Origin of the sequence: Alkalibacillus filiformis, from assembly GCF_030814115.1 — a bacterium.
GTDB lineage: Bacteria > Bacillota > Bacilli > Bacillales > Alkalibacillaceae > Alkalibacillus > Alkalibacillus filiformis.
Genome location: NZ_JAUSUP010000002.1, coordinates 172,512 through 230,182 on the forward strand (window position 1 = coordinate 172,512; position 57,671 = coordinate 230,182).

The 57,671-nt window shown below is 35.8% G+C and carries 50 protein-coding genes, 2 tRNA genes and 1 pseudogene (2 of these 53 cut by a window edge); 10 read left to right on the forward strand and 43 right to left on the reverse strand.

Translation table 11 applies throughout. From position 1 onward, the window contains the following. The 4 genes and pseudogenes from J2R98_RS06445 to J2R98_RS06460 form a co-directional block, all read left to right on the forward strand. Nucleotides 1–160, forward strand: partial view of a S8 family serine peptidase gene (locus J2R98_RS06445; protein ID WP_307067269.1) — the final stretch only. 1,241 nt of this gene lie to the left of the window's left edge; only the last 160 of its 1,401 coding nucleotides appear in the window; the start codon falls outside the window, past its left edge; its stop codon occupies nucleotides 158–160. A 32-nt stretch (nucleotides 161–192) separates the two neighbouring features. Then, nucleotides 193–2,664, forward strand: coding sequence for a S8 family peptidase (locus J2R98_RS06450; protein ID WP_307067271.1), 2,472 nt, complete (start codon nucleotides 193–195; stop codon nucleotides 2,662–2,664). Between the two features lie 10 nt (nucleotides 2,665–2,674). Continuing rightward, a pseudogene (locus J2R98_RS06455) lies at nucleotides 2,675–2,800 on the forward strand (fructose bisphosphate aldolase); the annotation flags it as partial. Between the two features lie 111 nt (nucleotides 2,801–2,911). After that, nucleotides 2,912–3,730 (forward strand): AraC family transcriptional regulator, encoded by an 819-nt coding sequence (locus J2R98_RS06460; protein WP_307067273.1) that lies wholly within the window; start codon nucleotides 2,912–2,914, stop codon nucleotides 3,728–3,730. Here J2R98_RS06460 and J2R98_RS06465 read toward each other — a convergent pair. The 3 genes from J2R98_RS06465 to J2R98_RS06475 form a co-directional block, all read right to left on the reverse strand. Next, nucleotides 3,706–4,905: an MFS transporter gene (locus J2R98_RS06465; RefSeq protein WP_307067275.1), complete on the reverse strand. Its 1,200-nt coding sequence runs from the start codon at nucleotides 4,903–4,905 to the stop codon at nucleotides 3,706–3,708. The two genes, J2R98_RS06460 and J2R98_RS06465, sit on opposite strands and share 25 nt — an antisense overlap. A gap of 400 nt (nucleotides 4,906–5,305) precedes the next feature. Then, nucleotides 5,306–5,494 (reverse strand): hypothetical protein, encoded by a 189-nt coding sequence (locus tag J2R98_RS06470; protein ID WP_307067276.1) that lies wholly within the window; start codon nucleotides 5,492–5,494, stop codon nucleotides 5,306–5,308. 82 nt (nucleotides 5,495–5,576) lie between these two features. After that, nucleotides 5,577–6,251, reverse strand: a complete 675-nt coding sequence (locus tag J2R98_RS06475; protein ID WP_307067279.1) for a GOLPH3/VPS74 family protein — start codon at nucleotides 6,249–6,251, stop codon at nucleotides 5,577–5,579. Between the two features lie 376 nt (nucleotides 6,252–6,627). On the opposite strand from J2R98_RS06475, the gene J2R98_RS06480 reads away from it, so the two are divergent. Continuing rightward, nucleotides 6,628–7,932 (forward strand): chloride channel protein, encoded by a 1,305-nt coding sequence (locus J2R98_RS06480; protein WP_307067281.1) that lies wholly within the window; start codon nucleotides 6,628–6,630, stop codon nucleotides 7,930–7,932. Between the two features lie 289 nt (nucleotides 7,933–8,221). Here the strand turns inward: J2R98_RS06480 and katG are convergent, their stop codons facing one another. Together katG and J2R98_RS06490 are read right to left on the reverse strand one after the other, a co-directional pair. After that, nucleotides 8,222–10,405 carry a catalase/peroxidase HPI gene (gene katG / locus J2R98_RS06485; RefSeq protein WP_307067401.1) on the reverse strand — a complete coding sequence of 728 codons (2,184 nt, stop codon included), beginning with the start codon at nucleotides 10,403–10,405 and terminating at the stop codon, nucleotides 8,222–8,224. A gap of 228 nt (nucleotides 10,406–10,633) precedes the next feature. Then, a complete protein-coding gene (locus J2R98_RS06490) occupies nucleotides 10,634–11,503 on the reverse strand; it encodes a DMT family transporter (RefSeq protein WP_307067283.1) in 870 nt (289 codons plus the stop codon). A 361-nt stretch (nucleotides 11,504–11,864) separates the two neighbouring features. Between J2R98_RS06490 and J2R98_RS06495 the strand changes: the two genes are divergently transcribed. Then, complete coding sequence (locus tag J2R98_RS06495; protein WP_307067285.1) at nucleotides 11,865–12,017, forward strand: small acid-soluble spore protein P; 153 nt, start codon at nucleotides 11,865–11,867, stop codon at nucleotides 12,015–12,017. A gap of 137 nt (nucleotides 12,018–12,154) precedes the next feature. Here J2R98_RS06495 and J2R98_RS06500 read toward each other — a convergent pair whose 3' ends face one another. Both J2R98_RS06500 and J2R98_RS06505 read right to left on the reverse strand, forming a co-directional pair. Continuing rightward, nucleotides 12,155–13,675, reverse strand: coding sequence for a hypothetical protein (locus J2R98_RS06500; protein ID WP_307067287.1), 1,521 nt, complete (start codon nucleotides 13,673–13,675; stop codon nucleotides 12,155–12,157). Between the two features lie 440 nt (nucleotides 13,676–14,115). Continuing rightward, nucleotides 14,116–15,318, reverse strand: a complete 1,203-nt coding sequence (locus J2R98_RS06505) for an MFS transporter (RefSeq protein WP_307067289.1) — start codon at nucleotides 15,316–15,318, stop codon at nucleotides 14,116–14,118. Nucleotides 15,319–15,486: 168 nt separating this feature from the next. Here J2R98_RS06505 and J2R98_RS06510 point away from each other — a divergent pair, with 168 nt between their 5' ends. Then, entirely contained in the window at nucleotides 15,487–17,199 is a 1,713-nt protein-coding gene (locus J2R98_RS06510; RefSeq protein WP_307067291.1) for an ABC transporter substrate-binding protein, read from the forward strand. Between the two features lie 121 nt (nucleotides 17,200–17,320). Here J2R98_RS06510 and J2R98_RS06515 read toward each other — a convergent pair whose 3' ends face one another. From J2R98_RS06515 to J2R98_RS06640, 25 genes are all read right to left on the reverse strand, one after another. Then, on the reverse strand, nucleotides 17,321–18,154 hold the full coding sequence (locus tag J2R98_RS06515) for an NAD(P)-dependent oxidoreductase (RefSeq protein WP_307067293.1): 834 nt from the start codon (nucleotides 18,152–18,154) through the stop codon (nucleotides 17,321–17,323). 159 nt (nucleotides 18,155–18,313) lie between these two features. Then, the gene (locus J2R98_RS06520) at nucleotides 18,314–19,309 is read right to left on the reverse strand and encodes a virulence RhuM family protein (protein ID WP_307067294.1); all 996 of its coding nucleotides are present in this window, start codon (nucleotides 19,307–19,309) and stop codon (nucleotides 18,314–18,316) included. Nucleotides 19,310–19,609: 300 nt separating this feature from the next. Further along, a complete protein-coding gene (locus J2R98_RS06525; RefSeq protein WP_307067296.1) occupies nucleotides 19,610–20,809 on the reverse strand; it encodes a GmrSD restriction endonuclease domain-containing protein in 1,200 nt (399 codons plus the stop codon). Nucleotides 20,810–21,774: 965 nt separating this feature from the next. After that, nucleotides 21,775–22,254 carry a 23S rRNA (pseudouridine(1915)-N(3))-methyltransferase RlmH gene (rlmH, locus tag J2R98_RS06535; protein WP_307067298.1) on the reverse strand — a complete coding sequence of 160 codons (480 nt, stop codon included), beginning with the start codon at nucleotides 22,252–22,254 and terminating at the stop codon, nucleotides 21,775–21,777. 83 nt (nucleotides 22,255–22,337) lie between these two features. Continuing rightward, entirely contained in the window at nucleotides 22,338–23,843 is a 1,506-nt protein-coding gene (gene asnB / locus J2R98_RS06540) for an asparagine synthase B (protein WP_307067300.1), read from the reverse strand. A 402-nt stretch (nucleotides 23,844–24,245) separates the two neighbouring features. Further along, a complete protein-coding gene (locus J2R98_RS06545; RefSeq protein ID WP_307067302.1) occupies nucleotides 24,246–25,463 on the reverse strand; it encodes a S1C family serine protease in 1,218 nt (405 codons plus the stop codon). Nucleotides 25,464–25,491: 28 nt separating this feature from the next. Next, entirely contained in the window at nucleotides 25,492–26,286 is a 795-nt protein-coding gene (locus tag J2R98_RS06550) for an MBL fold metallo-hydrolase (RefSeq protein WP_307067303.1), read from the reverse strand. Beyond that, a complete protein-coding gene (locus J2R98_RS06555; RefSeq protein WP_307067305.1) occupies nucleotides 26,283–27,113 on the reverse strand; it encodes a two-component system regulatory protein YycI in 831 nt (276 codons plus the stop codon). Before J2R98_RS06555 ends, J2R98_RS06550 begins: the two co-directional genes overlap by 4 nt. Before the next feature lie 2 nt (nucleotides 27,114–27,115). Further along, complete coding sequence (locus J2R98_RS06560) at nucleotides 27,116–28,474, reverse strand: YycH family regulatory protein (RefSeq protein WP_307067307.1); 1,359 nt, start codon at nucleotides 28,472–28,474, stop codon at nucleotides 27,116–27,118. After that, nucleotides 28,471–30,300, reverse strand: a complete 1,830-nt coding sequence (gene walK, locus J2R98_RS06565; RefSeq protein ID WP_307067310.1) for a cell wall metabolism sensor histidine kinase WalK — start codon at nucleotides 30,298–30,300, stop codon at nucleotides 28,471–28,473. The genes J2R98_RS06560 and walK overlap by 4 nt, the downstream gene beginning before the upstream one ends. Before the next feature lie 5 nt (nucleotides 30,301–30,305). Then, nucleotides 30,306–31,010 (reverse strand): response regulator YycF, encoded by a 705-nt coding sequence (yycF, locus tag J2R98_RS06570; protein ID WP_307067312.1) that lies wholly within the window; start codon nucleotides 31,008–31,010, stop codon nucleotides 30,306–30,308. A gap of 196 nt (nucleotides 31,011–31,206) precedes the next feature. Beyond that, nucleotides 31,207–32,784, reverse strand: coding sequence for a M23 family metallopeptidase (locus J2R98_RS06575; protein ID WP_307067313.1), 1,578 nt, complete (start codon nucleotides 32,782–32,784; stop codon nucleotides 31,207–31,209). Nucleotides 32,785–33,536: 752 nt separating this feature from the next. Beyond that, a tRNA-Phe gene (locus tag J2R98_RS06580) sits at nucleotides 33,537–33,612 on the reverse strand. A 164-nt stretch (nucleotides 33,613–33,776) separates the two neighbouring features. Then, nucleotides 33,777–33,853: transfer RNA gene (locus tag J2R98_RS06585), tRNA-Asp, on the reverse strand. 141 nt (nucleotides 33,854–33,994) lie between these two features. Then, nucleotides 33,995–35,281, reverse strand: coding sequence for an adenylosuccinate synthase (locus tag J2R98_RS06590; protein ID WP_307067315.1), 1,287 nt, complete (start codon nucleotides 35,279–35,281; stop codon nucleotides 33,995–33,997). Nucleotides 35,282–35,451: 170 nt separating this feature from the next. Then, the gene (gene dnaB / locus J2R98_RS06595; RefSeq protein ID WP_307067403.1) at nucleotides 35,452–36,801 is read right to left on the reverse strand and encodes a replicative DNA helicase; all 1,350 of its coding nucleotides are present in this window, start codon (nucleotides 36,799–36,801) and stop codon (nucleotides 35,452–35,454) included. A gap of 47 nt (nucleotides 36,802–36,848) precedes the next feature. Continuing rightward, nucleotides 36,849–37,295: a 50S ribosomal protein L9 gene (rplI, locus tag J2R98_RS06600; protein WP_307067317.1), complete on the reverse strand. Its 447-nt coding sequence runs from the start codon at nucleotides 37,293–37,295 to the stop codon at nucleotides 36,849–36,851. Beyond that, a complete protein-coding gene (locus tag J2R98_RS06605) occupies nucleotides 37,292–39,265 on the reverse strand; it encodes a DHH family phosphoesterase (protein ID WP_307067319.1) in 1,974 nt (657 codons plus the stop codon). The genes rplI and J2R98_RS06605 overlap by 4 nt, the downstream gene beginning before the upstream one ends. Nucleotides 39,266–39,303: 38 nt before the next feature. Beyond that, nucleotides 39,304–40,245 carry a YybS family protein gene (locus J2R98_RS06610; protein WP_307067321.1) on the reverse strand — a complete coding sequence of 314 codons (942 nt, stop codon included), beginning with the start codon at nucleotides 40,243–40,245 and terminating at the stop codon, nucleotides 39,304–39,306. Between the two features lie 185 nt (nucleotides 40,246–40,430). After that, nucleotides 40,431–40,658 carry a 30S ribosomal protein S18 gene (gene rpsR, locus J2R98_RS06615; RefSeq protein WP_307067324.1) on the reverse strand — a complete coding sequence of 76 codons (228 nt, stop codon included), beginning with the start codon at nucleotides 40,656–40,658 and terminating at the stop codon, nucleotides 40,431–40,433. A gap of 26 nt (nucleotides 40,659–40,684) precedes the next feature. After that, complete coding sequence (gene ssb / locus J2R98_RS06620) at nucleotides 40,685–41,167, reverse strand: single-stranded DNA-binding protein (RefSeq protein WP_307067326.1); 483 nt, start codon at nucleotides 41,165–41,167, stop codon at nucleotides 40,685–40,687. Between the two features lie 12 nt (nucleotides 41,168–41,179). Then, nucleotides 41,180–41,467, reverse strand: a complete 288-nt coding sequence (rpsF, locus tag J2R98_RS06625; protein ID WP_307067328.1) for a 30S ribosomal protein S6 — start codon at nucleotides 41,465–41,467, stop codon at nucleotides 41,180–41,182. Between the two features lie 132 nt (nucleotides 41,468–41,599). Then, a complete protein-coding gene (gene ychF / locus J2R98_RS06630; RefSeq protein WP_307067330.1) occupies nucleotides 41,600–42,700 on the reverse strand; it encodes a redox-regulated ATPase YchF in 1,101 nt (366 codons plus the stop codon). 195 nt (nucleotides 42,701–42,895) lie between these two features. Continuing rightward, entirely contained in the window at nucleotides 42,896–43,093 is a 198-nt protein-coding gene (locus tag J2R98_RS06635) for a DUF951 domain-containing protein (RefSeq protein ID WP_307067333.1), read from the reverse strand. Nucleotides 43,094–43,136: 43 nt separating this feature from the next. After that, the gene (locus J2R98_RS06640; protein ID WP_307067335.1) at nucleotides 43,137–44,159 is read right to left on the reverse strand and encodes a YkvI family membrane protein; all 1,023 of its coding nucleotides are present in this window, start codon (nucleotides 44,157–44,159) and stop codon (nucleotides 43,137–43,139) included. An 83-nt stretch (nucleotides 44,160–44,242) separates the two neighbouring features. Between J2R98_RS06640 and yyaC the strand changes: the two genes are divergently transcribed. Then, nucleotides 44,243–44,821, forward strand: coding sequence for a spore protease YyaC (gene yyaC / locus J2R98_RS06645; protein WP_307067337.1), 579 nt, complete (start codon nucleotides 44,243–44,245; stop codon nucleotides 44,819–44,821). 20 nt (nucleotides 44,822–44,841) lie between these two features. Here yyaC and J2R98_RS06650 read toward each other — a convergent pair whose 3' ends face one another. From J2R98_RS06650 to rpmH, 11 genes are all read right to left on the reverse strand, one after another. Beyond that, nucleotides 44,842–45,558: a DUF554 domain-containing protein gene (locus J2R98_RS06650; protein ID WP_307067405.1), complete on the reverse strand. Its 717-nt coding sequence runs from the start codon at nucleotides 45,556–45,558 to the stop codon at nucleotides 44,842–44,844. A 90-nt stretch (nucleotides 45,559–45,648) separates the two neighbouring features. Further along, entirely contained in the window at nucleotides 45,649–46,491 is an 843-nt protein-coding gene (locus J2R98_RS06655; protein WP_307067338.1) for a ParB/RepB/Spo0J family partition protein, read from the reverse strand. After that, the gene (locus J2R98_RS06660) at nucleotides 46,472–47,245 is read right to left on the reverse strand and encodes a ParA family protein (protein WP_017185411.1); all 774 of its coding nucleotides are present in this window, start codon (nucleotides 47,243–47,245) and stop codon (nucleotides 46,472–46,474) included. The genes J2R98_RS06655 and J2R98_RS06660 overlap by 20 nt, the downstream gene beginning before the upstream one ends. Nucleotides 47,246–47,374: 129 nt before the next feature. Continuing rightward, complete coding sequence (gene noc, locus J2R98_RS06665; RefSeq protein WP_307067342.1) at nucleotides 47,375–48,232, reverse strand: nucleoid occlusion protein; 858 nt, start codon at nucleotides 48,230–48,232, stop codon at nucleotides 47,375–47,377. 215 nt (nucleotides 48,233–48,447) lie between these two features. Next, complete coding sequence (rsmG, locus tag J2R98_RS06670; protein ID WP_307067344.1) at nucleotides 48,448–49,167, reverse strand: 16S rRNA (guanine(527)-N(7))-methyltransferase RsmG; 720 nt, start codon at nucleotides 49,165–49,167, stop codon at nucleotides 48,448–48,450. Nucleotides 49,168–49,176: 9 nt separating this feature from the next. Next, nucleotides 49,177–51,066 (reverse strand): tRNA uridine-5-carboxymethylaminomethyl(34) synthesis enzyme MnmG, encoded by a 1,890-nt coding sequence (gene mnmG, locus J2R98_RS06675; RefSeq protein WP_307067345.1) that lies wholly within the window; start codon nucleotides 51,064–51,066, stop codon nucleotides 49,177–49,179. 28 nt (nucleotides 51,067–51,094) lie between these two features. Next, nucleotides 51,095–52,471 (reverse strand): tRNA uridine-5-carboxymethylaminomethyl(34) synthesis GTPase MnmE, encoded by a 1,377-nt coding sequence (gene mnmE, locus J2R98_RS06680; RefSeq protein ID WP_307067347.1) that lies wholly within the window; start codon nucleotides 52,469–52,471, stop codon nucleotides 51,095–51,097. 212 nt (nucleotides 52,472–52,683) lie between these two features. Continuing rightward, nucleotides 52,684–53,313: an RNA-binding cell elongation regulator Jag/EloR gene (jag, locus tag J2R98_RS06685; protein ID WP_307067349.1), complete on the reverse strand. Its 630-nt coding sequence runs from the start codon at nucleotides 53,311–53,313 to the stop codon at nucleotides 52,684–52,686. Beyond that, on the reverse strand, nucleotides 53,310–54,083 hold the full coding sequence (gene spoIIIJ, locus J2R98_RS06690) for a YidC family membrane integrase SpoIIIJ (protein ID WP_307067351.1): 774 nt from the start codon (nucleotides 54,081–54,083) through the stop codon (nucleotides 53,310–53,312). Before spoIIIJ ends, jag begins: the two co-directional genes overlap by 4 nt. A 98-nt stretch (nucleotides 54,084–54,181) precedes the next feature. After that, nucleotides 54,182–54,523, reverse strand: coding sequence for a ribonuclease P protein component (rnpA, locus tag J2R98_RS06695; protein ID WP_307067353.1), 342 nt, complete (start codon nucleotides 54,521–54,523; stop codon nucleotides 54,182–54,184). Between the two features lie 78 nt (nucleotides 54,524–54,601). After that, nucleotides 54,602–54,736: a 50S ribosomal protein L34 gene (gene rpmH / locus J2R98_RS06700; protein ID WP_307067355.1), complete on the reverse strand. Its 135-nt coding sequence runs from the start codon at nucleotides 54,734–54,736 to the stop codon at nucleotides 54,602–54,604. A gap of 540 nt (nucleotides 54,737–55,276) precedes the next feature. On the opposite strand from rpmH, the gene dnaA reads away from it, so the two are divergent. Together dnaA and dnaN are read left to right on the forward strand one after the other, a co-directional pair. Beyond that, nucleotides 55,277–56,620 carry a chromosomal replication initiator protein DnaA gene (gene dnaA / locus J2R98_RS06705; protein ID WP_307067357.1) on the forward strand — a complete coding sequence of 448 codons (1,344 nt, stop codon included), beginning with the start codon at nucleotides 55,277–55,279 and terminating at the stop codon, nucleotides 56,618–56,620. A 184-nt stretch (nucleotides 56,621–56,804) separates the two neighbouring features. Continuing rightward, nucleotides 56,805–57,671: the 5' portion of a DNA polymerase III subunit beta gene (gene dnaN / locus J2R98_RS06710; protein WP_307067358.1), read on the forward strand. It continues 279 nt past the right edge of the window; only the first 867 of its 1,146 coding nucleotides appear in the window; the start codon lies at nucleotides 56,805–56,807; the stop codon falls past the right edge of the window.

Here is a 57,671-nt window from a genome sequence, read left to right on the forward strand (position 1 = left end):
AATTGCAGCTTTACTATTTGAAACTGACCCTACCCTCTCTCCATTAGATGTTAAAAATATTTTAATGGAAACGGCTACACCTATGGAGGGTTATGAACCATATGAAGTGGGAGCGGGGTATGTTAATGCATATCTAGCTGTCAAAAAAGCATCTAAATAACCTTTAATAACTGAAAGGAGTTAACAATTATTATGAAAAAATCGATTAGCCTGCTATTGATTATGACTTTAGTGTTAGCTTTATTAGTCCCTTTCAACTCGCAAACCACTAAAGCTGATTCCTTAGCTCATTTAGGTGAAAACCTAAAAGATACATTAGATAACATTGATAACACAGAACTTGTAGAAATTGTTGTGACATATGATCAAGATGAACCAATCACAGAAAGTCAAAGAGGTGCTCTAGAAGATCTCGGCATTGAGGCTGGAGTATTTATGCAGTCACTTCCTATTGCAGGTCTAGTAGCAACTAAATCACAAATAGAACTGCTACAAGAACAACAGCAAATAACATCAATTTTCTTAAATGAAGAACTAGAATACTATAATGCAGAATCTAACGACCTAACAGGTGTAGAACGCTTGCAAACAGATTCTAACTTCCATAAAGAAAATAACGGAATGCCTTTCTCGGGCGATGGAATTGGTGTTGTAGTACATGATAGTGGTGTAGATGGTTTACACAAAGATGTCGAATACGGGTCCAATTTAGTAGAGAATGTTATGGCATCTGCTAATTTAAATGCTTTAGAGCCAGAACTTCTCCCTATTACGTATCAAGAAGGCATAGCTAATACGGATACAAACTCTGGTCACGGTACTCATGTTGCTGGTACAGTGGGCGGTACTGGCGCACACTCAGGTGGTAAACACGCAGGAGTTGCACCAGGTGCCGATTTAATTGGATATGGTTCTGGTGCTGCGTTATTTGTTCTTGATGCTATTGGTGGTTTCGATTATGCCATTACTAACCAAACAAAATTCGATATTCGAGTAATTACGAATTCATGGGGATCTTCAGGTGACTTTAACCCACTTCACCCTGTTAATGTAGCAAGTAAAAAAACCTATGACAGAGGTATTTCGGTACTTTTCGCAGCTGGTAACAGTGGGCCAGGTGAAAACACTCACAACCCTTATGCAAAAGCACCATGGGTTATCTCAGTCGGAGCAGGTGTTAAGGATGGAACTTTAGCAGACTTCTCCTCTCGCGGAACGGAAGATGCTGGAGGAACATTTGATTTAGATGGTGAAACATGGAGTTGGAAAGATGAACCTACAGTCGTTGCACCAGGTGTCGATGTCATTTCAGCTAAGACAATATCACCGCTAAATGTAATTAGCGCTGAACAAGATGCTGAAATGATTGAAACAGCATACATGCCTTACTATACAGTGAAAAGTGGTACATCTATGGCAACACCTCACGTAGCTGGTATAGTAGCTTTAATGCTAGAAGCAGACCCTACACTTTCACCTGATGAAATTAAACATATTTTACAACAAACTGCTACTAACATGTCAGGATATGACTCTTGGGAAGTAGGGGCAGGTTATGTAAACGCATATGCTGCATTAGATCAAATAGTTTTTAATAAAGAATATGGTACAACATTAAACATTAACGAAGACTTTAACAGTTCAGTCGATACTCAATCAAAAACTGAGCCATTTACTGTAGATTACAACCCTGTGACATACGCTTCAGGTAATGTACACCACTTCAATGTTGAAGAAGGAATTAATTCCATTAGCGTAAGAGTTGATGCAGAAGGTGTTATTGGAGCTACAGGTAACCCAATCAATCTAGTGTTGGTGGACCCTGAAGGAAATGAGTATAGCTCAGGTATTTCTGTTTTATTTACATTATTTTTTGACAGAACTGTAATGGTAAGTAACCCCATGCCAGGTGAATGGCAAGCTAAATTAGTAGGACTGCGCGGTGTTGAAGAAAACCCGCTTGGTATTGCACTACCTGAGGAAATTGACGGCACAATAAAACAAACAACAATTAGTGGATACACTGGAATGGATGACATTGATGGGCACCCTGCTGAAGAAGCTATAAAATTAGGAGTTAGTGAACGCTTAGTTGATGGCTACTCGAATGGAAAGTTTAAACCTCATCATAAATTAACACGTGGTGAATTGGCTCAATATTTAGTTATGGGTGCAAATATAAGACAAAACTTAAACCAACTAAAAAATGTCACTGAAGTGCCTTCCGACTTACAGCCATACGCATCCGCTGTAACCGCAAGAGGATCTGCACTACGTAACACTACACAAGATCTAGATGGCGTTATGTTACTTGATAATGGTTCATTCAATGAAGGAGGTACGGTCAGTCGAGCTGATCTAGCATATTCACTCGTTCAAGCCTTAGGATTAGAAAATGAAGCAAATAATTTTGATGGAGATGTAACAGTTCAATACAAGGATGAACGTTTAGTAATTGACGACCAAGATGATATACCAGAGCACTTAAAAGGTTATGTTCAAGTTGCACTTGATTTAAACATTTTGAATGCGCACTTTGAACTAAAACAAGGACCATTTGACTTAGAACCTGAAGTACATGCAACATTCTCGCCTACAGATGATGTTACTCGCGGTGAGTATGCAGTTGCAAGCACTCGTTACCAAGCAGCTTTCTTTAAATAATGACGAGCAGTTAATCGTAAGCTTCTCTCGTGCACTAGCAAGTGAATTAAACGTTAACCAATCAGAAGAAGAGTTTAACAACACACTGCAAGAAGCTGTCGATTCAATCTATGACGCGTCAGTTAACAAAAACTAAATGAGTATATAAAGGAAGCCTGTTTCACGAGAAAAGTGAAACAGGCTTTTTTGTTAGCTAATCTAATCGTGCTATAATAGTAATTAAATTCGACTTCTACGAGGTTATTCAATGAACACATTACTAAATAGCGACGTTGGGCTTTTTCTACTAAAACAAAATTTTAAACAAGAAAGCGAATGGCGTTCAGACGATTGTTACAAATTTGTATTTTCTATTGATGGTGCAACTAATTACCAAACAAACAATCAAGAAATGACAATAGCTCAGCATCAATTCCTTATGTTCAACCCTAGTGAAGACCATAAACAAATCGCTGTCGATCAAAGTAAATTTTTAGTTGAATTAGATAAGGACATGTTAAACGAATTATCTTCATCTCTATATAACCAACCCTTTGATGTCCAATTTGCTTCATTAGTTCAATTTACGAACCCCGTCTCTCAATGGGCCCAATTTATCATTTGGCATATGAAAATCTTAGAAGATGAGCCTTTGATGGTTAAACAATCTTTTTTAGATCACAATTTAACTTACTTAAGTATTATACTTTTAAACAACGCTGTTAGTAGCCATTTAACAGACATTAACTTAAGGTATTATAGTGTTTTAAATGAGCCTATTTTCAACACATTAACTGCTCTAAAACAAGACTACAAGAGCAATTGGACGTTAGAAGACATGGCAAAAGTCGCTAACTTAAGTAAGTATCAATTCGCACATGTTTTTAAAGAACTAATTGGTATTTCACCTTATTCATGGCTTCAGATTTATAGATTAGTACGTAGCCAGCAATTATTAAAATACACTAACCTAACAATATTAGAGATTGCTTTAGAATGTGGTTTTTCATCAGTCAATGTATATAACCGCTTGTTTAAGATGCTTTACGGAAAGTCACCAAGTCATTTTCGTAAAATGGTAAGATAGTAACCTATTCCCGATAACACCATGACTAACCCACATATGATAAAGATAATATTAATACTCACATAACTCGATAGTAATCCAAACACACCAAGAGAAATAGCATTTGATAAATAAAGAAGGAATGCATTAAAGCTAAACCCTTTTCCTAACATATCATTTGGTAACAACAACTGGAGTAAATAAACCCTAGATAAACTTGAAATAGGGAGCCCAACAGCAACAATAATTGCTCCAATAAAATAAATAGGTAATGCATAGGCTATTCCTATTGTAAAAATGCCTACACCCCAAACAATTGAAGCAATTATATAATGTTTAAGATCCAACCTTTCCCATACATAAGGGACAACAATATTAACCAAAATGACGCATACACCAAACGAACCTAAAAGTATGCTATACCATTCCTCTGCATTGTTAATCGTAGCTGTTAACTGTAATAAAAGACCAACTTGCCAAACCCACGTATTAAAAAACACCATGATAAATGTAACTATAAATAGTGTTCTTAACTGGGTCTGTCTATTAACCCATATAACAAAACTTTTTAGAGCGAGAAAAACATCCTTAATTCCTTTCCCAGCTAATCCTTTTTGGTCTTCCTTCAGACTTATTTTAGAGATCAGTAATGCACTTACTAGAAAAGTAATTGCATCAATAGTGAAAAAGTGAATTACCCCCACCGTGTTGATTAACACAATACTTATAATTGGACCTAATACTGTGGCACCGCGAGTAACAGAATCTAGCAAACTATTGATTGACGTTCGATTCTCTAGTGGAACTATAATTGGAAGTAAAGCCCTGTGAGCAGGGTTATAGAAACACCCTAACAATTGAATTGAAAAGCTTGCTACAAGCAAATGCCAATATTGCAATATGTCTAAATAGAAGAAAAAGACTAATGAAAGAATAAGAGGAGCTCTTATTAGATCAAAGATAATTAAAAGTCTCTTCTTTCGAATCCAATCACTAACAACTCCCCCTATTAATCCAAAGAACAAATAGGGAAGCACCTGAGCAATAGCAATTCCTGTTGTATGAAGGTTGGACTCTGTTAACTCATAAGCTAAAAATAAGAATGCCATTCCTGCAATTACATTCCCAACATTCGTAATACCAGCACCCAAGATGTAATACAATGCGTTTCTGTTCTTCAATGCTTTAACATACATTTAATCACCTCTCGCCTTTTATCTTAAGAGGTGATTAGTTAACATTCTTCATCAATCTTGCTGAATCATATAAATTTATTTGCTATATCTTTGTATACATAGACCAGGTTTTATAAAAAGTTAAAATGAAGCCTGTTTCACGTAAAAGTGAGACAGGCTTTTTGTCTGTACTAATTATTCATATTGAGAGAATATTTGTATTTGATATAAGTATAAACTAGCTGGATGACATAAAGGTCACAGCACTTGAAAATGACTCTGTGTAAATCATTATAAAGATCAATACCACTGAGAATAATGTGATCAAAACAATTCGTTGAAACTTTTTCAAACTCATTTAAGTTCCAATAAAAAAACTTACTTTTTCTCAATGTAAGGCTTCCTAAAAGAGAAATATGACTCATTTAGTTCTTTTGTATAAGACATAGAACCTAAACAAGGACTCTCCTACACAAAAACTACCTAGAAGGATATACAACAAGCTCTCTGAAGCTCCAGAAAAGCCTAGGTATAGCCATGCAGAACCAACCACTAAAATAATAAAATGAATAATAACATCTAAAGGCATTAACCTTTTTACTTCAACCATAATAACCCTCCACTCTTTACGTGCAGTTTCATTTTACGTCATATTTAACCCAACCAACTGGAGTCACTAATGTATAAGTATTTTACGATGACGAACTTGAAGTCGCTGCACTTGTTGCTGCTACAGCTGTCACTACTGCAGAATCGACAGCTTGTACAGCTTCTGAAACTGAATTTGCTAAAACATTACTTTCCATAATTGCCTTAATGCGTTTTTTAGCTTCTTTTTTATCTTCTGATGTAAATAAAATTGAAGTGAGCTGACAAGTATTCAATAAGCCGAGTAGTAAAACCGTTCGATTTTCTTCTACTTGAGCAATTTCTTCTGTAAATACCGCTTTTTGAACATCACGAACGAGTTGGTCAACCGCTTCAACATTTTCAATTGGGTAACGACGAATTGGGAAGATGCCGAGAAAATGAAAACTGTCATCCTTAACCATGTCTTCGTCCACCAAATCTCTATAAACCTGCTTTCGCAATTTATTGTTACCGAGCTTTTGTACCCAGTACTTTGCTTTTTTATTACTTTTTGCTTGAGTAATTCGCTTTAAAGCATAATCAAGATAAGCTGTCCCAGTCGGCTTTGAGTCGACAACGATCAACTTCTTTTTCCTTATATCAACTTTATCTTTTGAAGCCAATTCCATTAATACAGCACCTGCAAGGCCATAATTGATTCGAGATGAGGCTCTTAAATAAATCGTCCCCTTTTCTCTTTTTGTCGCTAAAAGTAATAGCCGTTTCGGTAATAACATTCTACCCCTCCAAGTGTATTTAATATTGCAACTATTAAACTAATGATTGTTAAAAGTTGTGGCATATAGAATATAGTCTTGTAAATAGCATACAACAGTTTAGTTTTTTTGGCATTTAATATGTCCTAAAAGTGAAACAGGTTATTGAGCTAAAACTAACAGCACGTGGGAGTTGCCAGTGTGTAAATCATTATAAGATCATAAGATCAATTCAATTGAAAATAATCATTAACATTCCACTCAGTAAGTTTTTTAGCAAAATTACACTCACGAATATTTTTAAGTACTTTAGCAAAAATATATTACGTTACGGCAGTTAAAAATAGCAGGCATATAGAAAAGCCTCCAGAAGTTCTGAAATGAGGTAAATTGATGAATGGATGCAAAACTAAAGTATAAAACCTTTATTTTATTACTAGGTCAATGGTTAATTTTAGGAAGCATAATTGGTATAGTTGTCGGTTCAGCTACAGCTTTCCTACTAAATACAAATGATTTTTTAGGAGAGGTACGAGAAGATAGCGGATGGCTGATTTTACTGCTTCCTTTAGGGGGGATTGGCCTAGGTTACATATATATGAACTTTGGAAAGCAACGTATCAATAACACTTTGCATGACGCAGCTGAATTAAATAATTTAGTGATAGATGGCGTTCACGGGAAAAAAAGAGTTCTACGAAGAATGGGACCTATTGTTTATTTAGGTACCTTTATAACAGTATTATTCGGTGGTTCAACAGGGAGAGAAGGTGCAGCTATACAAATGGGAGGTAGTGTAGCTGAAACAGTCAACACGTTTTTTAAATTTAACGAGCTAAATAGAAGAATTATTATCAAAAGCGGCATAGGTGCTGGGTTTGGTTCAGCTTTTGGTGCACCCATAACAGGAGCGATTTTTGGAATGGAAATGGCTAATTCAGGTAAGATCAAACTCGACGCTTTAGTCCCTTGCCTTGTAGCTAGCTTTGTCGGTCACTACATGACAACTGCAGCTTGGGGTGTTGAACACGAAGAATTCATCATACAGACTGTTCCAGAACTATCTGTTATAACTATTGCAACAGTGGTCCTTCTATCTGTTATCTTCAGTCTTCTCAGCATTACATACTGCAAATTAAGACATGGCATACAAAATGTAACTGAAAAAATATTTAACAAAAATCATATGAAAAGAGCTTTTACCGGCGGGATCATTATTGTGGTATTAACTTTAATGGTAGGTTCTCAAGATTACAATGGCCGAGGACTTGATATGTTAGAACAATCATTTCAAGAAGATGTCCCTACCTTTGCCTTCCTAGCTAAGCTATTATTTACAGCGGTTACACTTGGGACTGGCTTTGTTGGTGGTGAGGCCATTCCTTTATTTTTTATGGGGGCAACATTAGGTAATACCCTACACATGTTTTTTGACTTGCCGCTGTCTTTTCTCGCTGCAATAGGAATGATTGCTGCTTTTTGTGGAGGTGCTAACACCCCCATAGCAGCCTTCCTATTAGCAATGGAGTTATTTAACGGAGAAGGTGTCGAATATTTTTTCATTGTTTGCCTAGTTAGTTATATATTCTCAGGCCACAATGGATTATGGCCTTCTCAAAAAATATATAAACCAAAAAGCACGTTATATAACATCACTAACGGGGAAACGATCGAAAATGCTCAGAAAACGAAGAATATCTAAATTGCTGAACTTTTTGTCTTCTTAACTGTAACACTTTTTATTATTACTAATACGACCTTCTTTCCAGTGGCATTCAATAAATTCTGTTCCTGATCAATACTTATTTTTTATTATATCTAGGAAAGCCTTTACTTGAGGCAGCTCCTTTGCATTGTCTGAATAACAAATCCATGTTGGACGGGTTAAGTATTCATTTCCTAATGTTAGCGGGATCATGTATTCTATTGTTTGTAATAGAAAAAAGACGATCATTTAGTATGATCGTCTTTTTAAAGGCTATTTTAATTTTTTATTTTAGATCAAAACGGTCTGCATTCATTACTTTAACCCATGCATCTACGAAGTCACGCACGAACTTCTCTTTGTTATCATCTTGTGCATAAACTTCTGCAATTGAGCGTAGTACTGAGTTTGAACCAAACACAAGGTCAACACGAGTTGCTGTATGAGCTACTTCACCTGTTTTACGGTCACGTCCTTCATAAATGCTACCATCTACAGGCTTCCACTCAACTCCCATATCTAGTAGGTTCACGAAGAAGTCGTTAGTTAGTGTACCAACTTGATCAGTGAATACGCCGTGTTGTGTTCCACTGTGGTTTGTACCTAATACACGCATACCTCCAACTAGTACAGTCATTTCAGGTGCCGTTAAGCCTAGTAGTTGAGCTTTGTCTAACATTAGCTCTTCTGGACTTACACTATACTCTTTCTTTTGATAGTTGCGGAATCCATCAGCAGCTGGCTCTAGTTCTTCAAAGCTGTCAGCGTCAGTTTGCTCTTCTGTAGCATCGCCACGTCCTGGAGCGAATGGAACAGTAACATCAACGCCTGCATCACGTGCTGCTTTTTCTACTGCTGCACTACCACCTAGTACAATTAAGTCAGCAATGCTAACTTTCTTATCTAGGTGACCTTGAACTTCTTCTAGTACATTTAGTACTCTTTCAAGTTGCTCAGGCTGGTTAACTTCCCAATCCTTTTGTGGAGCAAGGCGAATACGTGCACCATTTGCGCCACCGCGATGGTCTGAACCACGGTAAGTGCTTGCTGAAGCCCATGCAGTTGTTACAAGTTCGCTGATTGTAAGGTCAGTGTCTAAGATTAAAGTTTTAATCTTTTCTACCTCTTCATCTGATAGCTCGTAATCAACTTCTGGTACTGGGTCTTGCCAGATTAGTTCTTCTTCTGGAACTTCTGGACCTAAATATCTTGAACGAGGTCCCATGTCACGGTGTAATAGCTTAAACCATGCACGAGCAAACGCATCTGCAAATTCTTCTGGATTCTCATGGAAACGACGAGAAATCTTTTCATAAGTTGGATCCATACGCATTGCCATATCCGCAGTTGTCATCATCGTCTCAACTTTAACAGATGAATCTTCTGCATCAGGAGCTAAGTGATCTTCTGTTGAATTAACAGGTCTCCACTGATTTGCACCTGCAGGGCTCTTTGTAAGCTCCCATTCATACCCAAACAATAGGTCAAAGTAAGTGTTGTCCCATTGTGTTGGCGTAGGAGTCCAAGCGCCTTCAATACCACTTGTAATGGTATCACTGCCTTTTCCACTACCGTGTGTACTTAGCCAACCTAGGCCTTGTGCTTCAATTGGAGCCGCTTCTGGTTCTGGTCCTACGTGAGCTGCATCTCCTGCACCGTGTGCCTTACCGAAAGTATGTCCACCAGCTGTTAAAGCTACTGTTTCTTCATCATTCATTCCCATACGTGCGAAAGTTTCACGAATGTCTTTAGCACTTTCTAACGGGTCAGGATTACCGTCTGGACCTTCTGGGTTAACGTAGATTAGACCCATCTGAACAGCTGCAAGCGGGTTCTCAAGCTCACGATCTTCATCGTAACGGTTATTACCTAACATTTCAGTTTCAGTACCCCAGTAGACGTCTTCTTCTGGGTGCCAAATATCTGCGCGTCCACCACCGAAACCGAATGTCTTACCACCCATCGATTCGATTGCAACGTTACCAGTTAATAGCAGTAAGTCAGCCCAAGAAATTTGGTTACCATACTTCTGCTTAATTGGCCATAACAGGCGACGTGCTTTATCTAAGTTACCGTTGTCTTCCCAGCTGTTAAGTGGAGCAAAACGTTGGTTACCCGTTCCACCGCCACCTCGGCCGTCACCAGAACGGTAAGTACCTGCAGCGTGCCAAGCCATACGAATAAAGAATGGACCATAATGACCATAGTCTGCTGGCCACCATTCTTGACTATTTGTCATTAGATCGTGAAGGTCTTGTTTAAGAGCCTTGTAATCTAGTTTTTGAAATTCTTCTACATAATCAAAGTCTTCACCCATTGGATTAGGTTTTGTGTCATGCTGATGAAGGATACTTAAGTTTAGTTGATTTGGCCACCAGTCTTTATTAGTAGTAGCATTTGATTCATTAGTCGTAACACTACCATGACTAAAAGGGCAGCCTCCAGTGTTAGTGTTATTCTTTGCGTCCATCATTATTTACCCTCCTCATACAATTTAAATAGCCAACATTCGGACTATTCTATTAATTATTATTACATATTTGGAAATAGCTTGCCTTTAATTTGCTCACCGAAAGTTAATTGTGAGCCTAAATTAATAATACCATATATCATTTTATAGTCAATGTTTAATTATAATGATTATAAATAACTTACAAGATTACTAGATTTGACCTAGTTCCTATTAAACCATTTTTGCTTAATCCGCTTGCTTCAGACTTAGTAGCGTGATCGTAATGAGAATGAGTACCATTCCAAGAAGCTGAATGATCGTCAAATAATCTCCGAGAAGCAAAACCCCGAATAATGAAGCTGTCACCGGCTCTACCATTGCGACCATTGATGCAGTTGTTGGAGTAGTCATTCGAAGACCAATAAGATATATAATAAAGGATATTCCGGCCCCTAATATTCCTATTAGTAAGAACCAACCTATGTCACTTGATGTCACGACAGTCGCTGCTTCCTCAGTGTCCATGAATAGGAAAAGGACAAGACAAAATGATAAAAAGGCGATCGTTAAAGTGGCTTGTGGCTTACCGATCGAAGAGGCATTTTTAAATCCAAATATAAACAAAGCATAAGAAATTCCAGAAGCCAGCCCCGCTGCTGTCCCGAGAAAACTTACTGAAATCGATTCGGTATTGTAAGCACCTGTAAGGAAGAAGATCCCCATAAGGACAGATAAAATGCATCCCCATTTAAACCAAGTCGATTGCTCTATACCTATTAAAAAGGAAATTAAAAGGACAAATATAGGAGCGGTATACATTAAAGTAACAGCCACAGCAACGCTTGATTCTTGGATACTTAAAAAATAAAAAGTAAAATTCCCTGCAACACCAACGCCAGCTAAAAAGGACCATATGTAGAAACGAGTGGAATAGATCCAATTTAATCTAAAGCGATAAAGGAACCACAAGAAGAAACATATAAACCCTACAGCCCCTCGAAAAAACGAAATAACAATAGGACTCCAGCCTTTAGCCATGAGTATATCAGCAATTCCACCCGTAATCCCCCAACATATAGCCGCCAGCATAACTAAGCCAACACCAGCAAATTTCATCGCACTCCCCCTACAAATCAGTCTTAGTACCAATTCATTTATGCTAATTAAAACCAATCAGGGTTTAATAACTTAAACTCAATGGCAAAATAATTCCCTTTACCAAACATATGTGTATTTAAAAAAGGTATTAAAAATATTTCCTCTTATATCACCAATTTAAACTCAAATTCACACGAAAAATAACTTTTTATTGCTTTAGAATTTAATATCTCCTAAATATGGAAATTTGTAAATAATAAAATTTATTGAACCAGAATTAAATTGATTAGGCAATCACGGTGAGAATTTAGCTTTCAAGTATAGATTTCTTCGCCTTGTCAAAAGCTATTCATAAATCATCAAAGGAGGAGATCGAAAAATGGGCGGAACACCTAAAGGACCAAAACAGCAGAAAGAACCAAATTTACCAAAGGGCCCGAAACAGCCATATGGCGAACCAATGCAAGGCTCGCACAAAGTAAAACAGGGAAATCATTCACGGCAAAAACAAAAATCGGATCATGATATGTAGATTGCAAAAGATATTGGCTACTCAATAACATAGATAAAAAACTCCTCTTCAGGGTGAGTGTGTCCTGGAGAGGAGAATAACATTGATTGCGTTATTATAAATTGGAAAGAAGTCGTTAATATAGAAGGTCTTGAGCATTACTTTAAAGCCCACTCCATTCGACTAGTAAGTAAACTTCTATTAAGCCCTCCTGTTAAGTTCAGTACTTGATGGCTAAATTCTGGTTCCTTTTTACCCGAATACTCTTCCCACACTTCACTTACATATTTTAAGTTTTCGGCTGTAATTATAGCAACATCCGTATCATCTTCTGAAAATGCTTTAAGTTTTTGCGCCTGATAAACCGCTTCTTGAGTAAAGTCACTGGTAACTATTAAGAATATCGAAACTCGTGTAGGTTCTGACCTAATATACCCTAAAAATTGTTCAAGGTGTTCTTCTGGGAAGGTGTAAGGCTCTTCTACACTTTTGTTGTCCCATAATAAACTATCCTTAGAACTAATCTTAATTTTACCGTCAGCGTGCTTACTTCCTTTCATGTTCTCTAATTGCAGCTTAAGTTTCTTCTCAAAAAGGTATCGTGTGGCTTCCTCAAAGTATTTCTCAACTTGGTTATCCTTCTCGATTACTTTATTAGCCCGTAAAGCTTTATAGTTACGCGAAGCTAGATCATCAAAATAATCATAATAAATTGAACGTTCATCTGTAGGGTCTGAGTCAACCGTTGTCGTCACGTTCTCATAATAATCTATGATATTTTGTATCTTAGTTTCCTTTGTTCCGCTCACATTGGATCCATCTAGTGAACGTAACAATTGTGTTAAATCTGAAGTGTTTAAATGAGAGAGCGCTTTTGAAGGTAATATATTATACTTCACGATCTTATCTACTAACTGATCTTTGTTACCACTCATATTTATATTAATTGTAGATAATATAGTCTTTATCTGTTTTAGGTTTAATGAGTTCAATAACTCAACATAAGTTGCCGTACGAAGCTCTTCTCCCATCTCATACCTTACTTCTCTAACGATATCATGAGGTATGACGTAATAAACATCATCCGTTTTGAACCGCAATAATATCCCTCTAAGTTGAAGATCCTTAAGAGATTGATCCACATGTTTTGAATTATGTAGTTTATTACCCTTTTGAGGAAATCTACCGATTCTACTTTCCATAATGTAATGCTCTCGTGTCGTCAGCCCGAGGACCTCACGAAGCGTATATAAAATATTTATTTCATCGGATGTTAAGGCTTCCCCTTTACTCCAAGCCGTATTTAAGACGGCACTATACACTTGGAAAGCCGTCTCATCAATTTTATTTTCTACAAAATAATCATCCTGACTATCCTCTAGAATCTGCCTTTCAAGTTCCAAAACATTCTCATGCATCTCTTTTTCTGAAAGAATGTAACCTTCGCTTCCAAGCAAACATTTCAAAATAAATCGATTCATTAATGTAATATCACGATTTGCTTCCCTAAAGTCCAAGTTAAGTTTGACTCTTTCAGCATTCTTAAACTCATCAATATTCTTAATTATAATGTCCCGCATTTCCTCTTCATTATTTAACTTCACATCTTTTAAAAAGCTATCCACTGTCCTTGACAAATACATCTTCGACATTAACGGTAATACATCTTGTAAATGCATGAGTATACCCTCTCCTTATCATAGAATGTAATCAAAACGGGGCTTTTCTTTCATATCTTTTCCATAATAATAACATATTTAGGTAATTTTCAGTCACTATTGTTTAAAAATTATGAACAATCAGAAATAATAATGTATAAAGATAAACAAATTATTAACCAAAATTTATAATTAAGGATCTTACTTATTTAGACATTCACATGATCTTGCCTACAAAATGGGTATTAATTCAAAAGGAGTAGTTATAAAAGGTGAGAAAAGTTATAAGACTGGGGCTCTACAAAATTAAATATATTTAATTTTACCTTGGAGGTTCACTCTTTCTAGAAAGTAGCACCTACAATATTTAGTAAGGTACTACTTTCTATTCTTTCATCTTTGTAAAAATAAAAGGAAGGAAACGGCTGAATTAACTATTGAAGCTATAGTCAAACAACATCTCAAGCAACTTTCTTCGTTATGGTAATTAATTTTTCCTGTTTAGACTGGTGAAAAGCAAAAATAATACAAAGACTAATAGGAACCATTAAAGTTAAAAATACATAGTTTGCTCCATGACTGGATGCAATCCACCCTAGAATTGGAGCGCTTATCACTACAGCCCCCTGATTTCCAATCATTCGATAGCTAGCCATTCTCCCATGATAGTCAGAGTCAGTAGCCATTTGTTGAATTGATTGGAGTAGTACACGAATCCAAGTTGTTCCAAGTCCAATTAAAAAAACACCCAAAAATGACATTGCTAATATAGGAGCAACTCCAACAAGAAACAAACCAATTAAGACTACTAATAGAGAATATATTGCAGTTTTATTTTTATTTCTGTTTAACCACCATGTTCCTAACAGCCCGGCAAGAGCTCCTCCTATTGAGATTGTTGCATCTAATAAACCATAAACCGTTGCAGATTGAAGCAAGTAATCCACTGTATAAACAGATAAGAATCCCAAACTTGTATGAAAGACAAGTTGACCATTAAACATAATGATTAATAATCCAAGTAAAAATTTATTATTTTTTATATAAATAAATCCGTCAGCAATGTCCTTAATAATAGAATTCCTTTTTGTTACTATTGGCTCTCTATTTATCTGTTTTCTAACGAATACTAGTGATATTGAACCTAATGCAAAGCTCCCAGCAACGATAAGCATGGAACCTATGATTGAGATGAAACTAATAATAAGACCCCCAACCGAAGCTCCAAGTAACCCCCCAACAATTGCGACAGAAGATGACTGTGAAAATACTTTGGGTAAATTATCTCTTTCAAAACACTCAGCTATATAAGCTTGAATTGCAGGACGAAATAACGAGCCCGAGGCTTGCAAAATCATATGCACACCAATAATCACCAAAGGCATGACACTATTGATTGCGACAAAGAATAACAAGATTAACATTGTGATGGTACATATTAAATTTGCAGACACTGCTAGCTTCTTACGATCAAATCTATCAACTATAACACCAAAGAAAACATTTAATAAAAGACCAGGTAAAAAGCCAAGACCTACAAGCAAACCTGTATAAAGTCCATCATATGTTAGTTGATATAAAAGCCAAGTTACTGTGATAAAGTACATTGCTCTTGCAAATTCAGATAAGAAGAAAGTAACCAGTAAATTTTTATATCCTTTCAATGAACAACCCCCCAAGAGGTCAAAGAGTATGAATTAATATCTAGACCTTAAAATTCCTTCTGCTTGTTTCTAATTCACTTTAATTACATTTAGTGTAACTTTGCTTAAAGGGGTTAAAAAGGTTACAATCAGCATAATTATGTCCCCCTTTTAAGAAGAGGTGATCTAGTGATAATAGAACGATATTTTACATTGCGATCTAACTTAGAACATTTATCTCCAGATGAAAATTATTGTTTTAAGCTTAGAGAGTTGGAAGAAATATGGTCTTGTTCGTTAAAAAATGTTAAGAGAATTTTAAAAAGACTTGAAGAAGAAGGATTTCTAATATATACGCCTGGAAATGGTAGAGGTAATGTTTCTAAAGTTAGATACTTTAATTATTTCCAAGAGGATGTCAAAGGATATATTAAAAAATGTTCTGAAGAAGAAGAGTTAGATAAGATTGCTGCAATACTCAGACTTCCAATTCCTGAAGATTGGATATCAGATTCATCAGAAGAAATTCGAAGATTACTGGGGGCTAATCAAACTGAGTCAAAACCAAAAGACGTACTTCATGTTTTTAAAACAACAAATATTACAAGCTTAGACCCATTAGATGTTTTTACTGCTTTCGAAACTCATATCCTTGAGCATATAGGAGATACCCTAATCAAATACAATGATGTCCAAAAACGCTTTGATCCACACCTTGCACATCACTTTAAGTATGATCCTACAAAAACAAAATTGACACTCTATCTAAGAAAAGCTGTTTACTTTCATGATGGGAGGCACCTCACTAGTAAAGATGTAAAATGTTCTATAGAAAGGTTATACAAGTCTAAGAACTACTCTTGGATGGTTAAAAACATTAACGAAGTAGTTTGTGTAAATGATCATAAATTGGAAATTCTACTTCATCACCCAAATTCTCTTTTTCTACACTATTTATCAACCATACACTTTTGCATCCAACCTCATGATATAGACAACATTGATAATAAATGGATTGGCACTGGACCATTTATAATAAAAGAAAAAAATGAAAATAAGTTATTAATACAAGCGAATGATTATTACTTTAAAGAACGCCCATTAATTGATGAAATTCATTTCTATATTGTAGCTAAAGATATACCTCAATTAATATCCATAAATAATGAGCCATTATCCAGTTACAACAACTCCCAACACAAATTAGATAGTACTAGCCTAAAATTCTTATCACTAAATTTAAATAAGAGTAGCATTTTAGATAATAAGAATTTTCGTGAAGCCATATATCACTTATTAGATATAAGGAAAATGAAGGATGATTTAACTGATGAAATACTGGAAGCTGATTATGAAATTATAGGCACGTCAAAACATAAAGATCCAAAAAGAATACCCCATTTATTAAATCTAGCCAATTATCAAGGTGAACAGCTCAATATATATTATATTGATCAAAAAGATGCAGAGGATGAGGCAGAATGGCTGAAATACGAAGCAAAACTTCACGGTATAAACCTCGAGCTATACCCGTTTAATCCAAATGATTCATCTATAAACATGAACAATATTGACATACTTCTCATTGAGTTAACATTTCTACCTAATTTGCACTTAACATTTTCTTATGCACTCAACAATAACGCTTTAATCTTTAATCAAATGTTTAACAATGAAATACAAAAATACACACAAGAAATAATTTATAAGTTTGAATCAGAACAAAAAGAATGGAAACGTTCATATATAATAAAAAATACAATTGAATATATACTTGGTGAATTATTTATAATACCTCTATATTCACCTCAGAATTCTAAGGTAATTAATAATAACATTTATGGAGTTGAAAACCATTTGTTCGGATATGTAGACTTTACTAAAGTTTGGGTAGACGATTAGATAGTGGTAGCTACTAAATCCTTCTTTATTGTGCTAAAAAGGTAACATGTAGAAACTATTTAAAAATCCGAAGCTAATGCTTCGGATTTAATCTTCTGCTAATATGGCAGTGGCCATACCCTCAGGATTTTGATTTTTCTTCTCCCATAGATTCTAGGAGTTGCGTGGTAGCTAATGCACTAAACGGTAATGGAACATGATGTTTAAGTCCTTGGTTGTTAGCAGCTGTTAAATCATTCAGCAGGATATTCAAGGTAGTATCTGCAGTCCACTCAGACACATCACTCCAATTTCTAACTACCCAGCTATCACCTGTACTGACTTCTAATAAGTTCAATAACTCATCTTCAGGTAAGTTGAAATGCTTCGCTAATTTAAGGCCTTCTGCAACCGCGTTCATATTAATTCCTAGAATAAGGTTGTTAATTAACTTGGCAATTTGGCTATTGCCTGTTTCGTTCCCGTAGTAAAATATGTTGGAACCCATCGCCTCAAAGTATGGCCGAAACGACTTTACGATATTTTCAGGACCCGAAACCATAATGGACAAGGTACCCGCTTCAGCACCGGAAACGCCTCCACTCACACCAGCATCAATTAAATTCAAGTCACTTTCTTCTTCTACTTTTTGGTTTAATTGTTTCATCGTATCTGGGTCAAGTGTACTCATACAAATGACCGTTTTACCCTTCGTCTCACCAGTGAAAAGACCATCCGTTCCAAAAATGACCTCAACATTCTGATCATAGTCACGCACCATCGATATAATCGCTTCATCAGATTGCTCGGCCACTTCTTTTAAAGTTTCTACCATTGTTATTCCTTCTGTTTCAGCTTTTTCATAAACGCCTTTAAAAGCATCATAACCGATGACTTCAAAACCAGCTTTCTTTAAATTAACGGCCATTGGAAAACCCACTGCCCCTAATCCTACGAAACCAATTTTTTTACTCAATGGTCCTGCCTCCTCAATATTAATAATTTCTCTTATCGTAACCACTTTAATCATTCACATCAAATAAAAGCGCTCTAATCAATGTGAATCAACCTTAGGAACTTTCAAGATAAGTGGAATTTTTTAGTAAATTTATATATTCTTATATATGTTTTGTGGTTATTTCTTCAACTGATTTTTTTCAACAAAATCATCAAAATCGTCTTTTGTATTTTGTTCTAAGCGGTTTTCATTATATTTTTCATATTGCTCAATGGCAATTTGATCAGCCACGGTCTTCGATACTTTTCCAGCGTTTTCCAGAATATCTCTTTCATTAAACTGAAGAAATGCATTTAGTTTACTAATCCAATCTTTCATGTACATTGGTCTTTGCCTCTCTGCTTGATCTTCTGCATAATCCAAATACATTGTTACAATTCGATTTAATGACTTTAACTCTTTTTCATTTAAATAATTTTTAGCGACTGTAACATCCGGCTTACGAACTTTGTCTCCTTTCCAAGAAGTCAAACCCATATTTTCTTCTTGAGCACTAGCTCTATTGGCGATCAGTTCGGCAGCCGTTTGACCATGTATAGCAAAATGAAGTTTATTTTGAACTGTTGCAAAGAATTCCTGTGTAATTTCTGCTCTAGGATCATAATCAACAGATGTAGAATAAATATCAGTGATTTTGTTATAAAACCTCTTCTCAGAAGCACGGATATCTCGAATTCGTTCAAGGAGTTCGTCGAAATAGTCTTGACCAAAATTACGCATTTCTTTTAAGCGTTCATCATCCATTGTAAAGCCTTTGACCAAATATTCATTCAAACGTTCTGTCGCCCACTGGCGGAATTGTGTGCCTCGATGGGATCGAACTCGATAACCGATTGCGATAATCATTTCGAGATTGTAGTGTTTTGCTTTTCTTTTTATCTCTCTTGAACCTTCATTTTGAACTTGTAAGTAATACTTACAAGTTGCTTCTTCTTGTAATTCGCACTCTTCGTAAATTTTTTTTATGTGTAATGTGATATTTTGTGATGATGTTTGATAAAGCTCTGCTATTGCCTTTTGAGTCATCCAAACTGTTTCATTTTCTAATCTTACATCTATTTTTGTATTTCCTTCTTCAGTTTGGTAAATCAGGATATTTGTGTAATTTTGCATTACACCTCTCACTCCCTTTATCGCCTATTTCCTATTATTATATCATTTTTAGAACATTTGTTCTTTTATTGATTATAAAAAACCCTTCAAACTTTTTACTGTTCAAAGGGGTATCTTATATCAACTTTCATTTTATTGCTCTAATAAATTTCTTCTCCCTCTGCTTTACAACTATTTATGATAAGGTTCGCCATGGTTAATTAAGAGGCAAAAAAAGCACTGGAATTTACCTTCCAATGCTTTCTAATTAATCTATTTTCAGTCATAGACTAGCTTCTATGAATTTAATGTTCTTTACTTTTATTCATTTAAAGGATAATTCTCTAGCAAATTACTGTACTTTTCTCTACGCGCGGTATTTGAATTGTTAACAAAGTCGGCAGTGTCAATAAACTCAATTAGATAGTGGCTTTGTTTAGATGATAGATTATTATAATCAATTTCTTTATCAACGGTTAATCCAATTAAATAGGTTAGTATATCAACTCTTTCAATTTTTTCCAAACGATCATTTTCGCTCATAAATTCTAAAGTATCATTTAGTGCCTTTAAAGTTATTGATATCATTTCTTTAATTTCTTCTACACTACGACTACCAATAGCTTTAGCTTTTGTATCAGAAGGGATGGGACTAAAATTTCCTTTTTTATCACCACCAGTAACTTTGAAATATGCAGCGTTCAAAGTAGCTAAAGGAATTGATACTTCGGCAGATTTTTTGGGCATTAAATGTTCTAATTCCTTACTTTCTAGTTCTTTAACAAACGGATTTACATAATCTGTATAGAAGTCAATGCCTTTGACAAGTAAATCTGTTAAATAAACCATATCTCCTGTAACACGGCTTCCAGCTAAGTTTAAGACTTCAAACCATTCCATTTGCTCTACCTTAGATAAATTAGTAGCAAAGTTAACCACATAGTAGTATTGCTGGTGCTTTTTTCGAATTGTGTTCAATAAATCTTTTGTATTATCTTCTTTTAAATACTCTTTGCTGTTCACGTATTCTAAATATTTGGTTTGATCTTTGTTGTAAAGTTTTCCAACAGGTATTTGATATTCTTTAACTGTTTCTTTATTTCGAAGCGAAGTAAATTTTCCTTTACGCAAATCAAGTACGATATCTTCAACATCCTCATGGTCAACATGAGCTTTATAGTTAGTGGAAAGCCTCTGTTGTCCATCAACTACTGAATGTTTTCCTAATAAACTTTCCTTATTAAGTATTTCTCTGTCTAAAAATCCAATTTGTTCGATAACCTGTTCAGGGTCATCAATAAAATTAATAGAGATAGGGGCTACAGGGGACTTACCAAGTAGTTGATAATTAAATAAATCAACCATTTTAGGTAGAGTCCAACGAATATAAGTTTGATAAATCGGGAGAACCATTTTACCTTGTTCAATCTCGTCACACAATAACTGTAACGTCATATCTTTTCTTTCCTTACTAGGATCAAAAACTGCCTTTTTGTATAAATCCATAACACTTTTTTTCAAAAAATCACGTCCCTCTGTTTTTAAGTATATTTAAATAATACTCAAACAAAATAGAGAAGTCAATGTTTTTTTGGTAACTTATTAACTGCAGCTGTGTTTTTTAGTTCATTTTTTAACGAAAAATTAAAGCTGCTCCTATTTTTTGTTTATAGTAAATGTGTTTAAATTTATCAAGAGTGCAAATATAGTAATGTATCTCTTCACTATTGATTGTGGTTTTTTCTCCTTTTAACTGCGAATTGCTATAAACATCATCTTATGCAGGTTGTTTACAATCCAGTCTGATCTGAGTAAAAAATGACTTTGGTTTCGATAGTCATAAGTGTCTCATTTAATACTCTCAACAACAGTTTGAATTTCCCTACTTTCAACGGAATGAAATTCCCTAGTTTCTATAACTTAGCTGGTTGGATACCAGCTTGTTTCTTAGGTTTTTGCCTATAAGGTTTGATAAAATCCCGAAGGATGGTCATTTTGCCCTCATAACCCATGGCTCGTATCTCGTCTAATAACACCGAACAGTTTGTCGCCCCCTCTTGAACCCGTTCTTTTAAATAGTCTTTGAATGGTTCCAGCTTGCTAACTCTTGATGATACCTGTTTCAGTTTGAATAGTTGATCTGATTTTATGTACTTACGAATGGTTTTAGGATCAACCCTTGTTTCATTCACTATAGTCGTAATTGACCACCCTTTTTGATAAAGTAAACTGCCAATGTACAATTCTAATCTAACTATTATGTACAAAAAGATTTACATATATCAATTTATCCACTCACTTTCATCTAGTTTCAGACAGTATCACTTTATACCACAAATAATTCTTATTTTCCTGAAAATTATATTCAAAATAAAAGCAAGGAACCCAAACAAAAGTTCCTCGCTTTATATCAGTTAATTAATTTCTTAGCAGCCTATCAATTTGCTCTTTATTGAGCGTAATACTTGCATCACTTTTCTTTACCATTAACGGTGATACGGTTCACCCCTATTAATCCTATACCCCCGATAAACCTGCTCCAACAAGATCAACCGCATTAACTGGTGTGGATAAGTCATTTTGCTAAAGGAAATGGCGTAGTCACTTCGTTGTTTAACTTCATCGCTTAGGCCGAGTGAACCGCCAATGACAAAAGCGATCTTACTCTTGCCATATGTAGCTAAGTCGTCCATTTTCTTGGCAAAGGCTTCTGATGTTAATGGCTTGCCTTCGATTTCAAGTGTGATGACATATGTATCTGTGGATATCTTTGTTAATATCTTTTCGCCTTCTTTATTTTTGACCGCTTCTTCTTCTGCTTCACTCATATTGTCTGGTGCTTGTTCATCTGGTACTTCTTCTATTTTCACTTTGGCATATTTACTAAGCCGCTTCATATATTCATCGATGCCTTGTTTTAAGTATTTTTCTTTTAGTTTTCCGACTGAGACAATTGTAATGTTCATTGTCGCACCTCCATCTACTCTTAGTATATCTTAAGGTTTAAAAACAATAAAACCCTGACTACGCATAGCCAGGGTCCATACTTTTATGCTGTTGCCCACTTACCGACCGTTTCAACGGCTGAACGGCTTGGGAACAATTCCTTAAAGATTTTATAATATAATGCTTCTTGTTTACTTCTTAATTCTACTGTTGCTTCTTGTTGATATGTTTTCAATTCTTCATCAGAAATTGTCTCATTCGCATGCTGTTCTAAAATGTCTAATGCGCCGCTTCCTTCTGAGAATTCTTCCTTTTTACGCCAAAGGACACTTTCAGGTAGTACACCATCAAAAGCTCTTCTTAAAATCGTCTTCTCCATTTGACCTTCTTTATGCAGCTTCAACTCAGCTGGGATCTTCAACGCTTCATCGATCAGTTTTAAGTCTAGGAAAGGAACTCTTAACTCTAATGAATGCGCCATACTCATTCGATCGGCGCGTTGTAGATTTATATTGTGCAGTGAATTAATGATTCGAATAATCTCATCGTTTAAAACTTCTGTTGTATTGTAGTCTTTTAAGTAATCATAACCAGCGAAAAGCTCGTCTGCACCTTCACCAGATAAAATAACTTTAACGTGTTGTGATGCTAATTTTGAGACGAAATAGTTTGGCAAAGCACTTCTAACGAGTGATGGTTCGTACGATTCTAAGTGGTAGATCACAGTACGGATCACTTCGACTAATTCTTCTTTCGTATAAATATATTCATAATGGTCAGTTCCAATTGCTTTTGCTACTTCGCGAGCGCGTAAGACGTCTTCGCTTCCTTCAGAGCCGACACAAAATGATTTTAAAGGCGTTTGACCTTCATAATGCTCTTTAGCAATCGCAGCAATTAAGCTACTGTCTAAACCACCACTTAGTAATACACCGACTTCAACGTCAGATAATAATCGTTTTTTAACAGCATGCGTTAATGTATCATTAATCGTTTCACATATAGCCTCTTGGTCAGGCTCGCGCATATCTTCTGGTTGCTGAATTTCGCGATAACAAACAAAACCCGTCTCAGGCGTATAATAATGACCAGCTGGAAATTCGTAAACGTCTTCAGTCATTAAATATAACGTCTTTAACTCTGAAGCAAAAACATACTCACCATTTTCATCTTTGGCATAATACAATGGCTTAATGCCTAAAGTATCTCTTCCAGCTACAAAAGTATTGTTCTCATCATCTGCTAAGAAGAAAGCAAACATACCGTCTAACTTCATAATGCCATCCACACCTTTATCCTCATACAGCTTTAAGACGATTTCGCTATCCGATTTCGTTAATAACTTATCCTCATATTTTTGTTTTAATTGTGGATAATTATAAACCTCGCCATTAACGACTACCCATTTCGTTTCACCTTTATTTGTAATAGGTTGAATACCATCGTCTAAACCGATAATCGATAAACGTTGATGACCTAAATGAAAATGATTGAGTCGTACGTCTTTTCCTTCATCTGGACCTCTGTGCTTCATGCTTGATAGCACGGGATCCATTTCTGTTTTGTTTAAAAATCCTGTTGTCGCAAATATTCCACAAATAATTAACACCTCATTTATTATTTTTAAAATTTAATATTGTTTAACATTCTACCAAATGTTCGTCTTTTTACAAGTCCGTATTACAACTATATTTATGCACAGTTTACTAACTCCTGATTTAACAAGTGTTTACTTGTCCATAAGTTATACACATTCTATGTGTGCAACTTGTTTATAAACATGAAATTCAATCAATTCCTGGGGAAAAGTTAAGGTTATCCACAGGTTTATCAACATATTAACATATGTTCGTGCTATATTTAGTTTCAACTTAATCTCTTAACACAATATATGGTCTAGTTAATTTATTTTACCCACATTTTGTGCATAAACCTCTTAATAATGTGGAAAACCACTCATTTCCGAACAATATAAAAAGACTTACCCACATTGTGAGTAAGTCTTCTTCATTTAAAACTCCTGTGATGTTAACGTGAGACTTGTTTCATAACGTTCTCCATTTCGGTAGAACGTTATGTCAATTTCATCACCTGGGTTTGTTTCATTGTATAAATACTGTCTTAACTCATAAACATTACCGATTTCTTCACCATTCATATCAATGATGACATCGTACTGTTCAAGTCCTGCTTGGTCTGCTGGTGATATGGTCTCAACTGATGCGACTAATACACCACGATCAACATCTTCAGGTAAATTCAGCGTGTTGCGTAAATGGTGTTGAGCAACATCTTGTAAAGAATATGGTGAAATACCTAAGTATGAACGCGTCACCGCTCCTTGTTGCTCTAATTCTTCCATGATTGGTCGGGCCATATCAATTGGAATGGCAAAACCTAATCCTTCTAACTGCGGTGATGCAATCTTCATTGAGTTAATACCGATTAACTCGCCTTCTAAATTCACAAGAGCACCACCTGAGTTACCTGGATTAATCGCTGCATCGGTTTGGATCACTTCCATTTGCCAATCGATTACGCCGTTTTGTGTGTAGTCTATTGGAATTAACCGGTCCATCCCACTAATAATTCCTTGTGTTACTGACCCAGCAAATTGAAGACCAAGTGGGTTACCAATTGCTAAAACTGGTTCTCCTACATTGATCGTTTCTGATTGGCCTAACTCAATGACTTGATCAACGAATGTATCTTCTACTCGTAAAACTGCCAAGTCAGAGTACATATCGCCACCAATGACTTCGGCTTCTACTTGCTCTTCTTCTGAGAAAACGACTTCAACAGAGTCTGCACCTTCAATAACGTGATAATTAGTCACAACGTAAGCTTCGCCATCTGTTTGTTTATAAACAACTCCTGATCCTGTAGGGGCATCGTCTGGGTCTTGTTCCATTTGTTGACCGAAAATATTTTGATTTTGAATATTAACGACTCCTACAACAGCGTCCGAAACTTCATCTACTATGTCTGTTATTTGTGACTGAATGTTTACCTCGACATTCCTTTGTTCAGCAACGTCTTCTTCGTTTAACTCTTGGTCAGTTGTACCCGTTTGTTCATTTGTGTTATTGGATAACACATCAGTACCTGTTATTGCAGATAATGCAAAAAACATGATTGCTGAACCTATAATGGCGCCAACGATTGCTGCAAACCATGGGCGGCCCTGTTTTTGCTTTGATGATTTAATATGATCATCATAGTAACCCATTTAAAACACCTCACTCATTCTATTAACTTTAAAGATGTAAAATAGGTGTCGGCTTCACAGGACTTGTATTTTCTAGCTGTAAAGCCTCTCCTACAGGAAATCCATTCTCCTTCAGTCTCTGCTCTACACTCATTCGAGCTAAATCAACCATATTGTTATCTTGGCTTAAATGGCCTAAATATATTTTTTTCGTTTGATCCCCAATGACATCCATCATGGCATGTGCCGCATCATCATTTGATACGTGGCCTAAATCACTTAATATTCTACGCTTCACATTCCATGGGTATCTCCCCATTTGTAACATACCCACATCATGATTAGTTTCAAACAACAGTGCATCAGCATTTTCGATTGTTTTTTTCATTCGTTCAGATACATAACCGGTATCCGTTAACACGGCTACTTTTTTATCTTCATAGTGAAACACGTAAAACATTGGCTCTGCCGCATCATGTGAAACACCAAAACTTTCAATGTCTAATCCAGAAAAGTTTTTAACTGTTTCCATTTCGAATTCAAACTTTTGATCAGTCGTCACTTTGCCAATAGAATGATCCATCGCTTGCCATGTTTTAGCATTAGCATAAATCGGTAAGTTATACCGTCTAGCCATAATGCCTAACCCTTTTATGTGGTCACTATGTTCATGTGTCACTAAAATACCATCAAGGTCAGGTGGATCAACATCTACCTCATTTAAGAAGCTTTCAATTTTCTTACCACTTAAGCCAGCATCCACTAACAATTTCGTCTTATTAGTCCCTATATAAAAAGCATTACCCGAACTTCCTGATGCTAGTACACTAAAATGTAAACTCATTCACTTTCACTCCGCATAAATTCTTGCACTTGGTAGTCTATAAAATAGGAAATCGCTTGGACGAAGTTTTCCTCATCGTTCGGAATTAACTGTCCTTCTATTGCGTTGACGAAATAATTCCGTTCGTCATTAATTGTTATTTTCCAAGTTGGTGTAAAAATTTGTGGTCCTTCTTCAACTAACGTATGATAACCTAAATTCATACCTGTCACTTCATCTTGTCTTTGTAAAACCGATGAATATAAGGCTTCAATTGCGTTAATTGGGTCTAATACTGTTTGTTCTTCACTTTGAACAGCAGTATCACTTAAAATACGCTGGGCATAATTAACAGCTTCACCATCTTCGTTTAAGGTCACCGCAACTAACCCTGAAGTGTTAAAAAACACCGTTCGGTCATTTTGCTCTTGAAAGTACAAGATTAAGCGCTCATCATACTCACCCCAAAACTCATACTCACTACCACGATGAATTTGTTCTAATAACTCATCGTGGTTACCATTAAATTCAAAAGGCTCATCAAATTCACTTAAAATTGTATCTTCATTTAAGAGAATCATTGTTTGATTGTTAGCAGAATCAGCTATGTTAGCAAATTCTTCTTCTTCAAACTCATAACGCTCAGCCGATATATATACTTCACGCTTGCCTCTTTCCGGCAGTTCCCCAATCTCAATTTCATCAGCGACCAGTTGATCTTCAAAACTTGTTTGGGCTAACATTTCAAGATTTGTATCTCCAATTTTCTCAAGAAATTGTTGAGCAAGAAACAAGTTTAAAATTAAAAAACTAATAATAAACAGTGTTTTAATTTGTCCCCACTGCATACTTATCCATCCTCCTGCAAGGTGATCCGGTCTTCAAAGTAGCTCAATGGACGCCACACACCGTTTGCATACTTTATAAACCATGTTGGTTCCAAAAAGATTAAGTTGTTCGCAGAATCGGAGTCTCGAACGACCTCATAACCAATTTTAATATCTTCAATCGCCGGTAAGTAAAATTCATCAGAAGCATTTTCTAAAAATCTATAGACTGACTCACCTGACTGTATCGTAACTTGGTCTCCTTCACCGAGGTCAAAGCGGTTGGTCACTCTAAACAATGGTCTACTTAACGCTTGCAGCTCTTGAGGTCCCCATGCTTGCTCCATTAACATATATCCATTGTCATCAAAGACAGGTAAACCATTTTGGTGAATTCTGTAGTCCACCACTTGATTCATGTAATTAACACTTTCTAAACGGAAATCATCTGTCCAACCATAATGGTCGTTTGTAAAATCAAGGCTTCTTAGCAAAATATCTTGTCTTCCTGAATGTTCTCCTCCTGATACTGGAGGTTTATAGTAGCTCAAATATTGACTGCTTGAATTAAATGCATCTACTAATGTTAATAGTCTCGTACCATCTGTATAATTAACTTCATTTTCATCTTCTACGTTTTGTTGACGGACTAACGATGGATTACTAAACAAAACATTAACTAACGGTTGTTCATTTAAATCTTCTGTAAAGACTGTCTGTTGTGGAATTTCCGTCTCTTCAGTTGTTAGATAAATAAAGCGTTCCTCGTCGAAACCGATATCCACTTCTTCAACTGAAGCCATATCTGAACGATAGAAATAGTTTTGAATCGTTTCGTAAGCGCTAACCGATTCAATTTCACCATTCAGAACTTCATCTTCATAATCAGACATGAAAGTTACTTCTATTCTTTCCTCAGAACTCTGAATTAATTGAAAGTAAACTCGATTAAATGTATGGTCATGCTGGAATTCAAACTGATCCACGTTAAATATTTGGTCAATTAAACTGATCGGTACATCTACAGGGAATACGAGTTCCATGTTAGGTGACCAAAGTCCCCAAGAGCCACTTGATATATGTGAATCTATTTGTGAGAAGGACCATTCGGTAATCTCTTCAAATAGTTCCGCTTCTTCTTGTTTGTCTGGAATGATGGCTGAATCTTTCGTTGACTGTCTCGTTTCATTAAAAACAATCTGGTCAGGTTGTAGAACTTGGCTAAGATGTTTAGGCTCACCATCTAATTCTGTTTCTTCTAGGTAAGTAGCTTGGTCTAATTCTTCATACTCTGGCTGATATGTCCACAAAGCTAACGTGAGTAACAAGCTTGATAAGACTAATATAACTAATAAAGCTGTTTTAAACTGTTCCTTTCTCATGAACTACGCCCCCGTTTCTTTCGCATCAACGGTAAGCTAAACGAAATCGTCGTACCTTTGCCTTCACGGCTATCGGCCCAGATCTTACCGTCATGGGCTTCAATAAGCTCCTTAGCAATTGCAAGTCCTAAGCCTGTCCCACCTAATTGACGTGTTCTCGCTTTATCGACACGGTAAAAACGATCAAAGACTTTCTCTAAGTTCTCTGTTGGTATACCTACCCCTTCATCAGAAACTTGCGTTAAAATATGGTGGCGCTCTTTTTTCACAGTCACATTAATCTCTCCACCCTCAGGTGAATACTTAATGGCGTTTGAAATAATGTTATCCAATACTTGTGTTAATTTATCTGAGTCCATCCATACATAACAATGGTCTTTAGGTAAATTACGGGTAAGTGATAAGCCGTCCTTTAAATTAAATGAAAAACGATCGACGACTTGATCAATATACTTAACATATTCTACGCGTTCTTTTTCTAACAAGTAGTCTTTATTATCCATTTTAGATAGCTGTAATAGATCATTAACTAATCTAATCATTCTTTCTGATTCATTTTGAACGACATTTAAGAACTTAGGTGCAATTGTCTCATCTTTCCATGTTGAACCGTCTGTTAATGCTTCTAAATAACTTCTCATCGTCGTTAATGGAGTACGTAATTCGTGTGAAACGTTAGCTACGAATTCGCGGCGCTCTCTTTCCACACGTTCTTCTTCTGTTACGTCACTAATTACGGTTAGGAAACCATTCATCTCATCGGCTTCATCTTGAATAGCTGAAAAGTTCGCTTTTAACAACAACTCTTGGTCGTCATCTGAGAAGTCAATAATTGTACTTCCTATCTCTTTAATTTCCTCTAAATTGTTTACATGCGAGTTCAAACCTAAAACATCTAAAAGTGGTTCACTTTGTACTTCAATATAGTTTTTCCCAATGAGTTTGGAAGCCGGTTCGTTCATTAAGATAATGTCACCATGTTCATCAGTCGCAATAACGCCATCGGTCATATTAGATAGAACCGAACTTAACTTCCGGCGTTCACCTTCTGTTGTAGCTTGAGCTAACTGTAGCTGATCATTTAACTCATTAAAACTTACAGCTAATTGCCCAATCTCATCTTCACCGTAAACATTTACTTTTTTAGAATAATCACCTGTCGCCATTACTTTCGCTTGTCTTCGCATTTCAGTAATAGGTCTTGTAATTGTTCTTGCTACTAAAACCCCGAGTAACGCCGATACAGTTATAGCGAGTGCGGTACCATTAGCAAAGATCCGGTTAATGTCATTTAATTGTGTGTAGACACCTTCCATTGAAGCTTCTAATGAAAGGGCGCCTACAATTTCATCACCATTTTCTATTGGCGTCGATATAATTAAAGTTCTATGACCATTTTGAGGATTATAGACGATATTCTCCTCACGGTTACCTGCAGATAGAGCACGTTGTATCCTTAACTCCGTTGTTCGATTACCAATATTCTCTCGGTCAAATTGACTGGTTGTGCCTAAAACACGGCTATTGTTATCAATGACTTGGATCCCGGTAATATCATCAGAGTCAAAGTCATATATGATTGACCTTACATCGGCTTCTATTGAAGGTGAGTCTTCATCTCTTTCTTCTGTTAATGATTGTTCAAGGTTATAATTTAACAATTCAACACGCTCGTTAACTGATTCAGTAAAATTCTCTAATAGCTGAGTTTCTAATTGTCTAGCAAAATAAGCACCAATAACTTGAATCGCAATTAACAAAAGAAGAATATAAATGATGATGAACTTTAATTGTATCGATTTAAAAAAGCTTTTGAGCTTTCCCATTTAACCTACTCCTGCTCCGGATTTCTAAGGTAATAACCGACCCCTCTTCTTGTTACAATCCAATTCGGATTACTAGGGTTTTCTTCGATCTTTTCACGCAGTCGACGGACTGTTACATCTACTGTACGAACATCTCCGTAATAATCATAACCCCATACGGTTTCTAGTAAATGTTCACGCGTCATCACTTGTCCTATATGCTTAGCTAAATAAAGTAATAATTCAAATTCGCGGTGAGTTAAATCCACAGGCTGACCACTACGCGTAACTGAGTAGTTTTCTCTGTTGATTTCCAATTCACCAATTTTTAAGTTGGGAATAGACGTCGTTGTGTCTTGATCTTCTGTACCACGTCTTCTTAAATTCGCTTTAACACGAGCAACTAATTCACGATTACTAAACGGTTTTGTCACGTAATCATCTGCTCCTAGCTCTAAACCGAGCACTTTGTCTATTTCTGAATCTTTTGCAGTCAACATAATAATTGGTATTTGATAGTCCTGGCGAATTTCGCGGCAAACTTCCATACCATCTTTCTCTGGTAACATAATATCTAACAAGATTAAGTCAGGCTCTTGTTGTTTTGTTAATTCAATTGCTTCTTTACCATCATAGGCACAAACAACATCATAACCTTCTTTTTCTAAATTGAACTTTAGTATATCTGCAATTGGCTCTTCGTCGTCTACAACAAGAATTGTATGTTTCATTGACTGACACCATCCTTATCTATTGTCTTATAATTATATTCTATCGCAACTTGATAAAATTGTCTTATTATAACAGTCATACATATCTATATATTATAAGATTCTATACTTATATAAGTATATCCCCCCTTAGACACAGATTATATGACAAAACCTCTAGCAGCATCGCTAGAGGTTTTTCTTATAAACTAACTTTTTATCGAATGTATGGTCCTGGGTTAACTGTTCGTCCATTTTTTTCAACTTCAAAGTGTAAGTGTACACCAGTGGATCTACCTGTTGAACCCATTTGACCAATCGTTGATCCTTGCTTTACAGTCTCGCCGACATTAACACCAATTGATGACAAGTGAGCATATAACGTACGGTACCCATTGTTGTGATCAATAATAACTCGATTACCATGTCCACCTGAATGATAGCCAGCTTCAACCACAACACCGTTATCTGCTGCTAAAATTGAGCGGTTACTAACACCTGCAATGTCAATTCCATCATGGTGAGAGCCCCATCTAGGTCCATATGTGCTCGTAATTGTACCACCTACAGCAGGCCATGCAAAGTCACCTGTTCCTCGTGATGAAATCACTTTTGTACCTTCTTTAATTATTTCATCTCGCGGTTCTTCAATTACTTCTTCTTCAACTAAATTACGTTCTAATTCTTCACCGTTATTCATTGTCACTTCGTAAGTTAATTCTTTCAAACCATCTGAACCAGATTGCTCAACTTCTGATTCTCCGCGGTATAGTGAATCAGTCTTTTCCGTAATTGTTTCATAGTCTATTGATTCTTCTTCAGTAATCGTTTCAGTATAAGCTACTTCAACTAAAGAACTTAACCCTGTAACGTTTAACTCGTCTCCAACTCTAATGATACTATCTTCTTCAACATCTGGATTAAGCTCAATTAACTCATCCACACTTAAATCATAATCACTGGCTACAGTACTCAAAGCCTCATTATCTTGGATTTCATGAATTTGTTGTGTCATTGTTCCACGTTCAATCATTTTAGCTAACTGATCTACATTTAACAATTTACTAGAATCAATTGCTACTTCAGAAAATGTAACATTTTCAGTGAAACCAACGTCTAATACAGTAGAACCATCACCTAGTTCAATTGTTTGTTGGTAGTATAATCCATCTTCTTCTTCTAACGTTGAATTGATATTGCCTGCTTGAAACATATTTTGTGGCAATAAATCCATTAACTCAGCAGAGTGAGCGATGCTCTCTTCTAATTCTTCTTCTAAAAGAGAGATTTCTTCATCAACACCATCAGGTAAATACTGAGTAATAACTTGGTTAACAGCTTGATTTGCTTCATCTAGGTTTTTAACGTAACCAATGACTTCATCGTTAGCTCTTAATTCAATTGCAGCTGCATCAAAAGTCAATGTATCTTCTAATGCATTTATTACTTCTTCGTTATCCGTTTTAGCTGAGAAAACAAATTCTTCAATGAACTCAACTTCTTGTGATGGAACTAATGTGACTCCATCACCTTCTTTTTCTTGTTCTTCCTCAGCCCACTCGTTAATATACTGTTTAACTTCCTCTTGATCAGCTACTGTTCCAATGAGTTCATCATCAACATATACGTGATAAACATTTGATAGGTGTTCACCGCTTGAGTCAGCATAAGCTGTTCCCAATAAAAGTGCAGCACCGACTATTGAAGTTATAGTTATTTTTTTAGCTATTGAATTTTTGAGTTTATCTTTAGTTTTATTGACGCTACTTGTTATTAACTCTTTCAAGTCTGACAACCTCTTTTCCCCCAAATTCGACTCTATCTTTTTATCTTTTTATTTATTTACAAGTCTACTTATCTTCTATTTTCTCACAACTTATAATCTATCATACTCGTATAACAAAAATGAACCTATTTTACTAATTTGTAATCAAATTGTATAGAAGTTAGTAAAAATTTGAAAATATTATAGTCTAATTGTAACTAAAAGTGTAATTATACACTTTTTCGACTTCATATTATGACAAAGGTTTAAATATCGAAGGTTCTATTTCAAATGTGGTGGTGGTGGTGTAAAAATTTAAACCATTCACTTATTACCCTTTTAACGTATAGGCTTTGGACAAAAACGACTGTCGGCTCATAAATCTCTCGTATAACTTCTTTGTGTGCTTTTATATCGCTACATCAAAATGCTTCGCTTTCCGCGGGCACGGCTCGAGCCTCCTCGGCCCAAAGAACGGGGCCTGTGGGGTCTCGAGACTCGTGCTGTTCCCGCTGGAGTCTACGCATTTTGATTCCGCTTAGTACTGCTCACCTAACACACAAGTGGCTATATGTTCTTGTTTTAAATACTTTTGTCCTTTGCCTTTTTTGTTCTGTTTTAGATGTATTATTTTAAAGATTGTAGCACCAATTGGTGCTATAAAATCTTTCGACGCAACCTTTCAAATGATTTAATGGACACCACCACATTTAGTATAGAGCCAGTATCGAAAGGTGTTTTAAACATAAAAAAATACACAGTGTTTAAACTGTGTGAATAAATGGTGGCTCGGGACGGAATCGAACCGCCGACACACGGATTTTCAGTCCGTTGCTCTACCGACTGAGCTACCGAGCCGTAATTAGTATTAAATTTTTATGTGTGGTTCACGCATACTTGTATTCGTTCTTCTGTGCTCACAGACTTGGGTATTTTCAATGATGTCTGCTTGTTCGCAAAGCTTCGCCTAAAACAGTCTTACATAAATGGTATAACCAACTTACATGTAATTATGTATATGATGGCGGTCCGGACGGGACTCGAACCCGCGACCTCCTGCGTGACAGGCAGGCATTCTAACCAACTGAACTACCGGACCAATTGGCGACGAATTTAATATTACCATAGTATTTTTATGTTTGACAAGCTATTTTATAAATTTATTACGTTTTAGTTTCACAACTATTAGACAATTTAAAAGCCAGAGCCTCAGTACTAGTGGCTCTAGCTTTTGTTTAGACTAATATATTGAATTTCTTACGACAGTTTGTTCACGGTCTGGTCCTACTGAAAATATAGCTACTTGGACACCTGTTAAAGATTCGATACGCTTGATGTATTGTTGTGCTTCCTGTGGTAATTCACCAAACGTATTGACGCTCGTTAAGTCTTGATCCCAACCTGATAACGTCTCATAAACTGGCGTGCACTTTGTCAGTTCTTTCTGACTAGCAGGATAACCTTTAATTAGCTCTCCGTCACGTTCATAACCAACACATATTTTCAATTCTTTTATACCTGTTAGTACGTCTAGTGAGTTTAATGAAATGTCTGTAATACCACTCGTTCTTCTTGCATGATTAATGACTACAGCATCAAACCAACCGACTCTTCTCGGGCGTCCAGTTGTTGTACCATATTCTCTACCAACTTCACGAATTTGGTCGCCAATGTCATCATGAAGTTCAGTCGGGAATGGGCCATCACCGACGCGTGTTGTATAAGCTTTTGATACACCAATGACGCGGTCAACTTTGTTCGGGCCAATTCCGCTTCCTGTTGCAACACCTGCTGCTGAAGTGCTTGATGAAGTCACGTAAGGATATGTACCATGATCAATATCGAGCATGACACCTTGCGCTCCTTCAAATAAGATGTGACGTCCTTCTATTAACGCTTCATCTAACATAACGGAAGTATCAACAACGTACGACTTTAACACTTCACCATACTGTTTATACGTTTCATAGATCTCTTCTGCATTAAGTTTTGGTGCATTATAAATCTTTTCTAACACTTCGTTTGTTTGCTCTACTTGTGTGTGCACGAGTTCATATAAAGAGTCAGGGTCAATTAGATCAGCAAAACGGACACCTGAACGGTTTACTTTATCGCTATAAGCTGGTCCGATCCCTTTTTTCGTCGTGCCTATTTGCTTCTCTTCGCCTTTACTTTCTTCTTGTAACCGATCCAACTCAATATGGTAAGGCATAATAACATGAGCTCTGTTACTAATTTTTAAATGGTCTAAAGTTAAACCAAACCCTTTTAAGTAATCCATTTCCTTAATAAGTGACTGTGGATTAATAACCATTCCATTGCCTAAAAGACAAGTTTTATTAGAATTAAACACACCAGATGGAATCAGGTGTAATTTATATGTATCACCATTAAATTTAATTGTATGTCCAGCATTGTCTCCACCTTGGTAACGTGCAATGACATCTGCTTTTTGTGCTAGAAAATCTGTAATTTTCCCTTTACCTTCATCGCCCCACTGTGTACCGACTACGATGGCTGTTGTCATAAACAGGACCTCCTAATAATTCAGAATATCATTAAGTACAAAATAATATTAACAGTTTATATAGCTTTTTTCAATTTAAATCCGAATTAATTTATATAAATTTAGTATATTGTACGGTTTTTTGTTGTGGCTGAATTAAAAAATCGCTAGGTATTACCCTAGCGATCCGTTTAAGCAGGTGGGATATCAGCGTCATCGTAACGCCGGTCTAAATCCACGAACTTATTATATTCTTTAACAAAGGCTAGTTCTACAGTGCCGATTGGGCCATTACGCTGCTTTGCGATCAAAATCTCAATTATATTTTCCTTTTCACTATCTTCTTCATAATAGTCATCACGATATAAGAAACCAACAATATCTGCGTCCTGCTCAATACTCCCTGATTCACGCAAGTCAGACATCATTGGGCGCTTATCTTGTCTTTGTTCTACGCCACGTGATAACTGCGATAGTGCAATGACTGGTACTTCAAGTTCACGTGCTAATGCTTTAAGTGACCTTGAAATCTCAGAAACTTCTTGCTGACGACTTTCACTACTGCCTGAGCCTTGAAGAAGCTGTAAGTAGTCAATCATAATCATGCCTAAGCCTGATTCTTGTTTTAACCGGCGACATTTAGAGCGGACCTCATTAATTTTTACCCCTGGTGTATCATCAATGAAGATACCCGCATTAGATAAACTACCCATTGCCATTGTTAGTTTACTCCAGTCCTCTTCTTCCAATCGACCAGTACGCAAACGTTGTGCATCAATATTACCTTCAGCACATAACATACGGCTAACTAATTGTTCAGCACCCATCTCTAAACTAAATAAAGCGACATTCTCATCTGAATGAATCGCTACATTTTGTGCAATGTTTAAAGCAAATGCTGTCTTACCAACTGAGGGTCTTGCTGCAATTATTATTAAATCATTCTTTTGAAAACCTGATGTGATTTGATCTAAATCTCTAAACCCTGTTGCTGTACCAGTGACTTCTTCATCATGGTGATGGAGTTGTTCAATATTGTCATAAACATTAATTAAAACATCTTTAATATTACGGAACTTACCTGATGATTTATCTTGTGAAATATCTAAAATAGTTTTCTCTGAGTAATCTAGTAACTCAGTGACTTCTTCATTTTCTTCAAAGGTTTTAGTAACAATTCCTGTCGCCGCTGAGATAATCTTTCTTAATGTTGATTTTTCTTCAACGATTTTGACGTAATAATCAATATTGGCTGCTGTTGGAACAGAGTGAGCGATATCAGTTAAGTATGACACCCCTCCAACATCATTTAATAGCTCTGCATCAGTAAGAGCGGTCGTGACTGTAACTAAGTCAATCGGCTCTCCTTTATCCGTCAGCTTTAACATAATCTCGAAAATTCTTTTATGACTAATTCGATAAAAATCTTCTGAAGATAATGTTTCACTTGCTGAAACAACTGCATCTGGTTCTAAAAATATAGCTCCCAAAACCGCTTGTTCCGCTTCTATATTATGAGGTGGGGTGCGATCATGCGTCATATTTTCTGCCACAATAGTTCCTCCCTTAAACCGGAGTTCATCTTACATTATTTTTCTTGCACGTGTACTTTTACAGTAGCTGTTACTTTTGGGTGTAATTTTACTGGTACATTTGTGTAACCTAACGTTCTAATTGGATCATCTAGTTCAATTTTTCTTTTATCAATCTTAATGTTGTGTGATCCTTTTAACTCGTCAGAAATATGCTTACTCGTTACAGATCCAAATAAACGACCTGAATCACCTGATTTTGCCGTAAGCTCGACTGTTAGGCCTTCAATTGTTTCTTTAAGCTGTTTAGCTTCATCTAATTCTTGTTGTTCTTTTTCTTGCTGTTTCTTCTGCTGTCCTTCTAATTGCTTTAAATTACCTTTATTCGCTTCAACTGCTAAGTTGTGCTTGAATAAATAGTTACGAGCATAACCTTCATTTACGTCTTTAACTTCGCCTTTTTTACCTTTACCTTTAACGTCACTAGTAAAAATTACTTTCATGATGATTCTCCCCCTTGTAAATATTCGTCAATAATCTCGCGTAACTGCTCTTCTACTTGCTCAATCGTCGTATCTTCAAGTTGTGTTGCAGCATTCGTTAAATGACCACCGCCATTCATCTTTTCCATAATGACTTGCACATTAATGTCACCTAATGACCTCGAACTGACACCTACTCGCCCATCTTTACGTTCAGAAATAACAAATGAAGCTTGAACGCCATCCATTGTTAGCAATGTATCAGCGGCTTGTGCAATGATAATCGGGCCATAATTTTCACCTGAGTTTCCTTTAGCAATCGCAACACCTTCTTTATAAACCGTTGCGTTTTTAATTAACTCACTTCTTTTAATATAAACATCTAAATCTTCTTTTAGTAACTTTTGAACAAAGACTGTATCGGCACCTTTAGAGCGTAAGTAAGAAGCCGCATCAAACGTTCTTGACCCTGTTCTTAACGTAAAGGATTTCGTATCGACAATAATCCCTGCTAATAAGGCAGAAGATTCAAGCGTTGATAACTTAACACGACCGTCTTGATATTGTAGAAGCTCTGTAACAAGTTCAGCCGTTGAAGAAGCATATGGCTCCATATAAACTAATGTTGGATCCTCAATAAACTCCTCAGCTCTTCTATGGTGATCAATAACAACAACATGCTCTGTACGGCTGAGTAACTTCTCTTCCATTACCATTGAAGGTTTGTGCGTATCAACAACTACGACTAACGTGTTCTTCGATACAATATCTAACGATTGTTCAGGTGTAATAAACCAATCCGCTAATGACTCATCTTCCTCAATTTCATCCATTAACTTTTGAACACCTGTGTTAACACCATCAGGGTCGAAAACAATAAAACCATCTTTATTGTTTTGTTGAACCATTTTAAGAATGCCTACAGACGAGCCAATTGAATCCATATCAGGCATTTGGTGCCCCATAATGATGACTTTTTCACTTTCATTTACTAACTCTCGTAATGCATGGGAAATTACTCTAGCACGGACACGCGTCCTTTTCTCCATTGGATTTGTCTTACCACCGAAGAATTTCACTTTTCCGTGTTCGTTTTTTATTGCTACTTGGTCACCACCGCGACCTAGCGCTAAATCCAGACTAGACTGTGCCATCTCACCTAATTCAGGTAAACTTGAAGCGCCACGCCCAATTCCAATACTTAATGTAAGGGGTACATTTTGATCTGAAATTAACTCTCTTACTTCATCCAATATTTCAAACTTAGTTGCTTCTAATTGCTCTAATATTTCTCGATTCATAACAGCTATAAACCGCTCTTGTGAAGTACGTTTTAAATAAAAACCATAGTCACTTGACCAATTATTTAAAATAGATGTTACTTGTGAGTTCATATGACTTTTAGATGTGTCATCCATCGCCTGTGTTAATTCTTCATAGTTATCTAAATATATGATAGAAAGAATTGTTTCTTCATTATGGTATTTCGTTTCTAAATCCGAGTAAGTTGTACGGTCAAAAAAGTATAATAACTTCTCTTCGCGTTTTACAGTGACTTGATAAACCTTCTCGTCGATATTAACCCAAAATTCGTCCTCGGCATCTTTAATTGAAGAGATGATATCTTCGGATAAAGTGGTTAAATTTTCGCCAATTAACGTTTCATCTTGTCCTTGGAAATCATTCATATACGGGTTTGCCCACTCGATTTGGTATTCATCATTAAACAATATAATACCAAAAGGCATCTCTAATAGAGCCTCTTCTCCTACCTTTTTGACACGATAAGATAATGTAGAAATATATTGTTCTGTTTTCTTCCTTAAACGGTCCTCTGTTTTTAACCCTAAAAAGATAATAAGACCAAGAACAATGGATAGAAACAAACCAATCATCCACTGATAATAAATAACAATTAACGTTAAAATGCCTGCTAAGATATATAGCAACCAAATATTTTTATTTACGATCAAGCTTTTAACATCATTCATTCTAACGTCATCTCCCTAAAAACAGACATGCTCTCCGATTATTGACTTCCGTTAAGACGTTCCCTTAAACGGAATCCTAAATCAATTATACCTAAAATCCTTAACGGATAAATCAGTAGAAACGGAAATAAAACAAATAAAATAACTGTAAAGATCGGAATCGCTTTAGACCAACTTTTATAATGTGTAAAGAAAAACACAAAAGATAATCCTTGTATGACTAACAATAGCCCAGGTAATGCATATAAATTCGCAGCAGCTAAATACATGGTTTCAGTTGGATCTGTATAAATCCAAGTTAAGATGATCCCTAATAAAAAGATCCAAATAATTGATGTTGGTAACTTAAAGTCTCTAAAAGGTGGGAACCTTAAACCTTCACCATCAAATCGATTAATAAATTTATAGCTTAACCACTGTGAAATAAAAGCTAAAGCTAATCCAATCAATACCATGCCTGTCGGTATTAAGTAGGTCAGTTCACTTAAACTTTGCTGTAATGCTTCATACTCTTCTTGACTAATAGGAGTACCAACTTGCTCAGCAAAAGCAACCGTTGACTCAAGAGATTCTTCTATTAGAGCATTTAATTCATGTACCCAATTTACGTCAAACACAAATTGGGTAATAGCATAAACTACAGCCATCCCTATAGCAAAGCTAAACGTCCCTTGCGCCCATGTTTCATAAGCATCTTTTTTACTATAAATAGCAGCCCCAATCGCAAGGCCTCCTAAGCCCATAACAAACACAATTGGTAATGAATATATTGAAAGTATTAAAATGCTGATCAAACTAATGATTAGAAACAGTATTGCTACAGGTTTAAAACCAAACCTACTACCAAACACAATGAGTGGAATTGGTAATAAAAAGATGGTAACAAGGCTAATAATTGGTACAAAAAATGTTGCGATCATAAGTAATATAAAAACAGCACCAGCTATTACACCATGTTTAATTATATTTCGGTCTTCCATTGCTTGCACCTCTACTTCATGTTCATTACTATTTTATCAATTTTATCAGTAATATGTAAAAATAAACTATTACCAACCCATCGTATTTATGTGAATTCATTAAACTATTAACTTATGTATCATTATACACTTAAATATAAAGAAAATGGTGTTGTAAATACCAGATTTACAACACCATTGTTATATTATTCGCCGCTAACATATGGTAATAAAGCCATTTGTCTTGCGCGCTTAATTGCAACTGTTAATTTACGTTGATACTTTGCAGACGTTCCAGTTACACGACGAGGTAAAATTTTACCACGCTCAGAAATGAAACGGTTTAGAAGATCAACATCTTTATAGTCGATGTGTGTAATGTTATTTGCTTTGAAATAACAAACCTTACGACGCTTACGTCCACGACGTGCCATAGGTCAAAACCTCCCTTTTTATGCTTTTAAAATGGTAAATCATCATCCGATAAGTCGACTGGTTCACCACTATCTTCGAATGGATTCTCACTTTTCGGCTTTGTATCCTGCTGTTGTGGTTGGAATCCACTTTGGTTTGTTTGTTGTGATTGGTTTGATGTGCGGCCTGGTTGTCCACCCTGATTGGAGTTTTTCGACTCAAGAAATTGCACGCTATCAGCAACTACTTCTGTCATAAAGACACGCTTACCATCTTGACCTTCGAAGTTCCTTGTTTGAATGCGACCGTCAACGCCGATCATACTACCTTTACCCATATAATTGGCTAAGTTTTCTGCTGGTCGTCTCCAGATCACACAGTTAATAAAGTCTGCTTCGCGTTCACCTTGTTGGTTAGAAAAAGGTCTGTTGACGGCAATTGTAAAATTGGCAACTGCTACTCCATTAGGTGTATAACGTAGTTCAGGATCTTTCGTTAACCTACCAACTAATACTACACGATTTAACACATCAAACACTCCTTATTGGTCGTTACGAATAGCCATATGACGAATAACATCGTCAGTAAACTTCGCTTTGCGGTCAAATTCATTGATTGCGTTTGCATCGCCATCGAAGTTAACAACTACATAGTAACCATCACGGTAATCGTTAATTTCATAAGCTAAACGACGCATACCTTTTTCATCTACATTTTCGATCTCCGCACCATGATCCGTTAGTACTTGGTTGAAGCGCTCAACAACTTCTTTGCGAGCTTCCTCCTCAACGTCTGGGCGGATGATGTACATGATTTCATATTTATTCATCCGTCTTCACCTCCTCTTGGACTTAGCGGCCCTTAATTCTAAAGGGCAAGGAGTAATTTATATGTTAATTACTCACATCATAAGATTATAACAAAAAGATTTAATACTTACAACAATAAACTAAGACCCTTTTTATACGTTAAACCTAAAGTGAATTACATCGCCGTCTTTTACAAGATATTCTTTACCTTCTAAGCGTACTTTACCTTGATCTTTTGCAGCTGATTCTGACCCTGCATTTACTAGATCATCGTAAGATACAGTCTCTGCTCGAATAAATCCTCTTTCAAAGTCAGAGTGAATAACACCCGCCGCCTGTGGTGCAGTCATTCCTTTTTTAAACGTCCAGGCACGCACTTCTTTTTCACCTGCTGTGAAATATGTTGCTAAACCAAGCATGTCATATGAAGTCTTAATTAATTGATCTAACCCTGACTCCTCAATGCCTAACTCATCAAGAAACTCTTGCTTCTCCTCACCTTGAAGCTCAGCAATTTCTGATTCGACTTTTGCACAAACAACAATAACACTTGCTCCTTCGTTTGCTGCATACTCTTTTACTTGTTGTACTTTTGCATTATTTTCTACATCTAATAATTCATCTTCACCAACATTAGCTACGTACAAGATTGGCTTACTCGTTAATAAATGAAGGGATTTTACATACTTCATTTGTTCCTTCGTAAATTCTACGGAACGAGCAGGTTGTTCTGCCTCTAATGCATCTTTCAACTTTTCTAATACTTCAAATTCATAAGTTGCATCTTTGTCTTTTTGCTTTGCCATCTTTTCTACTTTTGGATAGCGTTTCATCACTGTCTCTAGATCGGCTAAGATTAGTTCCAAGTTAATTGTTTCAATATCACTAATTGGATCTACACGGCCCGATACGTGTGTAATATCGTCGTCAGAAAAACAACGGACAACGTGACAAATCGCATCAACTTGTCTAATATGTGATAAAAATTGGTTACCTAGACCTTCACCTTTACTAGCTCCTTCAACAATACCTGCAATATCTGTGAACTCAAAAGATGTCGGAATCGTTTTTTGAGGTTTTACTAGCTCTGTTAATTTATGCAATCGGTGATCAGGTACCTCTACGATACCTACGTTCGGGTCAATCGTTGCGAAAGGGTAGTTAGCTGACAACGCCCCTGCTTGTGTAATTGCATTAAATAACGTCGATTTCCCCACGTTAGGCAAACCAACAATACCTGCTGTTAATGACATGTAACACTCCACTCCTTCAATTTTCCGTTCCCAATAATAAATCAAGATTAGTCATACCAATTATAGTGATTAAATTAGAAAAAAACAAGTTCAAAGAAAATCAAAAAAACAAAGGCAAAATCGCCTTTGTTATCAATTATCTTGCCTTATTTTAATTATTTTAAAAATAATGCCAAATGTTTCACGTGAAACATTTTAATTTTCTTCATTTTTTATCACTTTTTTTACACTTTTATTAAACTTCCGCCTCGGAATGAGAATGCTATGGTGACATCCTTGGCATTTAATTCTTATGTCAGCCCCCATACGAATAATTTGCCACTCATTAGAACCACATGGATGTTCTTTCTTCATTTGAACGTAATCATTTAATTCATAACTCTGTTGCTCCACCTTCACTACCTCCTACTTCTATGTAGTTAGTACATATAGTTTATCAAATTTTAAAAGCTTCTGCTCGTTTAATTATAGGATATAATAAAATCATGGCTAGTACATATAGATTAATCACACCATATAAGGGATATAAATAACTGACTAATGTTGAGAATCCCACAAAAGTGAACGGTAATGCAATCCCTATAATAATTAGACCTAATTTCCCTTTACTATACTTAATCATATCTTCAATTCTTGCAATTAATCCAAACAAACTTGTAAGAGCTGTCGTATATATAGCAAATATTAATAAACCAGCCATGATTAGAAATAGCTCGATCGGATATCCATAAAGTATTGCAAATAACGGAATTTCGTAAAAATATAGCTGATCAGCAACGTGAATTAAACTGATATTATATAAATATGATATAACACCTAATATTACACCACTTCCGATACTCGCTACATATATTTCTTTTTTGCTCCCGATCTCTTTTCCGATAGCACCTAATACTGCTACTAAGGGTAAAACATTTAAAGATGTAAACGGGATTGAGGCAACCCAATTGGACTGCTCCCCTATTTGATAAATAAAAGGGACATGCTTTTGATAAACAAAATATAACAATACAGTAAACAAGGTAATAATCATGACTGGTAGTAATATTCGATTAATCGATAATATGCCATCCATCCCCCTTGGAATGATGACTAACAACCCTAAAACCATTAACAAAACACCCGCATAAAACGGTAAGTTAAACATTGATACTGCTGCTCCACTGCCAGAAATCATAACAAACAAAGTCGTAAATAAATACAGTAAAATACACCAATCATATATTTTAGCTGCCCTTTCACCTAAAAACAGCTTTAATAATGGCATATAGTGTTTCGTTTTCAACTCATAGCTAATCGTTAATACGACATGACAACTAATAATAAATAATATAGTAAAAATTAAAATTGCTAAACTACTTTCATGACCAAAAAACTCCCAAATCTCTCTTCCTGATGCGTATCCTGCGCCGACCATCGTAGCAATTATTAAACCGATCCAACGAAATCCTCTTATCATTACTTATCCTCCAGTGGGTACGAAGTATAAAAAGATAGGCTTATCCATATACTATTAAAAAGTATGTTTAAGGAGATTAATCTATGTCTAAATTAATTGAGGATCGGACAAGTTCTTTTCATTGTGATGAGAAACTAGTAAGTTGGAAGATGGCTAACATACTAGAGGACATGCTACCGACAGAAGCTCATGAGGTTATTTTGTTGTTCATAGGTACAGATCGTTCAACTGGTGATAGCTTAGGGCCATTAACGGGAACTATTTTAAGTTCAAAACCAATAAACCATTTAAAAGTTTACGGAACTTTAAAAGACCCCGTTCATGCTAGAAATTTAGATTCATATATAGAATACATTAACACTGAATATACTCAGCCTTTTATTATTGCGATTGATGCAGCATTAGGTCAAAGTAATCAAGTTAAAACGCTTAAAATCAGTAATGGTGGGTTAGAGCCTGGCGCAGCCTTCAACAAGCAACTGCCTAGTATAGGTGACATAAATATAAAAGGGTTTGTGAACACAGGGGGATTCTTACAACTCGCAGTCCTTCAAAGTACAAGATTGTATGACATTATGGAGATGGCTGAAACGTTAGCTCAATCATTCACATTGCTAGACTTAAGGTTAAGTAAAAACACAGAAAAAGGCAGGCCCATTTAACCTGCCTTGACACTTTAATATTAAAACCAATTTCCGATTTGAATGTAAAAGTATAGTACAACTCCTACAGTAATTAAGCTTGGTAGTAAGTTAGCTACTCTAATCTGTGTAATCTTTAATAAGTTGAGGCCAATCGCCACAATTAACAGTCCACCTGTTGCTGTCATATCTTCAATAAATAACTCTAATAAATATTCCGGAACAAAACGGTCAATTTGGGTAGCAAATAACGCAATACTTCCTTGATACAAGACAACTGGTATCGCTGAGAAGATTACTCCAATCCCTAAAGTAGTAGTCAATACTAGCGCGACAAAACCGTCAATCAACGCTTTTGTAAACAAAATTTCATGGTCTCCTCTTAAACCGCTATCTAACGCGCCTACAACAGCCATCGCTCCGATCACAAATATTAAGGAAGCTGTCACAAATCCTTCTGCTATATTAGACTCTTCTTTATTTCCTTTAAATTTAACTTCAATATATGCGCCAAGACGATTTAACTTTTCATCAAGGTCAAACAACTCACCTATAATGGCACCAGTTAATAAACTGAGCAAAATGACGATAATTCGGTCTGATGCAAACCCCATCGAAAGACCAATAAGGATCACCGTCAGTCCTATTCCGCTCATAACGGTTTCTTTAAACCGCTCTGGAATTCGATTAAAAAACAGGCCAAACAATGTACCGATTAATATTCCTATTCCATTTACAATCGGACCTAGAAGTTCGATTTTAACCACCACACTTTTTAAATAAGTAAAATGTTTCACGTGAAACATTTATGAAAAAAGTCTATCCTCTCAATAAGGATAGACATCAATTTATTCTTTCGTATACATAAGTAATTCAATGATTCGATCTAGATCTTCTTGATCAATATATTCTATTTCGATCTTTCCTTTTTGCTTACCTTGTTGAATACTTACACCAGTGCCTAACTTTTCTCGTAACTCATTTTCCTTTGATGTAATGAACACATCTTTTTTTGTTGTTTTCGCTTTTTTCTTAGGTTTGTTACTAAGCTTTGTAATAAGTTCTTCAGTTTGTCTTACATTCAAGCCTTCTTTTCGAATCTTTTCAGCAACTAGAAACAGTTGATCTTCATCCTTAATCGATAATAACGCTCGAGCGTGCCCCATTGATAATTCTTTGCTATTTACCATAGCGCGAACTCTTTCTGGTAATGAAAGTAAACGAACCATATTCGCTATATGAGGACGACTTTTACCTAGACGCTTAGCTAGTTCATCTTGTTTAATTTTTAGTTCATTAATTAACCTGTCATAAGCTTCAGCCTCTTCAATCGGGCTTAAGTCCTCGCGCTGTAAGTTCTCTAAAAGCGCTAGCTCCATCATTTGTTCTTCTGATAGTTCCCTTACAACAGCTGGTATAGTCGTATAGCCAGCTTCTTTAGATGCACGGAAACGTCTTTCACCTACGACAATTTCATAGCCTTTAATTGCTTTACGAACGATAATCGGTTGTAATACTCCGTGTTCAACAATTGAATCTTTTAGTTCTTCTATTGCTTCAGCATCAAATACTTTACGTGGCTGATATGGATTCGGTCGACAGTCTTTCAGCTCAACTTCCTGCACTGATTCTTCATAGTAATCCACTTCTTGAAAGATTGTGTTTAAACCTTTACCCAACCCTTTGGCCATTCGCCATCACTTCCTTCGCTAGATCGCTATATACTTCCGCGCCTTTAGACTTTGAATCATACTGTATAATAGGCTCTCCATGACTTGGTGCTTCTCCTAAGCGAACGTTTCTTGGGATGACTGAATTGAACACCTTATCTTGAAAGTATTTTTTAACCTCTTCAATAACTTGAATCCCTAAATTCGTTCTAGCATCAAACATCGTTAGCAATACACCTTCGATTTGAAGACTTTGGTTTAAACGACGTTGGACTAATCTAACGGAATTCAACAATTGGCTCAAACCTTCCAATGCATAATATTCACATTGTACAGGAATCACAACGCTATCTGCAGCGGTTAATGCGTTTAATGTTAAAAGCCCTAAAGATGGTGGGCAATCAATAATTATATAATCGTAATCATATCTAACGCTTTCTAATGCTTTTCTTAAACGAAGTTCTCTTGAAATGGTCGGTACCAATTCGATTTCTGAACCCGCCAACTGTATTGTTGCAGGAATAGCGTCTAAATTAGGTACTTTAGAAGGAACGCAAACGGATTTGGCGTCCTCTTCCTCAATTAATATGTCATAAATACATGATTCCATATCCCCTTTGTTAATGCCTACTCCACTTGTGGCATTTCCTTGAGGGTCTATATCAATAAGTAATACTTTATTATTTAAATTAGCTAAACAAGCGCTCAGATTGACTGCTGTCGTTGTTTTTCCTACGCCACCTTTTTGGTTTGCGATGGCAATGACTTTCCCCATAATGTCACCTGCCCTAAATATTTTATCAATATCTATTATTCTATCATGAAATCGAATTTTGTTATATGTAATATGCTAGAAAAAAAGACCCATCTTTTTAAAAAAGATGGGAAATCATGACTTAATCCATTATTTTTTTGGTATTTTTATTGTAATCTGGTAATAATCATCGACTTCTTCTTCTTCTGTCTCAACATCCATCCCCGTATCTTGCACCATATTTAATGACTGCCTAATAGTGTTTAGAGCAATACGGACATCTTTATTTACACCTTGTATTTTCGGTTTGCGTGTTTTCTTTTCCTCTTTTTCTTCCGGGTTTAATACTTGTTGGACTCGTTCTTCTGTTTGTTTAACATTTAATTGCTCTTCAATAATTTGAGACAAAACTGTTTCTTGTAGAGTTTCATCCTTTAATGCGATTAGTGCTCTAGCATGTCTTTCAGTAATTTGTTTATTTAACAACGATTGTTGAACAACACTGGGTAGTTTAAGTAACCTTAATTTATTGGCGATCGTTGACTGGCTTTTCCCTAAACGTTGCGCTAGGGCTTCTTGTGTCAATCCGTGAGTATGAAGCAGTTGGTCATAAGCAATCGCTTCTTCTACAACTGTTAACTCTTCACGCTGTAAGTTTTCAATTAACGCAACTGACGCAGTCTCCGTATCAGTCATGTTTTTTACGATTGCAGGGATTGTTTCCCATTCTAATGAAGTGACTGCACGCCACCTACGTTCACCAGCAATCAATTCATATGACTCATCGTCTTCTAACTTACGTACTACAATTGGCTGAATCATGCCATGTGTATGAATTGTTTGTGCTAATTCCGAGATCTTTTCTTCATCAAAAATCGTTCTAGGTTGATACTGATTTGGTTGAATCTTACTTACTTCTATCTCGACAACTTCATTTGCCTGAATATTGCTTTGCTGTTCATCTGATTTGGTTTCATTCTTGCCAAACAATCTACTAAGCGAACTCATTCAGTTGGCACCTACCTTCTACAACTCTCTTAATCTATGTAAAAAATGAAATGTTTCACGTGAAACATTTCATTCATAATCATAAGATTACTGTTCATCATTGTTCTATCGCTCTTATACTATTTTTATATTACCACAAAAGTAGAGTGAATATAAAGTGAAACTTAACGATATTCCTTCGTTATAATATGGCAAATATCAACAAAATTCTATTGTTATTCGATCGGCTCTTTGTTTGGTGTACCTGGTTTTCTAGGATATTTGTTAGGTGTTTTCCGTTTTTTATCAACTTGCACAATATGTCGCTCACTGTTTTCATATGGCAAATTAAATCGATTGTTGTCTTTTAATTCACCACCTAAAGTACTAATGGCTAACTTACCTGTTTCTAATTCTTCGGTAATGTTTGGACCTTTCATCATAATAAAGTCGCCATCCACTTTGACTAGAGGTAAGCATAGTTCACTTAACACGGATGTTCTAGCTACAGCACGAGCCATCACTAGATCGAAAGTTTCTCTAAATTTTTTGTTTTTAGCAAAGGTTTCTGCCCGATCATGATAAAAAGCTACATTAGTTAAATTCAGTTCATCAGCTAAATGGTTTAAGAAAGTAATTCGCTTCTTTAACGAATCGACAATTGTGATTTTTAAATTAGGATACACAATTTTGAGCGGGATCGATGGAAACCCCGCTCCAGCACCGACATCACAGATGGAAAGATGATTAGAACTAAAATCATAATAAAAAGCTGCAGTTATAGAATCAAAAAAATGTTTTAAATAAACTTCTTCACGATCGGTAATTGCGGTTAAATTCATTTTGTTATTCCATTCAACTAATATCTCATAGTACTGATTAAATTGTTGTAACTGCTGTTCATCTAAATTAATGCCATGCTCTTTTAAAGCATCTTGAAACTGTTTTTCGTTCATAAGCACCCTCTATTCATTTGCAGCGGATTTCGTTTTATAACTTTGTTCTAAATAGACAAGTAATATTGAAACGTCTGCAGGGTTTACACCCGAAATACGAGAAGCTTGACCTACTGACAATGGGCGTACCTTTTTCAAGCGGTCTTTGGCTTCGGTCGCTAAACCGCTAATGTCATCATAATCTATATGGTCTGGAATCTTTTTGTTTTCCATTTTACGCATTTTATCGACTTGCTGATTTGATTTCTTAATATAACCATCATATTTCACTTGAATTTCTACCTGTTCTTCAACGTCATTAGGTAGTTTTTCTTCCGGTGGTGTAATACGCTTAATTGTTTCGTATTTCACCTCAGGCCTACGTAGTAAATCAATGGCTAAAACGCCATCTTTTAACTTAGAACCGCCGATCTCTTCAATAATCTGTTGAACTTCTTCGCTTGGCTTAATTCGATAACCTGTTAGACGGTCTATTTCTTGTTGAATTAATTCTTTTTTACGATTAAAACGAGCGTACCGTTCTTCTGGAATTAACTCCATATCATAGCCAATATCCGTTAAACGAAGGTCAGCATTATCGTGACGTAGTAGTAAACGATATTCAGCTCGTGATGTTAGTAAACGATAAGGCTCATTTGTTCCTTTTGTTACTAAGTCATCAATCATAACACCAATATAAGCTTGTGAGCGATCTAAAATTAATGGCTCCTTATCTAATGCTTTTGCAGCTGCATTAATACCTGCCATTAATCCTTGACCAGCCGCTTCTTCATAACCACTTGTTCCATTAATTTGACCAGCAGTATATAATCCTTGAATTTGCTTCGTCTCTAATGTTGGCCATAATTGAGTAGGCACGACTGCATCATACTCAATTGCATATCCAGCTCGCATAATTTCTGCGTTTTCTAAGCCTGGTACTGTTTCAAGCATTTGTTTTTGTACATATTCAGGTAAAGATGTAGATAGTCCTTGTACGTAGATCTCATCCGTTTTTCGCCCTTCTGGTTCTAAAAATACTTGGTGACGTGGTTTATCATTAAAACGAACAATTTTATCTTCAATTGACGGACAATACCTTGGCCCTGTTCCGCGATCAGCACCCGAGTACATCGCTGACTTACTTAAATTATCATCAATAATTTGGTGAGTTACTTCACCTGTATACGTTAACCAGCACGGGATTTGGTCTGTAATATATTCCGTCGTTTCATATGAAAAAGCTCTTGGTTCCTCATCGCCTGGTTGCTCTTCTGTTTTTGAGTAATCAATTGTATGAGAATTCACTCGCATTGGAGTTCCTGTTTTAAAACGTACTAAGTCAAATCCTAGTTCATCTAATTGTTCAGATAACGTTATTGTTGGTCGTTGGTTATTTGGGCCACTCTCATACTCTATATCACCAATTAACACTTTTCCACGCATAAAAGTACCTGTAGTTATAATGACTTGGTCTGCGTAATAACACGCTCTAGTTTCTGTTTTGACCCCTTTGACTTCGCCATCTTCAACTAGCAATTCTTCAACCATACCTTGGCGTAACGTTAAATTTTCTTGTTTTTCTATTACGCGCTTCATTTCTTGTTGATACAACACTTTATCTGCTTGTGCACGTAATGCTCGAACGGCTGGTCCTTTACTTGTATTTAATAGACGCATTTGGATATGCGTTTGATCGATTGTTTTACCCATTTGGCCGCCTAGCGCATCAACTTCTCGAACGACGACACCTTTTGCAGGCCCACCAACAGATGGATTACATGGCATAAAAGCAATTAAATCTAAATTTAAAGTAAGCATTAACGTCTTTGCTCCGCGTTTAGCTGCGGCTAAACCAGCTTCTACACCTGCATGGCCGGCACCGATTACTATGACATCGTAACGTCCTGCATCATACATGAAGACAACCTCCTTTATCTTAAGTTTCTTATTTACCTAAACAGAATTGAGAGAATAATTGATCGATCAGTGATTCATGTACATCTTCTCCGATAATCTCACCTAATAACTCCCAAGTTCTTGTAATATCAATTTGTATTAAGTCTAATGGCATACCCATCTCTAATGAATTTAAAGCATCATTTAAAGCATCTTCTGATTGTTCTAGTAATTGAATATGACGAACGTTAGATACGTAAGTTAAATCACCTTGGTCTAACTCTCCATCGAAAAATGTATCCGCAATAGCTTGCTCTAGTTCATCGATACCTTGTTCTTCAACTAAAGATGTCGTAATGATTGGAGCTCCATTGGCTGCTTTTGTCACTTCATTCATATCGATTTCTTGATTTAAATCTGTTTTATTAACAATAGCAATAACATCTAAATCACGTGCTGCTTCAAATAGAGCTTGATCTTCTTTAGAGAAAGGTTCATTGCCATTTAAAACGAGTAAAATTAGATCCGCATCTTGAAGTGCTTGCCTCGATCGCTCGACACCGATCTTCTCAACTATATCTTCAGTTTCACGAATTCCAGCTGTGTCGATCAACCTTAATGGTACTCCACGCACGTTAACATACTCTTCAATGACATCACGTGTAGTACCTGGAACATCAGTTACGATTGCTTTATTTTCATGTGCTAAAACGTTCATTAAAGATGATTTCCCAACATTAGGTTTTCCGATTATAGCTGTAGCAATTCCTTCGCGTAAGATTTTACCTTGCTTAGCTGTACGAAGTAATGACTGAATTTCACCTTTAACATATTGAGCACGCTCTCTTAATAGCCCATGTGTCATTTCTTCAACATCGTCATACTCTGGATAATCTATATTCACTTCTACATGTGCAACTGTTTCAATTAACTGTTGGCGAAGATCGCGAATTAAATTCGATAATCTTCCATCCATTTGTTTTAATGCAACAGACATCGCACGATCTGTTTTAGAGCGAATTAAATCCATAACCGCTTCAGCTTGTGACAGATCAATACGGCCATTTAGGAAAGCTCTTTTCGTAAACTCACCTGGTTCAGCTAAACTCGCACCTTGTCTTAACACAAGTTGGAGAACACGGTTAACTGAAACCATTCCACCGTGACAGTTAATCTCGATTGTATCTTCACGGGTGAAGGTTTTTGGTGCCTTTAATACTGAAACCATAACTTCTTCTAATTGGTCTTCTGTTTTTGGATCAACGATTTTCCCGTAGTGGATTGTATGGGAATCGACTTGTTGTAAATCTTTAGTCGGAAATATTTGATTTGTTATTGAGACAGCTTCATCTCCAGTTAGTCGTACGATCGCGATAGCACCTTCTCCAACTGGTGTTGAAATAGCTGCAATTGTATCTTGTTCCATGACCTTCACCCCTTTTTAAGCACAATTTCCTAACTAAACACAATAACACAAAATTAGTTAAAAGGAAAGAAATACAAGCATGTATATAACTTAGGCTCAAACTGTCACTAAACTATAGTCTACTTATTAGGGTGACCATAGTTAACCCTTTTTAAGACAATTAATCCAAAAGAAAAAGCCAACCTTTTGAAAGGTTAGCTTTAAATATAGTATTACGATAAGTTGTTCGGTTTAATCACAACTCTTCGATTCGGATCTTTTCCGTCTGAGTAAGTTGAAACTTCGCTGTGGTCATGAAGAGCAGTGTGAATAATTTTTCGTTCAAATGAAGGCATTGGTTCAATTTGAACTTCTTCGTTTAGCCTTATAGCTTTTTTTGCTAAATTATTAGCCAGGTTTTCTAAAGTTTCTTTTCTTCGTTCCCGGTAACCTTCAGCATCTACAACGACAGTAAAATTAGAGTTTTGGTCTTTATTCACAACTAAACTAGTTAAATACTGAAGTGAATTAATTGTTTGACCTCTTTTACCGATGAGTAATCCGATCCGATCACCGATTAACTCATATGTTACTTCATTACCTTGCTGAGCAACTGTTACATCAATACCTTCTGCTCCCATTTCTAGTGCGATGTTTTGAAGGTATGACTTCCCTTCACTGACTAAATCACGCTTTTCTTGAACTTTAACGTAAGCGCGCTTAGCTCCAAAAACACCTAGAAGACCTTTCTTACCTTCATCAATCACTTCTACATTCACTTGATCTTCTGTTAAATCTAACTGACTTAAAGCATTTTCCTTAGCTTCTTCTACTGTTTGACCACTAGCCGTTATTTCTCTCACTTGTCAGATCCTCCATTATTTTTTTCGAATTCTCTCATCATTGGACGACGAATTAATAATGTTTGAGCAATCATAAAGAAGTTACCTACTACCCAGTACAATGCTAATGCTGCTGGGAAAAATAGTGCAAATGCACCAATCATGACTGGTAATAAGTATAACATAATTTGCATTTGTGGGTTATCAGCTGCTGGTGTTCCAGCCATCATAATTTTTTGCTGAATAAACGTCGTAGCAAAAGTAATGATCGCTAAAATAATACTTGGCTCACCTAATTCAAACCATAAGAAACTGTGTTCAGCAATTTCATCCGTTCTTACAATGGCATGATAGAATGCAATTAAGATCGGCATTTGAGCTAAGATTGGTAAACAACCTGCTAATGGATTAACACCGTGACGTTGGAATAAAGCCATCGTCTCTTGTTGTAATTTTTGCTGTGTTTGTGCATCTTTAGATGAATACTTTTCACGAATCTCTTTTAATTCCGGTTGAATTAACTGCATTGCTTGTGACGATTTTAATTGTTTAATATTTAGAGGTAATATTAGAACTCTTAATAAAACCGTAACAATAACAATGGCAGCACCGAACGCCTCATTAAATACCCCTTCAGCAATATATGTGATTAAAAATGATAGCGGATATACGAAGAAGCTATTCCATATTCCTTCACTTTCTGACGTAATCGGTTCATTAATTTCAAAACAACCTGATAATAATGTTGCCATGGCTATTAAGGAACCAATTAATAACAGTCTTTTACGCAATTGTTGTTCCTCCTAACTTTCCATTCCAATACACACTTCACACACTAAACGTATTTTAGCATTATTCAATATTCCATACTATATAATAATATTACTTTTTATTGACGAAATTTCTTCGTTTTTTTCAACAGATGATTTAAACTACTTTTCAATTCATAGTAACCCATATTTCGAGTTGGCATTCTAGCAATGATTACATAATCATAATTGGGCTTTATATCAGACTCTAAATCAATAAAAGCTTGTCTTAAATAACGCTTAATCTGGTTACGTAACACAGCATTCCCAATTTTTTTGCCAACAGATAGACCAACTCTGAAATGGGGTTGTTCTTTCTTCTCTAATGCATAAATAACTAACTGCCGATTAGCAAATGAATGACCATCTTTAAATATCTGCTGAAACTCTTCATTTTTTTTAACTCGATAAGCTTTCTTCAAATACGATCTTCCCATCTATTGCTAAACCTTTTAGTTATTAGTTACTAGAAAAAAGACCACTGATAAGTGTTCAGTGGTCTAAACAGAAAGAACTTTTCTTCCTTTACGACGACGACGCGCTAGAACTTTTCTTCCGTTCTTAGTAGACATACGTGCGCGGAAGCCGTGTACTTTATTACGCTTACGATTATTTGGTTGATAAGTGCGTTTCATGATCTACACCTCCTGCAATTAGACAAACTTACTTCGTTCCATAAGCAGTCCAAATTAGTATATTAAAATTTTGCATTGAATGTCAACAGACAAACCATTTCATATTATAACGCATAATCGATAACAACTCAATAATGCTTTATTTTCCATTATCCACAACCCTTACTTAATTTAAACAAACGACTTTGTTAATATCCACATACCTTTTCACCAAAAACCCACAACTTTCACCCTTGTGGATAGGATTTTATCACACGGTTGTTTTCTTTGTGGATAAGTTTGATAAAACATTGAAAATGCTATGTGTATTTGTTATGATTATGTTGTTTTAACCGTGGATAACATGTGTGAGCAAATTAGATTTTCCACAGACTGTGGATATATTGTGAATAAACATACACATGTTGTTTAATGACTTACTCACATTTGTGTGGATATTGTCGATATCTGTTATAATTTCTTGTATACTCTAATAAAACTATCCACATACATATTTTTTTATAACCATCCACGATTCAAACAGAAAGGGTGTGTACCTGTTTGCAAAACATCTCTGAAATTTGGAACGAAACATTAAAAGAACTAGAGAAGAAAATAAGTAAACCGAGCTTTGACACTTGGTTAAAATCAACTGAAGCAAAAGCAATTGATGGTGGAAATATATATATTATTGCACCAAATGAATTTGCAAGAGATTGGTTAGAAAATAGTTATTCAAACTTAATCTCTGAAACAGTTTACGAATTAACTGGATCACAACTAACCCCTAAGTTCATTATTCCTGAAACTAAAGGTGAAAATGAGCCTGTTAATCAACCAATTAAGAAGATGAACCAAACAAAAAGTGAACAAGATTCAAAGACGATGCTTAACTCAAAGTATACGTTTGAAACATTTGTCATTGGTTCTGGTAACCGTTTTGCCCATGCTGCCTCTTTAGCTGTTGCTGAGGCTCCAGCTAAAGCTTATAATCCTCTATTTATTTATGGAGGCGTTGGTTTAGGTAAAACGCACTTAATGCATGCAATTGGACATTATGTAATTGAACATAATCCAGATGCAAAAGTTGTCTATCTATCTTCAGAGAAGTTCACAAATGAATTTATTAACTCTATTAGAGATAACAAAACAATTGATTTTCGAAATAAATATCGTAATGTGGACGTGCTGTTAATTGATGATATTCAATTTTTAGCTGGAAAAGAACAGACACAAGAAGAATTTTTCCACACTTTTAATTCATTACATGAAGACAACAAACAAATTGTCATCTCAAGTGATCGGCCACCTAAAGAGATCCCAACACTAGAAGATCGTTTGCGTTCACGTTTCGAGTGGGGCTTAATTACAGACATTACACCTCCAGACTTAGAAACGAGAATCGCTATTTTAAGGAAAAAAGCAAAAGCTGATGGGTTAGATATTCCTAATGAAGTCATGCTTTATATTGCTAACCAAATTGACACGAACATTAGAGAACTTGAAGGGGCATTAATTAGAGTTGTAGCCTACTCTTCTCTCGTTAACGAAGATATTGATGCATCGCTAGCTGCAGATGCTTTAAAAGATATTGTGCCAAATTCAAAGCCGAAAGAAATTACGATTAAAGGTATTCAAGAAGTAATAGCTAATCGATTCAACATTCAACTTGAAGATTTCGCAGCTAAAAAACGTACAAAATCAGTCGCATTCCCAAGACAAATTGCCATGTATTTAGCTCGAGAATTAACTGACTTTTCACTACCTAAAATTGGTGAAGAGTTTGGAGGGCGAGATCATACAACAGTCATTCATGCTCATGAAAAGATTTCAAAGATGATTTCTGATGATTTACAACTTCAAAGAGAAATTGATGAATTAACAGAACAGATAAAAACTAGTTAATCACAATTGTTAACAATGTTAATAACCTGTACAAACATACGAACAAGTTATTAACATGTGGATAACCTGTGTCATATACAAAAACTACACTTGTCCACAAATTCACAAGCCCTATTACTATGAAGACTATTTATATTAAAAATAAATAAATATATGCGTGGAATATAAAAATTAGGAGGACACTATGAAAATCGTCATCAATCGAGACCAATTAATGCAAAGTATTCAAAATGTCATGAGAGCTATTTCACCTAAAACAACTATTCCAATCCTTTCAGGTATGAAATTAGAAGCAAATGAAGAAGAAGTAAAACTAACAGGAAGTGATTCAGATATTACAATTGAATCCATTATTCCAAAAGAAGAAGATGGGATCGTTCATATCCATGAAGTTATTCCAGGAAAAGTTGTTGTACAAGCTAAGTTTTTACCAGATATCATTAAAAAGTTACCAGAGGATTTAGTGGAAATTGAAGCTGATGGTGAATTAAATATTACAATTCGTTCTGGAAAAGCTGAATTTAAGTTAAATGGACAAGACCCAGAAGAATATCCACAACTGCCAGTTTTACAAACAGAAAATAGCTTTCTTATTCAAACGGATCTATTAAAAACGTTAATTAGACAAACTAACTTTGCCGTATCAACATCTGAAACTCGACCTATATTAACAGGTGTTCACTTTAAACTTGAAAACGACCAGTTAGAACTAGTAGCAACAGATAGCCACCGTTTAGCATCTAGAAAAATAGCAATGAATGAAGAAACAGATTCTTTATCTTTCAAAAACATTGTTATCCCAGGTAAAAGTTTAGGAGAATTAAATAAAATCTTAGACGACTCACAAGACTCTGTTCAAATTAGTGTTTCTGATAATCAAATTTTATTTAGAACTAAACATCTATTTTTCTTATCTCGTTTGTTAGATGGGAATTATCCTGAAACATCAAGATTAATTCCAGAACAAAGTAAAACAGAAGTTAAAGTTGAATCTAAAGTATTAATGCAAACCATTGATCGTGCTAGTCTCTTAGCTAAAGATAATCGAAAC

What these genes read in the sequence shown, in the direction of transcription:
- J2R98_RS06450 (WP_307067271.1), top strand. Translation starts at nt 193, where the DNA reads ATGAAAAAATCGATTAGCCTGCTATTGATTATGACTTTAGTGTTAGCT.
- J2R98_RS06460 (WP_307067273.1), top strand. Translation starts at nt 2,912, where the DNA reads ATGAACACATTACTAAATAGCGACGTTGGGCTTTTTCTACTAAAACAA.
- J2R98_RS06465 (WP_307067275.1), bottom strand. Translation starts at nt 4,905, where the DNA reads ATGTATGTTAAAGCATTGAAGAACAGAAACGCATTGTATTACATCTTG.
- J2R98_RS06470 (WP_307067276.1), bottom strand. Translation starts at nt 5,494, where the DNA reads ATGGTTGAAGTAAAAAGGTTAATGCCTTTAGATGTTATTATTCATTTT.
- J2R98_RS06475 (WP_307067279.1), bottom strand. Translation starts at nt 6,251, where the DNA reads ATGTTATTACCGAAACGGCTATTACTTTTAGCGACAAAAAGAGAAAAG.
- J2R98_RS06480 (WP_307067281.1), top strand. Translation starts at nt 6,628, where the DNA reads ATGGATGCAAAACTAAAGTATAAAACCTTTATTTTATTACTAGGTCAA.
- katG (WP_307067401.1), bottom strand. Translation starts at nt 10,405, where the DNA reads ATGGACGCAAAGAATAACACTAACACTGGAGGCTGCCCTTTTAGTCAT.
- J2R98_RS06490 (WP_307067283.1), bottom strand. Translation starts at nt 11,503, where the DNA reads ATGAAATTTGCTGGTGTTGGCTTAGTTATGCTGGCGGCTATATGTTGG.
- J2R98_RS06495 (WP_307067285.1), top strand. Translation starts at nt 11,865, where the DNA reads ATGGGCGGAACACCTAAAGGACCAAAACAGCAGAAAGAACCAAATTTA.
- J2R98_RS06500 (WP_307067287.1), bottom strand. Translation starts at nt 13,675, where the DNA reads ATGCATTTACAAGATGTATTACCGTTAATGTCGAAGATGTATTTGTCA.
- J2R98_RS06520 (WP_307067294.1), bottom strand. Translation starts at nt 19,309, where the DNA reads ATGCAAAATTACACAAATATCCTGATTTACCAAACTGAAGAAGGAAAT.
- rlmH (WP_307067298.1), bottom strand. Translation starts at nt 22,254, where the DNA reads ATGAACATTACAATTGTCTCAGTCGGAAAACTAAAAGAAAAATACTTA.
- J2R98_RS06545 (WP_307067302.1), bottom strand. Translation starts at nt 25,463, where the DNA reads ATGGGTTACTATGATGATCATATTAAATCATCAAAGCAAAAACAGGGC.
- J2R98_RS06550 (WP_307067303.1), bottom strand. Translation starts at nt 26,286, where the DNA reads ATGAGTTTACATTTTAGTGTACTAGCATCAGGAAGTTCGGGTAATGCT.
- J2R98_RS06555 (WP_307067305.1), bottom strand. Translation starts at nt 27,113, where the DNA reads ATGCAGTGGGGACAAATTAAAACACTGTTTATTATTAGTTTTTTAATT.
- J2R98_RS06560 (WP_307067307.1), bottom strand. Translation starts at nt 28,474, where the DNA reads ATGAGAAAGGAACAGTTTAAAACAGCTTTATTAGTTATATTAGTCTTA.
- walK (WP_307067310.1), bottom strand. Translation starts at nt 30,300, where the DNA reads ATGGGAAAGCTCAAAAGCTTTTTTAAATCGATACAATTAAAGTTCATC.
- yycF (WP_307067312.1), bottom strand. Translation starts at nt 31,010, where the DNA reads ATGAAACATACAATTCTTGTTGTAGACGACGAAGAGCCAATTGCAGAT.
- J2R98_RS06590 (WP_307067315.1), bottom strand. Translation starts at nt 35,281, where the DNA reads ATGACAACAGCCATCGTAGTCGGTACACAGTGGGGCGATGAAGGTAAA.
- dnaB (WP_307067403.1), bottom strand. Translation starts at nt 36,801, where the DNA reads ATGACGCATGATCGCACCCCACCTCATAATATAGAAGCGGAACAAGCG.
- rplI (WP_307067317.1), bottom strand. Translation starts at nt 37,295, where the DNA reads ATGAAAGTAATTTTTACTAGTGACGTTAAAGGTAAAGGTAAAAAAGGC.
- J2R98_RS06605 (WP_307067319.1), bottom strand. Translation starts at nt 39,265, where the DNA reads ATGAATGATGTTAAAAGCTTGATCGTAAATAAAAATATTTGGTTGCTA.
- J2R98_RS06610 (WP_307067321.1), bottom strand. Translation starts at nt 40,245, where the DNA reads ATGGAAGACCGAAATATAATTAAACATGGTGTAATAGCTGGTGCTGTT.
- rpsR (WP_307067324.1), bottom strand. Translation starts at nt 40,658, where the DNA reads ATGGCACGTCGTGGACGTAAGCGTCGTAAGGTTTGTTATTTCAAAGCA.
- rpsF (WP_307067328.1), bottom strand. Translation starts at nt 41,467, where the DNA reads ATGAATAAATATGAAATCATGTACATCATCCGCCCAGACGTTGAGGAG.
- ychF (WP_307067330.1), bottom strand. Translation starts at nt 42,700, where the DNA reads ATGTCATTAACAGCAGGTATTGTTGGTTTGCCTAACGTGGGGAAATCG.
- J2R98_RS06640 (WP_307067335.1), bottom strand. Translation starts at nt 44,159, where the DNA reads ATGATAAGAGGATTTCGTTGGATCGGTTTAATAATTGCTACGATGGTC.
- yyaC (WP_307067337.1), top strand. Translation starts at nt 44,243, where the DNA reads ATGTCTAAATTAATTGAGGATCGGACAAGTTCTTTTCATTGTGATGAG.
- J2R98_RS06655 (WP_307067338.1), bottom strand. Translation starts at nt 46,491, where the DNA reads ATGGCCAAAGGGTTGGGTAAAGGTTTAAACACAATCTTTCAAGAAGTG.
- J2R98_RS06660 (WP_017185411.1), bottom strand. Translation starts at nt 47,245, where the DNA reads ATGGGGAAAGTCATTGCCATCGCAAACCAAAAAGGTGGCGTAGGAAAA.
- noc (WP_307067342.1), bottom strand. Translation starts at nt 48,232, where the DNA reads ATGAGTTCGCTTAGTAGATTGTTTGGCAAGAATGAAACCAAATCAGAT.
- rsmG (WP_307067344.1), bottom strand. Translation starts at nt 49,167, where the DNA reads ATGAACGAAAAACAGTTTCAAGATGCTTTAAAAGAGCATGGCATTAAT.
- mnmG (WP_307067345.1), bottom strand. Translation starts at nt 51,066, where the DNA reads ATGTATGATGCAGGACGTTACGATGTCATAGTAATCGGTGCCGGCCAT.
- mnmE (WP_307067347.1), bottom strand. Translation starts at nt 52,471, where the DNA reads ATGGAACAAGATACAATTGCAGCTATTTCAACACCAGTTGGAGAAGGT.
- rpmH (WP_307067355.1), bottom strand. Translation starts at nt 54,736, where the DNA reads ATGAAACGCACTTATCAACCAAATAATCGTAAGCGTAATAAAGTACAC.